At 71.7% G+C, this 56,092-nt stretch carries 48 protein-coding genes and 2 riboswitches; of the genes, 17 read left to right on the forward strand and 31 right to left on the reverse strand.

Annotation, left to right across the window (positions count from 1 at the left end):
• On the forward strand, window positions 1–256 hold a 256-nt coding region (locus tag Q392_RS19590), incomplete at its 5' end, for a transposase domain-containing protein (protein ID WP_038211344.1).
• Between the two features lie 743 nt (window positions 257–999).
• Here the strand turns inward: Q392_RS19590 and Q392_RS19595 are convergent.
• The 3 genes from Q392_RS19595 to Q392_RS19605 all read right to left on the reverse strand — a co-directional run bounded on the left by Q392_RS19595 (window position 1,000) and on the right by Q392_RS19605 (window position 4,323).
• On the reverse strand, window positions 1,000–1,425 hold the full coding sequence (locus Q392_RS19595) for an SgcJ/EcaC family oxidoreductase (RefSeq protein WP_038211345.1): 426 nt from the start codon (window positions 1,423–1,425) through the stop codon (window positions 1,000–1,002).
• A gap of 56 nt (window positions 1,426–1,481) precedes the next feature.
• Complete coding sequence (locus Q392_RS19600) at window positions 1,482–2,726, reverse strand: MFS transporter (protein ID WP_038211347.1); 1,245 nt, start codon at window positions 2,724–2,726, stop codon at window positions 1,482–1,484.
• Window positions 2,727–2,910: 184 nt separating this feature from the next.
• Window positions 2,911–4,323: a short-chain fatty acyl-CoA regulator family protein gene (locus tag Q392_RS19605; protein WP_038211349.1), complete on the reverse strand. Its 1,413-nt coding sequence runs from the start codon at window positions 4,321–4,323 to the stop codon at window positions 2,911–2,913.
• 126 nt (window positions 4,324–4,449) lie between these two features.
• Here Q392_RS19605 and Q392_RS19610 point away from each other — a divergent pair, with 126 nt between their 5' ends.
• The 4 genes from Q392_RS19610 to Q392_RS19625 are packed head-to-tail and all read left to right on the forward strand — an operon-like array spanning window position 4,450 to window position 8,375.
• Window positions 4,450–4,845 (forward strand): acyl-CoA thioesterase, encoded by a 396-nt coding sequence (locus Q392_RS19610; protein ID WP_038211351.1) that lies wholly within the window; start codon window positions 4,450–4,452, stop codon window positions 4,843–4,845.
• Window positions 4,842–6,005, forward strand: coding sequence for a bifunctional 2-methylcitrate synthase/citrate synthase (prpC, locus tag Q392_RS19615; protein WP_038211364.1), 1,164 nt, complete (start codon window positions 4,842–4,844; stop codon window positions 6,003–6,005). Before Q392_RS19610 ends, prpC begins: the two co-directional genes overlap by 4 nt.
• Window positions 6,006–6,043: 38 nt before the next feature.
• Window positions 6,044–7,495, forward strand: coding sequence for a bifunctional 2-methylcitrate dehydratase/aconitate hydratase (locus Q392_RS19620; protein ID WP_038211367.1), 1,452 nt, complete (start codon window positions 6,044–6,046; stop codon window positions 7,493–7,495).
• A 19-nt stretch (window positions 7,496–7,514) separates the two neighbouring features.
• Window positions 7,515–8,375 (forward strand): isocitrate lyase/PEP mutase family protein, encoded by an 861-nt coding sequence (locus Q392_RS19625; RefSeq protein ID WP_038211369.1) that lies wholly within the window; start codon window positions 7,515–7,517, stop codon window positions 8,373–8,375.
• Here Q392_RS19625 and Q392_RS19630 read toward each other — a convergent pair.
• Window positions 8,366–9,265 (reverse strand): LysR family transcriptional regulator, encoded by a 900-nt coding sequence (locus Q392_RS19630; protein WP_038211370.1) that lies wholly within the window; start codon window positions 9,263–9,265, stop codon window positions 8,366–8,368. The two genes, Q392_RS19625 and Q392_RS19630, sit on opposite strands and share 10 nt — an antisense overlap.
• Window positions 9,266–9,373: 108 nt before the next feature.
• Here Q392_RS19630 and metE point away from each other — a divergent pair, with 108 nt between their 5' ends.
• Together metE and Q392_RS19640 are read left to right on the forward strand one after the other, a co-directional pair.
• Complete coding sequence (metE, locus tag Q392_RS19635; RefSeq protein WP_038211372.1) at window positions 9,374–11,668, forward strand: 5-methyltetrahydropteroyltriglutamate--homocysteine S-methyltransferase; 2,295 nt, start codon at window positions 9,374–9,376, stop codon at window positions 11,666–11,668.
• 64 nt (window positions 11,669–11,732) lie between these two features.
• A complete protein-coding gene (locus Q392_RS19640; RefSeq protein WP_038211380.1) occupies window positions 11,733–12,587 on the forward strand; it encodes an alpha/beta fold hydrolase in 855 nt (284 codons plus the stop codon).
• A gap of 14 nt (window positions 12,588–12,601) precedes the next feature.
• Here the strand turns inward: Q392_RS19640 and gcvP are convergent, their stop codons facing one another.
• From gcvP to Q392_RS19685, 9 genes are all read right to left on the reverse strand, one after another.
• On the reverse strand, window positions 12,602–15,496 hold the full coding sequence (gcvP, locus tag Q392_RS19645; protein ID WP_038211426.1) for an aminomethyl-transferring glycine dehydrogenase: 2,895 nt from the start codon (window positions 15,494–15,496) through the stop codon (window positions 12,602–12,604).
• A 34-nt stretch (window positions 15,497–15,530) separates the two neighbouring features.
• The gene (gene gcvH, locus Q392_RS19650) at window positions 15,531–15,911 is read right to left on the reverse strand and encodes a glycine cleavage system protein GcvH (RefSeq protein ID WP_038211381.1); all 381 of its coding nucleotides are present in this window, start codon (window positions 15,909–15,911) and stop codon (window positions 15,531–15,533) included.
• A gap of 64 nt (window positions 15,912–15,975) precedes the next feature.
• Entirely contained in the window at window positions 15,976–17,118 is a 1,143-nt protein-coding gene (gene gcvT, locus Q392_RS19655; RefSeq protein WP_038211383.1) for a glycine cleavage system aminomethyltransferase GcvT, read from the reverse strand.
• Window positions 17,119–17,175: 57 nt separating this feature from the next.
• A riboswitch (glycine riboswitch) is annotated at window positions 17,176–17,289 on the reverse strand.
• A 21-nt stretch (window positions 17,290–17,310) separates the two neighbouring features.
• Window positions 17,311–17,383: riboswitch (glycine riboswitch) on the reverse strand.
• A gap of 18 nt (window positions 17,384–17,401) precedes the next feature.
• Window positions 17,402–17,920 carry a hypothetical protein gene (locus tag Q392_RS19660; RefSeq protein WP_038211385.1) on the reverse strand — a complete coding sequence of 173 codons (519 nt, stop codon included), beginning with the start codon at window positions 17,918–17,920 and terminating at the stop codon, window positions 17,402–17,404.
• Window positions 17,921–18,002: 82 nt separating this feature from the next.
• Complete coding sequence (locus Q392_RS19665; RefSeq protein WP_038211391.1) at window positions 18,003–19,280, reverse strand: TRAP transporter large permease; 1,278 nt, start codon at window positions 19,278–19,280, stop codon at window positions 18,003–18,005.
• Between the two features lie 82 nt (window positions 19,281–19,362).
• A complete protein-coding gene (locus tag Q392_RS19670) occupies window positions 19,363–19,857 on the reverse strand; it encodes a TRAP transporter small permease (RefSeq protein WP_038211392.1) in 495 nt (164 codons plus the stop codon).
• A gap of 92 nt (window positions 19,858–19,949) precedes the next feature.
• A complete protein-coding gene (locus Q392_RS19675) occupies window positions 19,950–20,921 on the reverse strand; it encodes a TRAP transporter substrate-binding protein (protein WP_038211393.1) in 972 nt (323 codons plus the stop codon).
• Between the two features lie 58 nt (window positions 20,922–20,979).
• Window positions 20,980–21,996, reverse strand: a complete 1,017-nt coding sequence (gene denD, locus Q392_RS19680; protein WP_038211394.1) for a D-erythronate dehydrogenase — start codon at window positions 21,994–21,996, stop codon at window positions 20,980–20,982.
• 93 nt (window positions 21,997–22,089) lie between these two features.
• A complete protein-coding gene (locus Q392_RS19685; protein WP_038211395.1) occupies window positions 22,090–23,787 on the reverse strand; it encodes an electron transfer flavoprotein-ubiquinone oxidoreductase in 1,698 nt (565 codons plus the stop codon).
• A gap of 91 nt (window positions 23,788–23,878) precedes the next feature.
• On the opposite strand from Q392_RS19685, the gene Q392_RS19690 reads away from it, so the two are divergent.
• Window positions 23,879–24,307: an acyl-CoA thioesterase gene (locus Q392_RS19690; RefSeq protein ID WP_038211397.1), complete on the forward strand. Its 429-nt coding sequence runs from the start codon at window positions 23,879–23,881 to the stop codon at window positions 24,305–24,307.
• Window positions 24,308–24,339: 32 nt separating this feature from the next.
• On the opposite strand, the gene Q392_RS19695 is transcribed toward Q392_RS19690, so the two are convergent.
• The 4 genes from Q392_RS19695 to Q392_RS19710 all read right to left on the reverse strand — a co-directional run bounded on the left by Q392_RS19695 (window position 24,340) and on the right by Q392_RS19710 (window position 32,176).
• On the reverse strand, window positions 24,340–25,257 hold the full coding sequence (locus Q392_RS19695; protein WP_157008085.1) for an alpha/beta hydrolase family protein: 918 nt from the start codon (window positions 25,255–25,257) through the stop codon (window positions 24,340–24,342).
• Window positions 25,254–30,059, reverse strand: coding sequence for a CapA family protein (locus Q392_RS19700; protein WP_084217221.1), 4,806 nt, complete (start codon window positions 30,057–30,059; stop codon window positions 25,254–25,256). Before Q392_RS19700 ends, Q392_RS19695 begins: the two co-directional genes overlap by 4 nt.
• A gap of 112 nt (window positions 30,060–30,171) precedes the next feature.
• Window positions 30,172–31,509, reverse strand: a complete 1,338-nt coding sequence (locus tag Q392_RS19705; RefSeq protein WP_038211398.1) for a sensor histidine kinase — start codon at window positions 31,507–31,509, stop codon at window positions 30,172–30,174.
• Window positions 31,502–32,176, reverse strand: coding sequence for a response regulator (locus tag Q392_RS19710; RefSeq protein ID WP_038211399.1), 675 nt, complete (start codon window positions 32,174–32,176; stop codon window positions 31,502–31,504). The genes Q392_RS19705 and Q392_RS19710 overlap by 8 nt, the downstream gene beginning before the upstream one ends.
• A 103-nt stretch (window positions 32,177–32,279) precedes the next feature.
• On the opposite strand from Q392_RS19710, the gene Q392_RS19715 reads away from it, so the two are divergent.
• On the forward strand, window positions 32,280–32,975 hold the full coding sequence (locus Q392_RS19715) for a phosphatase PAP2 family protein (RefSeq protein ID WP_051953779.1): 696 nt from the start codon (window positions 32,280–32,282) through the stop codon (window positions 32,973–32,975).
• 46 nt (window positions 32,976–33,021) lie between these two features.
• Window positions 33,022–34,764, forward strand: a complete 1,743-nt coding sequence (locus Q392_RS19720) for a phosphoethanolamine transferase (protein ID WP_084217223.1) — start codon at window positions 33,022–33,024, stop codon at window positions 34,762–34,764.
• 13 nt (window positions 34,765–34,777) lie between these two features.
• Here Q392_RS19720 and Q392_RS19725 read toward each other — a convergent pair whose 3' ends face one another.
• On the reverse strand, window positions 34,778–35,368 hold the full coding sequence (locus Q392_RS19725) for a peroxidase-related enzyme (RefSeq protein ID WP_038211400.1): 591 nt from the start codon (window positions 35,366–35,368) through the stop codon (window positions 34,778–34,780).
• Between the two features lie 273 nt (window positions 35,369–35,641).
• Between Q392_RS19725 and Q392_RS19730 the strand changes: the two genes are divergently transcribed.
• Window positions 35,642–35,995, forward strand: coding sequence for a hypothetical protein (locus Q392_RS19730; RefSeq protein ID WP_245610761.1), 354 nt, complete (start codon window positions 35,642–35,644; stop codon window positions 35,993–35,995).
• Here the strand turns inward: Q392_RS19730 and eutC are convergent.
• Window positions 35,985–36,788: an ethanolamine ammonia-lyase subunit EutC gene (gene eutC / locus Q392_RS19735; RefSeq protein WP_038211402.1), complete on the reverse strand. Its 804-nt coding sequence runs from the start codon at window positions 36,786–36,788 to the stop codon at window positions 35,985–35,987. The two genes, Q392_RS19730 and eutC, sit on opposite strands and share 11 nt — an antisense overlap.
• A 61-nt stretch (window positions 36,789–36,849) precedes the next feature.
• A complete protein-coding gene (locus Q392_RS19740; RefSeq protein ID WP_038211403.1) occupies window positions 36,850–38,241 on the reverse strand; it encodes an ethanolamine ammonia-lyase subunit EutB in 1,392 nt (463 codons plus the stop codon).
• Window positions 38,242–38,671: 430 nt separating this feature from the next.
• Here Q392_RS19740 and Q392_RS19745 point away from each other — a divergent pair, with 430 nt between their 5' ends.
• Entirely contained in the window at window positions 38,672–40,372 is a 1,701-nt protein-coding gene (locus tag Q392_RS19745; RefSeq protein WP_038211404.1) for a hypothetical protein, read from the forward strand.
• Here Q392_RS19745 and panC read toward each other — a convergent pair.
• From panC to nadC, 6 genes are read right to left on the reverse strand one after another with little or no spacing between them, the layout of a single operon-like run.
• Window positions 40,369–41,199, reverse strand: coding sequence for a pantoate--beta-alanine ligase (gene panC / locus Q392_RS19750; RefSeq protein WP_038211405.1), 831 nt, complete (start codon window positions 41,197–41,199; stop codon window positions 40,369–40,371). The genes Q392_RS19745 and panC overlap by 4 nt on opposite strands.
• Window positions 41,200–41,243: 44 nt before the next feature.
• Entirely contained in the window at window positions 41,244–42,104 is an 861-nt protein-coding gene (gene panB / locus Q392_RS19755) for a 3-methyl-2-oxobutanoate hydroxymethyltransferase (protein ID WP_038211406.1), read from the reverse strand.
• A gap of 9 nt (window positions 42,105–42,113) precedes the next feature.
• Window positions 42,114–42,515 carry an aspartate 1-decarboxylase gene (panD, locus tag Q392_RS19760; protein WP_038211407.1) on the reverse strand — a complete coding sequence of 134 codons (402 nt, stop codon included), beginning with the start codon at window positions 42,513–42,515 and terminating at the stop codon, window positions 42,114–42,116.
• Between the two features lie 32 nt (window positions 42,516–42,547).
• On the reverse strand, window positions 42,548–44,134 hold the full coding sequence (gene nadB, locus Q392_RS19765) for an L-aspartate oxidase (protein ID WP_038211408.1): 1,587 nt from the start codon (window positions 44,132–44,134) through the stop codon (window positions 42,548–42,550).
• 2 nt (window positions 44,135–44,136) lie between these two features.
• Window positions 44,137–45,255, reverse strand: a complete 1,119-nt coding sequence (gene nadA, locus Q392_RS19770) for a quinolinate synthase NadA (RefSeq protein ID WP_038211411.1) — start codon at window positions 45,253–45,255, stop codon at window positions 44,137–44,139.
• A gap of 3 nt (window positions 45,256–45,258) precedes the next feature.
• Window positions 45,259–46,149 (reverse strand): carboxylating nicotinate-nucleotide diphosphorylase, encoded by an 891-nt coding sequence (gene nadC / locus Q392_RS19775; protein WP_038211413.1) that lies wholly within the window; start codon window positions 46,147–46,149, stop codon window positions 45,259–45,261.
• A gap of 365 nt (window positions 46,150–46,514) precedes the next feature.
• Here nadC and Q392_RS19780 point away from each other — a divergent pair, with 365 nt between their 5' ends.
• Complete coding sequence (locus tag Q392_RS19780) at window positions 46,515–46,898, forward strand: FKBP-type peptidyl-prolyl cis-trans isomerase (protein ID WP_245610762.1); 384 nt, start codon at window positions 46,515–46,517, stop codon at window positions 46,896–46,898.
• Here the strand turns inward: Q392_RS19780 and Q392_RS19785 are convergent.
• Window positions 46,895–48,136 (reverse strand): MFS transporter, encoded by a 1,242-nt coding sequence (locus Q392_RS19785; RefSeq protein ID WP_051953781.1) that lies wholly within the window; start codon window positions 48,134–48,136, stop codon window positions 46,895–46,897. The genes Q392_RS19780 and Q392_RS19785 overlap by 4 nt on opposite strands.
• A 208-nt stretch (window positions 48,137–48,344) precedes the next feature.
• Between Q392_RS19785 and ada the strand changes: the two genes are divergently transcribed.
• Both ada and Q392_RS19795 read left to right on the forward strand, forming a co-directional pair.
• On the forward strand, window positions 48,345–49,430 hold the full coding sequence (gene ada / locus Q392_RS19790; RefSeq protein WP_051953782.1) for a bifunctional DNA-binding transcriptional regulator/O6-methylguanine-DNA methyltransferase Ada: 1,086 nt from the start codon (window positions 48,345–48,347) through the stop codon (window positions 49,428–49,430).
• Window positions 49,427–50,155, forward strand: coding sequence for a 2OG-Fe(II) oxygenase (locus Q392_RS19795; protein ID WP_038211415.1), 729 nt, complete (start codon window positions 49,427–49,429; stop codon window positions 50,153–50,155). The genes ada and Q392_RS19795 overlap by 4 nt, the downstream gene beginning before the upstream one ends.
• 5 nt (window positions 50,156–50,160) lie before the next feature.
• Here the strand turns inward: Q392_RS19795 and Q392_RS19800 are convergent, their stop codons facing one another.
• Window positions 50,161–51,372: an MFS transporter gene (locus tag Q392_RS19800; RefSeq protein WP_038211418.1), complete on the reverse strand. Its 1,212-nt coding sequence runs from the start codon at window positions 51,370–51,372 to the stop codon at window positions 50,161–50,163.
• Window positions 51,373–51,478: 106 nt separating this feature from the next.
• Here Q392_RS19800 and alkB point away from each other — a divergent pair, with 106 nt between their 5' ends.
• Window positions 51,479–52,135 (forward strand): DNA oxidative demethylase AlkB, encoded by a 657-nt coding sequence (alkB, locus tag Q392_RS19805; RefSeq protein WP_038211421.1) that lies wholly within the window; start codon window positions 51,479–51,481, stop codon window positions 52,133–52,135.
• 9 nt (window positions 52,136–52,144) lie between these two features.
• Here alkB and Q392_RS19810 read toward each other — a convergent pair whose 3' ends face one another.
• The 3 genes from Q392_RS19810 to Q392_RS19820 form a co-directional block, all read right to left on the reverse strand.
• The gene (locus tag Q392_RS19810) at window positions 52,145–53,518 is read right to left on the reverse strand and encodes a phospholipase D-like domain-containing protein (RefSeq protein WP_038211423.1); all 1,374 of its coding nucleotides are present in this window, start codon (window positions 53,516–53,518) and stop codon (window positions 52,145–52,147) included.
• A 91-nt stretch (window positions 53,519–53,609) separates the two neighbouring features.
• On the reverse strand, window positions 53,610–54,236 hold the full coding sequence (locus Q392_RS19815) for an RnfABCDGE type electron transport complex subunit B (RefSeq protein WP_038211424.1): 627 nt from the start codon (window positions 54,234–54,236) through the stop codon (window positions 53,610–53,612).
• Window positions 54,237–54,276: 40 nt separating this feature from the next.
• Complete coding sequence (locus Q392_RS19820; RefSeq protein WP_038211425.1) at window positions 54,277–55,734, reverse strand: polyhydroxyalkanoate depolymerase; 1,458 nt, start codon at window positions 55,732–55,734, stop codon at window positions 54,277–54,279.
• Between the two features lie 212 nt (window positions 55,735–55,946).
• Here Q392_RS19820 and Q392_RS32080 point away from each other — a divergent pair.
• On the forward strand, window positions 55,947–56,092 hold a 146-nt coding region (locus Q392_RS32080), incomplete at its 3' end, for a transposase (protein WP_157008087.1).

The following is a 56,092-nucleotide window of genomic DNA, read 5'->3' on the forward strand; positions in this document are numbered from 1 at the left end:
CGGCGACGTGCCGATCTCGAACAACTGGGTGGAGAACCACATCAGGCCCATCGCCCTCGGAAGGTCGAACTGGTTGTTCGCCGGCAGCCTGCGCGCGGGCAAGCGCGCAGCAGCGATCATGAGCCTGCTGCACTCGGCGCGCATCAACGGGCACGAGCCCTATGCGTACCTCAAGGACGTGCTGGAACGACTGCCGGCCCACCCGGCCAGCCGCATCGACGAACTGCTGCCGCACCGCTGGTCGCCTTCCGCTTGAGGGCTGTCACCGGCGACGCACTGGCGGTCAAGGTGACTTCGCCGGACGCATACCTTCGACATGCGGCTCGTTCCAATCTCGGTGGCAGACCTGCACCCACTCTGCCGGCATCTCGACAACGACGCGACGCCGCTTCATCAGTCGTACTTGAGCAGATTCCGAAATACACATCTGGTCTCGCTTCTTGCAGGCCAATGGAATCCTGAAGCTTATTCGCCTCTGCGGGAGCGTGAATCGCAGAGGGCTGCAGCGGCACGTGCTTGGTACGAAACGGTAACGACCAACCCCGTTGGTCTTGGACGTCGCATTGCTAGAGTCCTACGGGAGCTTGACGTTGACGCCCAGCATGAACAAACGATCGAGTCTCCTCATGGGCGCGTTCGTGCGGACGTTCTTGTCACGCGCAATATCGCTCAACCGCCAAACGTGCTTGTCGAATTAAAGGCGTATTCCGCAGAGAACACCATGCCCTCGACGATCTGCAATGCAGTGCAAACCACTTTGCGGCGTCATGCACATTTTGCTGGTTTCCTTCAACGCCAGTAGGGTATGAGTGAAGGCCAACAGGTCGATCGACGCGAACGTCCATCAGCTGGCTTCACCGCCCTACCATCCGTCGATCATTTTCGGCTTTGAGTACTACCTTTCCTCGCTGCACCGTTCGCTTTTGGCTGCTAGGTGTCGTTTGATCGGCGGATTTGGCGGGCCGTGTCTAGGCTGAAGCGGCCTCCGCTACCCGTCAGCTAAGCCCTCCGCTCATCCCTCAACACCACCTCCCCCGTCCGCGGATTCGTCAGCGTGACGTTCTCCAGCGCCTGGATGCGCCACTCGCCCGCCCGCCGCGTCAGCACGGCGAGGATCAGCGTGTCGACGGCATGCGGGCCCGCGGGATGGGCCTCACCGACCGTGAGCCGGCTCCAGAAGTGCACGACCGCCGCGTCGGTGCCGATGGCCGTCGTGTCGATGCGTTCGTTCTCGAGTGTGGAGTCGCGGTAGATGCCCGCGTGGATCGGCGTATGCATCTCCACGATGGCCTCGACGCCGCGCACGTAGTGGCCGAAGCGGTTCACGAAGGTCGCGTCCGGATGGAACAGCGCGCCGAGCGCGCGCATGTCGTGGCGGTTCCAGGCGGCCTGGAATGCGTGGGGCGCGTCTTCGGGTCGTTCCATGGCCGGGATTCTCCCGGAACGCGGCCGCGGCGGGGCCGGCGCCGGCATCCAGCCCGCTACGGCCGGCCGGCCTGCTGCACGGCCGCGGCGGCGCTCCTTTTCATCGCCGCCCCGAGCGCCACCACGGCCAGCGCCAGCGGCACGAACGACACCCACAGCACCGTGTCCCAGCCGTAGGCGGACAGGAGGCCGCCGGAGGAGAACGAGCCGACCGCCATCAGGCCGAAGACGATGAAGTCGTTGAGCGACTGCACGCGCGTCTTTTCCTCGGGCCGGTGGCATTCCAGCACCAGCGCCGACGCACCGAGGAAGCCGAAATTCCAGCCCAGGCCCAGCAGGACCAGCGAGGCCCAGAAGTGCGGCACGTCGATGCCTCCCAGCCCGACGACGGCGGACAGGCCGGTGAGCGCCAGGCCCACCGTCGCCAGCCGGCCGGCGCCGAAGCGCGCGATCAGGCTGCCGGTGAAGAAGCTGGGCGCGTACATGGCGATGACGTGCCATTGCAGTCCCAGGTTGGCGGACGCCTGCGAGTGGCCGCACAGGCGCATCGCCAGCGGCGCGGCCGTCATCAGGAAGTTCATCAGCATGTACGACACGGCGCCGCAGATGGCGGCCGCGACGAAGCGCGGCTGGCGCACGATCTCGGCCAGCGGCCGGCCGCCGGCGATCTCCTCGGCGGTGGGCATGGGCAGCTTCACGCCCAGCAGGACGAGCGCCGACACCGCGGCGACGGCGGCCTGCACCACGAAGGTGGCCGCGAACATGTGCGGCGGCCACATGTCCATCGTCCAAGTCACCAGCTGCGGCCCCAGCACCCCGGCGGCCACGCCCCCGGCCATGACGAGCGACAGCGCGCGCGGCCGCCGCTTCGGCGCCACGCCGTCGGCCGCCGCGAAGCGGAAGGACAGCACCACGGCCGCGTAGCTGCCGCCGAAGAAGCCCGCCAGGCAGAACAGCCAGAACCACGACATGACGACGGCCAGCGTGGCCAGCAGGCCGGCCAGCACGCCGGCGCCCGTGCCCGTCACGAAGGCCGCGCGCCGGCCGTGCCGCCGGGCGATGGCGCCCACCGGGAGGATGCACGCCGCCATGCCCACCACGAAGATGGAGATGGGCAGGGTGGCGAGCATCGGCGTCGGGGCCAGCATGTCGCCGACGATGGCGCCGGTGGCGTAGAACACCACCGTGTTCGCCCCGGCCAGCGCCTGTGCGATGGCGAGGCGCCAGATGTTGCCGCGCTGGATCGTCTCGGGCAGCAGGGCAAGGGCGCCGCCTGCCGCGGCGAGGGTGTGTTCGGTCATTCTTCTTCGATCGAAAGGGCTGGCTCGTGCGGGCGTCCCATCGCCAGCACCATGCGGTATTTGACCCGACATCCGGCTGCGGCGTTTTCCGCGTCGCGTACCGGCGGAAAACGCTGGCCTGCCCAGGGGGCGGATGTTCCGGGCTGGCTGCTGCGGGAGGCCGCCTCGGACGGGCCGCCCGCCTTCACGGCGCCACGCCATACGGCGTGAACCGGCTCTGGTTCTCGTCCACGTCCAGCGGCCGGCCGACGAAGGGGAAGGCGCGCTGCGGGCAGTCCGGACGCTCGCAGACCTTGCAGCCCATGCCGATGGGCGTGGCGGCCTCCGGGTCGCGCAGGTCCAGCCCCTTCGCGTAGACCAGCCGCGGCGCGTGCCGGATATCGCAGCCCAGCCCGATCGAGAACACCCGCCCGGGCGCGCCGTAGCCGCCCGGGCGGCTGGCCACCGTGCGCGCGATCCACAGGTACGAGCGCCCGTCCGGCATGCGTGCCAGCTGCGGGAGGATGCGCCCCGGCTGCGCGAAGGCCTCGTACACGTTCCACAGCGGGCAGGTGCCGCCGGTGCGGCTGAAGTGGAAGTGCGTGGCCGACTGCCGCTTGGAGATGTTGCCCGCCCGGTCGACCCGCACGAAGAAGAAGGGCACGCCCGGCGCGCCCGGCCGCTGCAGCGTGCTGAGCCGGTGGCAGACGGTCTCGAAGCCGACGCCGAACTGCTGCCCCAGCAGGTCGATGTCGTAGCGCAGCCGCTCGGCCGCCTGCAGGAACGGCGCATAGGGCAGCAGCAGGGCGCCCGCGAAGTAGTTGGCCAGCCCGACCCGCGCCAGCCGGCGCGAGGGCTCGTCGCCGTGGAAGGGGGGCGCGTCCACCAGCGCATCGATCAGCCCGGCGTGCTCGATCAGCGCCAGTTGCGTGCCGAGCTGGAACACCTGCTGCGCCGCGTCCAGCGACGCCGACAGCCGCAGCGTGCGCCGCGCCGGATCGAACTGCCGCTTGCCCTCGTGCTCGCCCGTGCCGGCCAGCACGCGGACCTTGTGGCGCTGCTGCAGGCGCTGCACCAGCCAGTCGGCCAGCGTGCCGCCTGATGCGCCGGCCTCGGCCGCCAGGGCCTCCGCCTGGCGGTCCACTTCGTCGAAGTGGTTCTGGTGGGCGAAGAAGAAGTCGCGCACCACCTCGAAGGGCATGGCGCGCGGCGCGGCGATGCCTGCGCGGTCGTCGCCCATGCGCAGGGCCATGGTCTCGATCTGCTCCTGCGCCGCGACGGTGCGGCGATGCAGGGCGATCAGGGCGCGGCCGAGCGCCGGCATCTGCGCGGCCACTTCCTTCAGCTCGGGCAGCGTGACCGGCTCGGGCGCGTCGGCCAGCGCCTCGCGCAGGCCAGCCACCAGGCGGGCTTCCTCGTCCTCGGAGAACTGCTGGATGTCCACGCCCAGGGCCCGGTGGATCCTCAGCAGCACGGCCACCGTGAGCGGCCGCTGGTTCTGCTCCAGTTGGTTGAGGTAGCTCGGCGACAGGCCCAGCGCATGCGCCAGCGCCACCTGCGACAGGCCGCGCTCGGCGCGCAGCTTGCGCAGGCGCACGCCCATGAAGGTCTTCTTCACCGGCGGGCTCCTGCGCAATCGGGCCATGAGTTATTCGCAGAATTCGCAATTCGCAGGTTTTTCATTCGCAATCTTTCGCCATTTCAGTCATGGGCGGAGGAGTGGATTTTGCGTAAATTGCGAAGCATGACAACACCCCCAGGCACAGTCGAGCTGCGCGAGCTGGTGATGCCCGCCCACGCGAACCACCACGGCACCCTGTTCGCCGGACAGGGCCTGCTGTGGATGGCCGGGGCCGCCTTCCTGGCGGCGCGCGGCCTGGCGCAGCGCGAGGTCGTGATGGCCGGCGTGACCGGCGTGGACTTCCTCTCGCCCATCCCCGTGGGCAGCCAGCTCGTCCTGCGCGCCTGGGTCAGTCGCGTGGGCCGCAGCTCGATGACCGTGTGCGTCACCGGGCTGGCGGATCAGCCCGGCGTGCCCGCCGAGGAAGTGTTCAAGGGTGTCTACGAGATGGTGGCCGTGGACGCCGCCGGCCGCCCCACCTGCATCGACCGCTCCTGCCTGGACAAGGAAACGACATGACCATCGCCACCGCCACCGAGACGGCCGCCTTCAGGCCCAAGAAATCCGTCGCCCTGTCGGGCGTCGCCGCCGGCAACACCGCCCTGTGCACCGTCGGCCGCAGCGGCAACGACCTGCACTACCGCGGCTACGACATCCTCGACATCGCCGAGGTGTGCGAGTTCGAGGAGATCGCCCACCTGCTGGTGCACGGCAAGCTGCCCACGCGGGCCGAGCTGCGCGCCTACAAGAACCGGCTGAAGGCCATGCGCGGTCTGCCCGTGAGCGTGAAGGAGGCCCTCGAAAGCCTGCCCGCCGGCGCGCACCCCATGGACGTGATGCGCACCGGCGTCTCGGCCCTGGGCTGCGTGCTGCCGGAGAAGGAGGACCACAACCTGGCCGGCGCGCGCGACATCGCCGACCGCCTGATGGCCTCGCTGGGTTCGATGCTGCTGTACTGGTACCACTGGAGCACGCACGGCAAGCGCATCGAGGTCGAGACCGACGACGACTCCATCGGCGGGCACTTCCTGCACCTGCTGCACGGGCGCAAGCCCTCGCAGGCCTGGGTGAGCGCGATGCACACCTCGCTCAACCTCTACGCCGAGCACGAGTTCAACGCCAGCACCTTCACGGCGCGCGTGATCGCCGGCACCGGCAGCGACATGTACTCGTCCATCGCCGGTGCCATCGGCGCGCTGCGCGGGCCCAAGCACGGCGGCGCCAACGAGGTGGCCTTCGAGATCCAGAAGCGCTACGACAACCCCGACGAGGCCGAGGCCGACATCCGCCGCCGCGTCGAGGCCAAGGAGGTCGTGATCGGCTTCGGCCACCCCGTCTACACGGTGAGCGACCCGCGCAACGTCGTCATCAAGGGCGTGGCCCGGCGGCTGTCGGAGGAGGCCGGCTCCACCAAGATGTTCGACATCGCCGAGCGGCTGGAGTCGGTGATGTGGGAGGTCAAGAAGATGTTCCCCAACCTCGACTGGTTCAGCGCCGTGAGCTACCACATGATGGGCGTGCCCACGGCCATGTTCACGCCGCTGTTCGTCATCGCGCGCACCAGCGGCTGGGCCGCCCACGTGATCGAGCAGCGCGTCGACAACAAGATCATCCGGCCGAGCGCGAACTACACCGGCCCGGATGACCGGAGCTTCGTGCCCATCGACCAGCGCGCCTGATGTCCATCCCTGCCGAGCATTTCTCCCGAGAGCTTTCCATGTCTTCCCCCATCTCCAACATCCGTCCCGACTACGACCAGGTCATCCAGGACATCGTCGACTACGCGCTGAACTACGAAGTCACGTCCGAACTCGCCATCGAGACTGCGCGCCACATCCTCATCGACACGCTCGGCTGCGGGCTGGAGGCGCTGGAATACCCGGCCGCCTGCAAGCTGCTCGGCCCCGTGGTCAAGGGCACCGTCGTGCCCCACGGCGCCAAGGTGCCGGGCACGCAGTTCCAGCTCGATCCGGTGCAGGCCGCCTTCAGCATCGGGCTGCTCATCCGCTGGCTGGACTTCAACGACACCTGGCTGGCCGCGGAGTGGGGCCATCCCAGCGACAACCTGGGCGGCATCCTGGCCGTGGCCGACTGGCTCAGCCGCACCGCGGTGGCCGCCGGCAAGCCGCCGTTGACGATGATCGAGGTGCTGCGCGGCATCGTGAAGGCGCACGAGATCCAGGGCGTGATCGCGCTGGAAAATTCCTTCAACAAGGTGGGCCTGGATCACGTGCTGCTGGTCAAGGTCGCCTCCACCGCCGTGGTCGGCAAGCTGCTGGGCCTGACGCGCGACGAGGCGCTGGCCGCCGTGTCGCTGGCGTGGGTCGATGGGCAGAGCCTGCGCACCTACCGTCACGCACCCAACGCGGGCAGCCGCAAGAGCTGGGCGGCGGGCGACGCGACCAGCCGTGCCGTGCGCCTGGCGCTGATCGCGCAGACCGGCGAGATGGGCTGCCCCAGCGCGCTCACGGCCAGGACCTGGGGCTTCTACGACGTGCTGTTCAAGGGCCAGCCGTTCAAGTTCCAGCGCACCTATGGCAGCTACGTGAGCGAGAACGTGCTGTTCAAGATCAGCTTCCCGGCCGAGTTCCACAGCCAGACCGCCGTCGAGGCCGCCGTGACGCTGCACCGGCAGTTGCGTGACGCGGGCAGGAGCATCGACGACATCGAGAAGATCACCATCCGCACGCACGAGGCCTGCATCCGCATCATCGACAAGCAAGGCCCGCTCGACAACCCGGCCGACCGCGACCACTGCATCCAGTACATGGTGGCCGTGCCGCTCATCAAGGGCCACCTGACGGCCGCCGACTACGAGGACGAAGCGGCAGCGGACCCGCGCATCGACGCACTGCGCGCGCGCATCCACTGCGTGGAAGACGTGCAGTACACCCGGGACTACCACGACCCCGACAAGCGCAGCATCGCCAACGCGCTCACCGTGCAGTTCAAGGACGGCGGCACGCTGCCCGAGGTGGCCGTCGAATACCCCATCGGCCACAAGCGCCGCCGCGCCGAGGGCATTCCGCTGCTCGAAGCCAAGTTCCGCACCAACCTGGCGCGGCGCTTCCCGAAGAAGCAGCAGGACGCCATCCTTGCCGCCTCGCTCGACGCGCACGCGCTGACGGCGATGCCGGTGCACGAGTACGTCGATCTCTATGCGATCTGATGGACCGCGAGCAAGCGCCATGTCCACACGCAAGCAACTCAGGCAACTGGCCGAAGCCCGCCGCGGCGTGCTCGTGCCCGGCGCGTTCAATGCGCTGTCCGCCAAGGTCATCGAGGACCTGGGCTTCGAAGCCATCTACGTCACCGGCGCCGGCGTGACCAACATGTGGTTCGGCCTACCCGACCAGGGCTTCATGGGCCTGGCCGAGATCGCCGACCACACCGCGCGCATCCGCGACGCAGTGAACCTGCCGCTGATCGTGGACGCCGACACCGGCTTCGGCAATGCGCTGAACGTGCGCCACACGGTGCGCACGCTGGAGCGCGCCGGCGCCGACTGCATCCAGTTCGAGGACCAGGTGGCGCCCAAGCGCTGCGGCCACTTCTCGGGCAAGGAAGTGATCTCCACCGGGGAGGCGGTCGCCAAGATCAAGGCGGCCGTCGATGCGCGGCAGGACGCGGACCTGCTCGTCATGGCCCGCACCGACGCCGCGGCCACGCACGGCTTCGAGGCGGCGGTGGAGCGCGCGCAGCAGTTCGCGGAGGCGGGCGCCGACATCCTCTTCGTCGAGGCGGTGACGAAGGAGGAGGAGGTGCGCGCGCTGCCCCGGCGCCTGGGCAAGCCGCAACTGATGAACATGGTGATCGGCGGGCGCACGCCGATCTTCAACGCGCAGCAGCTCGGCGAACTGGGCTACGGCATCGTGCTGTACGCCAACGCGGCGCTGCAGGGCGCGGTGGCGGGCATGCAGAAGGCGCTGACGGTGCTGCGCGACGAGAAGGAAGTGCGGGAGGACAGCGGCCTGGTGACGCCTTTCGCCGAGCGCCAGCGCCTGGTCGGCAAGCCCGCGTGGGACGCGCTGGAGAAGCGCTACACCTGACGCGCCGCCGCCGGCTGCCGCGCCTGCTCGATGAAGGCCCGGAGGTAGTCGGTGCCGAGGTCGGCTTCGCGTGCACCCAGGAAGATCTGCTTGGCGATGCCGCGCGGCCCCAGGCGCACCGGCACGACCGCCATCTTGTCGGCGTATTCCTCCACCAGCCAGCGCGGCAGCGCCGCCACGCCGCGGCCGCTGGCCACCATCTGCAGCATGATGTCCGTGGTCTCGATGGTCTTGTGGCGCTTCGGCGCGATGCCCGCGGGCGAGAGGAAGTCGGTGAAGACGTCCAGCCGCTGCGGCTCCACCGGGTAGGTGATCAGCACCTCCCTCGCCAGTTGCCTGGGCTTCACGTGGGCGGCGCCGGCCAGCGGGTGGCTGCGCGCCACCACCAGCACCTGCTCGTAGTCGAACACCGGTTCGAAATGCAGGCCCGGCTTGAACAGCGGGTCGGGCGTGACCAGCAGGTCGATCTCGTAGCCGAAGAGGGCGCCGATGCCGCCGAACTGGAACTTCTGCTTCACGTCCACGTCGACGTCGGGCCAGGCGGCCAGGTAGGGCGACACCACCTTCAGCAGCCACTGGTAGCAGGGATGGCACTCCATGCCGATGCGCAGGGTGCCGCGCTCGCCCTGCGCGAACTGGCCCAGCCGCTCCTCGGCCAGATCGAGCTGGGGGATCACGCGGTTGGCCACGGCCAGCAGGTACTGGCCGGCCTGCGTCAGGCGCAGGCTGCGGCCCTCGCGCAGCCAGATGTCGGTGCCCAGCTGCTGCTCCAGCTTGCGCATGCTGTGGCTCAGCGCGGACTGGGTGACGTGCAGCACCTCGGCGGCCGCCGTCAGCGAGCCCTGCCTTTCGACTTCCCTCACCACGGCGAGGTGGATGCGCTCCAGCATGATGAATGAGCAGTGCTCATGGATACGTGAGATAAAACCATTTTACTTCATCGAATCCCCTTCCTAGCATTCGTCCCCTTGTGTATTGACTCCCGCACGGCAGACCGGATGACCACCACCCACAACCTCGGATTCCCCCGCATCGGCGCCAGGCGCGAACTGAAGTTCGCCCTGGAGTCGTACTGGAAGGGCGAGTCCTCCCGCGACGAACTCCAGGCGCTCGGCGCGCAGCTTCGCCAGCGCCACTGGAGCGACCAGGCCGGCCTCGACCTCGTGCCGGTGGGCGACTTCTCGTTCTACGACCAGGTGCTGGACATGAGCTTCACGCTCGGCAACCTGCCCGAGCGCGTGCGCGGCTTCCACGGCGACGCGCTGGACAACTACTTCCGCGTGGCCCGCGGCCGTTCCGCGCAGACGGCCGAGGAACACGCCGGCTGCTGCGGCGGCGTGGCGGCCGGCGAGATGACCAAGTGGTTCGACACCAACTACCACTACATCGTCCCGGAGTTCACTGCCGGCACGCAGTTCGCGCTGGACGCCTCGCGCCTGCTCGACCAGATCGCGGAGGCCAGGGCGCAGGGCGTGAAAGCCAAGCCGGTCATCGTGGGCCCCGTCACCTACCTCGCCATCGGCAAGGCCAAGGACGACTCGGACAGGCTCGCGCTGCTGCCGCGGCTCCTGCCCGTGTACGCCGAACTGCTGGACACCCTGGCGGCGCAGGGCGTCGAGTGGGTGCAGGTGGACGAGCCGATCCTCGTCACCGAACTGGACGCCGACTGGCAGCACGCCTTCAACACCGCGTACCACCAGCTCAAGGGCTGCCGCGTCAAGCTGCTGCTGGCCACCTACTTCGGCCAGTTGCTGGAGAACCAGTACCTGGCCGCCAACCTGCCGGTGGCGGGCCTGCACGTGGACGCGGTCAACGGACGCGACGACGTGCTGCCCCTGCTGGGCATGCTGCCGGCGCACAAGGTGCTGTCGCTGGGCGTCATCAACGGCCGCAACATCTGGAAGACCGACCTGAATGCCGTGCTGGACTGGCTGGAGCCGATCGCCGAGCGCCTGGGCGATCGCCTGTGGATCGCGCCCTCGTGCTCGCTGCTGCACGTGCCGGTGGACCTGGCGAGCGAGCAGAAGCTGGATGCCGAGGTGAAGTCCTGGCTCGCCTTCGCGCTGCAGAAGCTGGACGAACTGAAGGTGCTGGGCCGCGCGCTGCGCGAGGGCCGCGAGGCCGTCGGGGCCGAGCTGGACGCCAACCGGGCCGCGCTCGCGGCGCGCCGCGCCTCGCCGCGCGTGAACAACCCGGCGGTGCAGGCGGCCGTGGCCGGCATCGGCAGCCACCTGGGCCGGCGCGAGAGCGCCTATGCCAGGCGCGCGCCCAAGCAGGCGGCCTTCCTGAAGCTGCCCAAATATCCGACCACCACCATCGGCTCGTTCCCGCAGACGGCGGAGATCCGCCATGCGCGTAGCGAGTTCAAGGCGGGCCGGCTGGACTATCCCGCCTACCAGGCCGCCATGCGGGCCGAGATCGAGCGCAGCGTGCGCGAGCAGGAGAAGCTGGGCCTGGACGTGCTGGTGCACGGCGAGGCCGAGCGCAACGACATGGTCGAGTACTTCGGCGAGCAGCTGGAGGGCTATGCCTTCAGCCAGTTCGGCTGGGTGCAGTCCTACGGCTCGCGCTGCGTGAAGCCGCCGATCCTGTTCGGCGACATCAGCCGTCCGCGGCCGATGACGGTGGAGTGGATCACCTACGCCCAGTCGCTGACGAGCAAGCCGATGAAGGGCATGCTCACCGGTCCGGTCACCATCCTGAACTGGTCTTTCGTGCGCGACGACCAGCCGCGCTCGGCGTCGTGCAGGCAGCTGGCGCTGGCCATCCGCGAGGAGGTGCTGGACCTGGAGAAGGCCGGCGTGCGCGTGATCCAGATCGACGAGGCCGCGCTGCGCGAGGGCCTGCCGCTGCGCAAGTCGCAGTGGAAGGCGTATCTCGACTGGGCCGTGGAGAGCTTCCGCATCACCGCCAACGGCGTGCGCGACGAGACGCAGATCCACACCCACATGTGCTATTCGGAGTTCAACGACATCATCGCGTCGATCGCCGAGATGGACGCCGACGTGATCACCATCGAGACCTCGCGCTCGGACATGGAGCTGCTCGACGCCTTCGACGACTTCAAGTACCCCAACGAGATCGGGCCCGGCGTGTACGACATCCACTCGCCCAACATCCCGACGCAGGAGCACATCGTGCAGCTGATGAAGAAGGCGGCCGAGCGCGTGCCGGCTGAGCGGCTGTGGGTCAACCCCGACTGCGGCCTGAAGACGCGCCAGTGGCCGGAGGTGATCCCGGCCCTGGCCAACATGGTCGACGCCGCCAGGACGCTGCGCGCCGGCGCCGCCTGACGGCCCCATCCGGCCGGCAGGCCCTTCCTAGAATGCCTCGCTCCACACGAACAGGAGACGAGGCATGCAGGAAGACAGCATCGAGTTCGCTTCGCGCGACGGCATCCGCATCCAGGCCTGGCGCTGGGCGCCCGAGGGCACGCCGCGGGCGGTGGTCCAGGTGCAGCACGGGCTGGGCGAGCACGGCGGCCGCTACCGCCGCTTCGGCGAGGCGCTGGCCGCGGCGGGCTACCTCGTCTACGCGCCCGACGGCCGGGGCTCGGGCCGCACCGCTGCCGGCCGCTACGGCCACTGGGGGCGGGACGGCTGGCCGGGCTGGGTCGACGACCTGCACCAGCTCGACCGCCGCATCCGCGCCGACCATCCGGGGCTGAAGCTGGCGCTGGTGGGCCACAGCATGGGCTCCTTCGCGACGCAGCAGTACCTGCTGGACCATTCGGCCGAGGTGGACGCGGCCGTGCTGATCGGCTCCAGCGAACCGTCGGGCATCGTGGATGCGCTGACCGCGCCGGGGCCGGTGGACCTGAGCGCGTTCAACCAGGCCTTCGAGCACCGCACGGGCTTCGAGTGGCTCAGCCGCGACGAGACGGAAGTCGACAGGTACTGCGCCGATCCGGCCTGCGGCTTCGCGCCCGAGCCCTTCGAAGGCATCGAGACCCTGCGGCGCGCGGCCGATCCGAAGGAACTGGCGAAGATCCGCGCCGGCCTGCCGCTCCTGATCCTCTCGGGCGACGCCGATCCGCTGGCCGCCGGCGGCGCGGCGCTGCAGCTCGTCGCGCAGCGCTACCGCGACGCGGGCCTGCGCGACGTCGAACTGGTGCTGTACCCCCAGGCGCGCCACGAGCTGCTGAACGAGACCAACCGCGAGGAGGTCACGGCGCGGATCGTCGGCTTCCTGGACCGCACCGTCGGCGCCTGAGCGCCGGCGTCGGCTCAGCCCTCCTGCAGTTCCGCCACCGGCACGCAGCTGCAGAACAGGTTGCGGTCGCCGTAGACGTTGTCCACGCGGCCCACGGGCGCCCAGTACTTCGCCTGCTTGAGCGAGGCCAGCGGGAAGCACGCCACCTCGCGCGAGTAGGGGTGCTTCCACTCGCCCGCGGCCAGCGCGGCGGCGGTGTGCGGGGCGTTCTTCAGCGGGTTGTCGTCCTTCGGCCAGACACCTTCCTCGATGCGGCGGATCTCGCCGCGGATGGCGACCATGGCGTCGATGAATCGGTCCAGCTCGGCCCGCGGCTCGCTCTCGGTGGGCTCGACCATCAGCGTGTTGGCGACCGGGAAGCTCAGCGTCGGCGCGTGGAAGCCGTAGTCGATCAGCCGCTTGGCGACGTCCTCGGCCATCACGCCGCTGGTCTCCTTCAGGCCGCGCAGATCGAGGATGCACTCGTGCGCCACGTGCCCGTTCGGGCTGGCGTACAGCGTCGGGTAGTGCCCGGCCAGCCGCGCGCTGACGTAGTTGGCGTTGAGGATGGCCGTCTCGGTGGCGGCCGTGAGGCCCGTGGCGCCCATCATGCGGATGTACATCCAGCTGATCGGCAGCACGGCGGCGTTGCCCAGCGGCGCCGCCGACACGGCGCCGACGGCGGCCGGCTCGCCGGCCGTGGCATGGCCGGGGAGGAAGGGCACCAGGTCCTCCACCACGCACACCGGGCCGACGCCGGGGCCGCCGCCGCCGTGCGGGATGCAGAAGGTCTTGTGCAGGTTCAGGTGGCTCACGTCGCCGCCGAACTCGCCCGGCGCGGCCACGCCGACCAGCGCGTTCATGTTGGCGCCGTCCACGTACACGCGGCCGCCGTGGGCATGGACGATCTCGCACAGCTCCTTCACCCGCGTCTCGAACACGCCGTGGGTGCTGGGGTAGGTGATCATCACGCAGGCCAGGTCGGCGGCGTGCTGCTCGCAGGCGCGCCTCAGGTCGTCGATGTCGACGTTGCCCTGCGCGTCGCAGGCGGTGACGACCACCTGCATGCCGGCCATCTGCGCGCTGGCCGGGTTGGTGCCGTGCGCGGAGGAGGGGATCAGGCACACGTTGCGGTGCGCCTCGCCGCGGCTGGCGTGCCAGGCCTGGATCGCCAGCAGCCCGGCGTACTCGCCCTGCGAGCCGGCGTTGGGCTGCAGGCTGATGCCGGCGTAGCCGGTGGCCTCGCACAGCCAGGCGCGCAGCTGCTCGTCCAGCAGCCTGTAGCCCTGCAGCTGCTCGGCCGGCGCGAAGGGGTGCACGTTGGCGAACTCGGGCCAGGTGATGGGGATCATCTCGCTGGTCGCGTTCAGCTTCATGGTGCAACTGCCCAGCGGGATCATGCTGCGGTCGAGCGAGAGGTCCTTGTCGGACAGCGCGCGGATGTAGCGCAGCATCGCCGTCTCGCTGCGGTGGGTGTTGAACACCGGATGCGTGAGGAAGGCGCTGGTGCGGCGCAGCTCGGCCGGCAGGCGCGGCTGGGCCTCGGCGGCCAGGTCGTCGAAGCGCGGCAGGGCGGCGCCGGCCGGCGCGAACACGGCCCACAGCGCCTCGACGTCGGCGCGGCCGTGGGTCTCGTCCAGCGTGATGCCCAGGTGCTGCTGCAGGCGGCGGCGCAGGTTCATGCCGGCCTGCTGGGCGCGGTCGTAGATGGCCTGCGTGTCCTCGCCGGTCTTCACGGTGAGCGTGTCGAAGGCGGTGTCGTGCACCAGCGCGCGGCCCATCGCTTCCAGCCCGCGCGCCAGCACGTCGGTGAGCAGCACCACGCGCTGCGCGATGCGCGCCAGGCCCTCTGGGCCGTGGTAGACGGCGTACATGCTGGCGATCACGGCCGGCAGCACCTGCGCCGTGCAGATGTTGGAGGTGGCCTTCTCGCGCCGGATGTGCTGCTCGCGCGTCTGCAACGCCAGGCGGTAGGCGGGCGCACCGTGCGCGTCCACGCTCACGCCCACCAGGCGGCCGGGCAGCGAGCGCTTGAAAGCGTCGCGGCAGGCCAGGTAGGCGGCGTGCGGGCCGCCGGCGCCCATCGGCATGCCGAAGCGCTGCGTGGTGCCGCAGACGATGTCGGCGTCCCACTCGCCGGGCGGGGCGAGCAGGGTGAGCGCCAGCAGGTCGGCCGCCACGCAGAACGCGGCGCCCTTCTCGTGCGCCATGCCCACCAGCGGGCGCAGGTCGTGCACGCGGCCGGTGGTGCCGGGGTACTGCGCCAGCACGCCGAAGAACTCGCCGCTGGCCATCAGGTGCGGCAGCGTCTCGTTCAGCGTGCTGACCTTCACCTCGATGTCCATCGGTGCGGCGCGGGTGCGGATCACCTCGATGGTCTGCGGGTGGCAGTCGCCGGCCACCAGGAAGACGTTGCTTTTGCTCTTCACGCTGCGCTTGGCCAGCGTCATCGCCTCGGCCGCGGCGGTGGCCTCGTCGAGCATCGACGCGTTGGCGATCGCCATGCCGGTGAGGTCGCACACCATGGTCTGGAAGTTGACCAGCGCCTCCATGCGGCCCTGCGAGATCTCGGCCTGGTAGGGCGTGTAGGCGGTGTACCAGGCCGGGTTCTCCAGCACGTTGCGCAGGATGACGCCCGGCGTGTGCGTGCCGTGGTAGCCCTGGCCGATGAAGTTGCGCGCCACCTTGTTCCTCGCGGCGATGGCCTTCAGCTCCGCCAGCGCCTCGGCCTCGGTGGCGGGCGTGGGCAGCTTCATCGCACGGCTGCGGCGGATGGCCGGCGGCACGATGCCGTCGATCAGCTCGGCGCGCGAGGCCGAGCCGACGGCGCGCAGCATCGCCGCCTCGTCGTCGGCCGTGGGGCCGATGTGGCGGGCGGCGAAGGCGTCGGCCCGTTCGAGGGCGGCCAGGGGAGGGAAGGGGGCGGGCATGGTCATGGACGCGGCGGGCAAGGACGGAGGTGGATCAGGACCCTTCGGTGAACTTGACGTAGTCGGGCTCGTCCATGAGCTGGTCGAACTCGGCCATGTCCTTCTCGGCGATGAGCACCTTGAAGAACCAGCCCGCGCCCATCGGGTCGCTGTTGGCGAGCGAGGGGTCGGCGCGCAGCGCCTCGTTCACCTCGACGATCTCGCCGGACACGGGCATGTAGATGTCGGCGGCGGCTTTCACCGACTCGACCACGCCGGCCACCTCGCCCTGCTTGAAGGTCTTGCCCACCTCGGGCAGGTCGACGAAGACCACGTCGCCCAGCGCGTCCTGCGCATGCAGCGTGATGCCCACGGTGGCAGCCTCGTGGTCGGCGATCTCGATCCACTCGTGGTCCTTGGAGTAGTGCACGGTCATGGGAGGGTTCCTGAAGAAAGAAATGGAGGGAAAGCGAAGTATGGGGGCGCTGGCGCGCCCGGATTCAGCCGCGGTGGTAGCGCGCGGGCACGAAGGGCATGGGCGCGACCTCCATCGGCACCGGCTTGCCGCGCACCAGCGCGTCGATGCGGGTGCCCGGCGCGGCCAGGGCCGGCGGCACGTAGCCCATGGCGACGGGCTTGTCGAGGCTGGGGCCCAGCAGGCCGCTGGTGACGCTGCCGACGGCCTCGCCGCCCGGCACGTGCAGCGCCGCCGGCTCGCGCACCGGCACCCGCTCCAGCGCCGCCAGGCCGACGCGCTTGCGCTGCACCGGGATGGTGCCGTCCAACTGCCCCAGCACGCGATCTGCGCCGGGGAAGCCGCCGGCGCGCTCGCTGCCGCTGCGCCGCACCTTCTGGATCGCCCAGGTGAGCGCGGCCTCCACCGGCGTGGTGGTGGCGTCCAGGTCGTTGCCGTACAGGCACAGGCCGGCTTCCAGGCGCAGCGAGTTGCGCGCGCCCAGGCCGATGGGCTGCACCTCGGGCTGCGCCAGCAGCAGGCGCGCCAGGCGCTCGGCGTCCTCGGCCTTGACGGAGATCTCGAAGCCGTCCTCGCCGGTGTAGCCGCTGCGGGTGGCGAAGGCCGGCACGCCGCCGATCTGCACCGCGCCGCCGGTCATGAAGACGAAGCGGCCGATGCCGGGCGCGAGGCGTTCCAGCACCGCCGCCGCCTGCGGGCCCTGCAGGGCGAGCAGGGCGTGGCCAGGCATCGGCAGCACCTGGCAGCGGCTGCCGATCTTCTGCCGGATCAGGGCGATGTCGGCCTGCTTGCAGGCGCCGTTGACCACCACGAAGAGGCTGTCATTCCCTTCGTTGAAGAACATCAGGTCGTCCAGGATGCCGCCCTCGTCGTTCAGCAGCAGGCCGTAGCGCTGCTTGCCGGGCGCCAGGCCGATCACGTCGACCGGCATCAGCGTCTCGAAGGCGGCGGCGGCATCGGGGCCGGCCAGCCGCAGCTGGCCCATGTGGGAGATGTCGAACAGGCCCGCGGCGGCGCGGGTGTGGCGGTGCTCGGCGATCAGGCCGGCGGGGTACTGCACCGGCATCGAGTAGCCGGCAAAGGGCACCATGCGCGCGCCCAGCTCGACGTGCAGGTCGTACAGCGGGGTCTTCAGCAGGGCGGCGTCGGCGGAGGGGGCAGCGGCCATGAGGGGCTCCAGGGGCGGCAGAAGGGCAGTCCGAATTCCACGACACGCAGGTCGTGGGCCACCCCGGCTGTCCCTGGTGCCTGAGAGATTCGCCTTCCGCGATGGGGGCTTGCTCCTTCGGCGGACGCCATCGGCGGATGCCGCCGGGCGCCTCTCTCCAGCCAGGAAACGCCCGCACGAGGCGGGCGCTGCGTCAGTCCTTTTGCCTGAGCGTTCGGATGTTTCCTGCGCCTTCGGCGGCCCCGCGAGGGGGCTCTCTCCTGACCGGCCGGAGTGTAGTGGATCAGTGCACCGTTTCAGCGGGCAGCAGGCGCTCGATGCGTTCGCGGATGGAGGCGGCGCGCTCCTCGCCGGCGGCCAGCGCGATCTCGCCGAGCATCGACTCGGCGACGGCCAGCATCGCCTCGCGGTCGCGCGCCTCGCGCAGCGCCGCACGCAGGCGCTCGGCCCGCGGCGGATCGCGCCGCACGAACATGCGCTCGCACAGGTCGAACAGGAACATGCGGGTGGTGGCCAGCGAGCGCTTGCCGTCGAAGGCGTCGGCCGCCACGGCCGGGACGGGCGCGGGTTCAGGCTCGGGCGCGCGTTGGGGCGGCGGGGCCTCGGGAGCCAGGTAGCCCTGGGCGACCAGCTGCTGCGCGACGCGCTCAGCCTCGTCGCGGCTGCCGCCGAACAGCGCGCCGAAGTCGGTGAGCGAGTGCTGGCCGCCGGCCAGCAGCAGCAGGGCGCGCTCGCGCTGGCTCAGCGAGCGCCGGCCCGGCTGCAATTCGTCGCGCGCCTTGTCGGTTCGGATGAAACGCATGGGAAGCCACCGCCGGGAAAAGGCGGCAGCTTCGCCGGCGGCCGTGACACCCGCGTGAAAGCGCCGACCCGGGGCCCGCCGGTCAGCGTGCGTACACCAGATCCCGCAGCCCGAGCGACAGCGCCGGCACGTAGGTGATCACCATCAGGCAGCCCAGCACCACCAGCACGAAGGGGACCAGGCTGGTCACCATGCGGTCCAGCGAGATGCGCGCCACCGTGCAGGCGGCGAACAAGTTGACGCCGAAGGGCGGGGTGATCATGCCCAGCGCCAGGTTCACCACCATGATGAGGCCGAAGTGCACCGGATCGATGCCGAAGTGCTGCGCTACCGGTGCCAGGATCGGCGCCAGCACGATGATCGCCGCGCTGGTCTCGATGAACATGCCGATGATGAACAGCGCCGCGTTCACGCCCAGCAGGAACATGCCGGGCGAGCGCAGCACCTGCTCCAGCCAGTGGCCGATGGCCTCGGGCACGCCTGCGCGGGTGATGAGGAAGGCGAACAGCCCGGCGTTGGCGATGATGAACATGATCACCGCCGACGAGAGCGCCGACTTGCGCAGAACGGCGTAGAGGTCCGCGATGCCGATCTCGCGGTAGATCAGCATGCCCACCACCAGCGCGTAGAACACCGCCACCGCCGAAGCCTCGGTGGGCGTGAACACGCCGCCGTAGATGCCGCCGAGGATGATCACCGGCATCAGCAGCGCCCAGCCGGCCTGCCACAGGGCCTTGAAGAAGGGCATGCGGCCTTCGCCGTCGTGCTTGCCCCAGCCCTTCCACTTGCAGTAGATCCAGACGAACAGCATCAGCGCGCCGCTGATCAGGATGCCGGGGCCGAAGCCGGCGATGAACAGCTCGCCGATCGAGACCTCGGCGCTCACGCCGTAGAGGATCATCGGGATCGAGGGCGGGATGATCACGCCGAGTTCCGCGCTGGTGGCCTGCAGCGCGGCGGCGTAGGGGGTCGGATAGCCGTGCTTGATCAGCGCCGGGATCAGGATCGCCCCGATGGCGAAGGTGGTGGCCACCGACGAGCCCGACACGGCGGCGAAGATCATGCAGGTGAGCACGCAGGTCATCGGCAGCCCGCCCTGGATGCCGCCGACGATGCTCTTGGCGAACTCCACCAGCCGGCGCGAGATGCCGCCGGTTTCCATCAGGTTGCCGGCCAGGATGAAGAAGGGGATAGCCGCCAGCGGAAACTTGTTGATGGCGCCGAACATCTCCTTGGCGGAGATGAGCATGTTGGCGCCGGAGACCTGGATGCCGAGCACCGAGGCCAGGCCGATCGAGACGGCCACCGAGATCGACAGTGCGAAGCACAGCACCATCGTGCCGATCATCACCGGCGTCATAGGCCCCCCTCGCTCGGCACTGCGTGTCCTCGCTGTCCCTCGAGGGAACGGCGGGCCTGCTTGGGGCGGTTCGGCGCGGCCCTCATTGCGCGGTCTCCAGTTCGAGCCGCTTCGGATCGAGGTAGTTGCCGATGATGCCGAGGATGGAGAACAGCGCACCCACCGGCAGCGCAAGGTATGCCCAGACCATGGAGAGGCTTTCCAGCCCGGCCATGCTCTGCACCCGGCCGCGCATCGCGTAGTCGAAGCCCCACCACAGGATCACCAGGATGAGCGCCAGCGCGGCCGCGGCGACCACCGCGTCCAGCACCCGGCGGATCTTCGGACGGCTCCAGCGGTACAGCACGTCCACGCTGACCATGGCACCCTGCCGGAAGGCCATCGGGATGCCGAGGAACACCATCCAGATCAGGCTGACGCGGATCAGGATCTCGCTCCACTCGGCGGGCTGCTCGAGCACGAAGCGCGTGACGATCTGGAACAGGCCCAGCGATGCGGCGATCACCAGCATCAGACAGGCCAGCGCCATCGACAGCGCCGTCGTGAGGCGCTCGAAGGCCAGGAATTTGTCTTTCATGTCGGTACGGTGGTCCTCAAACGAAAAGGCCCGCCAGTGCGGGCCGATGGGGCAGGGCGGGCGCGGGCGGCCTTCGCCCGTGCCCTGTCTGCTCACTTGTAGTTGCGGATGCGGTCCAGGTTGGCCTTGCCGAATTCCTTCTCGAACTGGGCGTTGACGGGGGCCAGCGCGGCCACGAACTTGGACTTGTCGACGTCGTCGATCACCGTCATGCCCTTGGCACGCAGATCGGCGACGCCCTTGGCGTCGTCTTCGTCCACGCGCGCGCGGTTGGCCTTCGTGCCTTCCTTGGCGGCTTCGATGAAGGCCTGCTGGTCGGCCGGCGAGAGCTTGTCGAAGACCGCCTTGTTCATCACGAAGACGCAGGGCGAGTAGACGTGGCCGGTGAGCGTGAGGTGCTTCTGCACCTGGTCGAACTTGGCCGAGATGATGACGGGCAGCGGATTCTCCTGGCCGTCGACGGTGCCCTGCTGCAGCGCCGTGAACACCTCCGGGAAGGCCATCGGCGTGGTGATGATGCCGAAGCCCTTGTAGGCGGCGATGTGCACCGGGTTTTCCATCGTGCGCATCTTCAGGCCCTTGAGGTCCTCCGGCGTCTTCACGTCACGCTTGCTGTTGGTCATGTGGCGGAAGCCGTTTTCTGCCCAGGCCAGGGCCTTGAAGCCCTTGGCATCGAATTTCTTGAGCAGGTCCTGGCCGATCGGGCCGTCGAGCACCGCCCGGGCGTGCGCCTTGTCGCGGAACAGGAAGGGCACATCGAGGATCTTGGTTTCCGGCACGAAATTGGGCACCGGTCCGGTCGAGGAGAAGGCCAGTTCCTGCGTGCCCAGTTGCACCGCCTCGATGGATTCGCGTTCGCCACCGAGCGCGCCGTTGTAGAAGGTCTGGACCTTGTAGCGGCCGTTGGTGCGCTTCTCGATCTCCTTGGCGAAGGTATCGATCGCGACACCCTGATGCGAGTTCTGCGCGGTCGAGATGCTGATCTTCATGGTGGTCTGCGCCAGCGCGGCGCAGGCCATGCCGAAGCCGAGAACCAGGCCGACGGCCAGACGGTTCAACTTCATGAGGGGGTCTCCTTGGATGATCACGCGGCGCCGGAACGGGCCGCAGGCAAGGGCATGACTATGCACGCACGGGCAGTTGCACTGCGTCGGGATTTTCACGGACGTAGGCGCGGATCGCTTCGTCGAAGCTGGCGTCCGCCTGCAGGCCCAGCGCCGCGGCGCGGCGCGCGTCGAAGCGCCCGGGCCAGGTCTGCACGATGCGCATGATGGCCGGATCGGGCGTGCGGTCGAGCAGGGCGAGCGTCGCCGGGCCGGCGACGCGGCCGAGCGCGGCCGCCATCTCGCCGACCGTGGTCGCCAGCGAGGGCAGGTTCAGGGCGGTGCGCGGCCCCCATTCGGCCTCGGAGGCCTCGGCGGCGCGCACGATGCCCTCGACGGTGCGCGCGGGCGAGGCCAGCGCCACCGGCGTGTCGTCGGGCACCGGGCAGGGCGCGCGCAGGCCGGCCAGCGGCTCGCGGATCATGCCGCTGAAGAAGCCCGAGGCCGCTCCGTTGGGCCGGCCGGGGCGCACGCTCACCGTCATCAGCCGCACGCTGCGGCCGCGCACGAAGCCCTTGCGGGTGTAGTCGGCCACCAGTTGCTCGCCGATGAACTTCTGGATGCCGTAGCTGGTCTGCGGCGTGGGCAGCGTGTCGTCCTCGATGACCGGCGGCAGCGGCTGCCCGGGCGCGGCGCCGAAGACCGCCAGCGAGCTGGAGAACACCAGCACCGGCCGCGTGCCGGCCGCGCGCAGCCGCTCCAGCAGCGCATGGGTGGCGGCGAAGTTGCTGCGCATGCCCAGGTCGAAGTCGGCCTCGCATTCGCCGCTGACCGCCGCGGCCAGGTGGAAGACCGCATCGGCCTCGGCCCAGAAGGCGGCGCCGGCGTCGGCCAGCTGCTGGTTCAGGTCGCCGGTGGCCTGGGCGATGCGCGGGTCGGCTGCCAGGTCGGCCGGCGCGGGCGCGCGGTCGGCGAGGGTGATGCGCTCGATGGCGCGCGCCGGCTGGCCGTCCAGGGCCAGGCGCCCCTGCTGGAGCAGCGTGCGCGCCAGGCGGGCGCCGAGGAAGCCGGCGCCGCCGGTGATGACGATGTGCATGGTCTCGGGTCTCCTTGGTCCCCGGAGCATAGCGGCGCCCCGCAAACGACGAAGGCGCCCGGAGGCGCCTTCCCGCGGCCGCGGCAGCCGCCGCTACATGCCCACGTAGTTGGGGCCGCCGCCGCCCTCGGGCGTGACCCACACGATGTTCTGCGTCGGGTCCTTGATGTCGCAGGTCTTGCAGTGCACGCAGTTCTGCGCGTTGATCTGCAGGCGCTGCGCGCCGGCGTTGGCCTCGTCGGGCACGAACTCGTACACCCCGGCCGGGCAGTAGCGGCCCTCCGGCCCCGCGTACTCGGGCAGGTTGATGCGGGTGGGCACCGTCGCGTCCTTCAGCGTCAGGTGCGCGGGCTGGTTCTCCTCGTGGTTGGTGTTGCTCACGAAGACCGAGCCCAGCCGGTCGAAGGTCAGCTTGCCGTCGGGCTTGGGGTAGGCGATCGGCTTGTGCTGGCTCGCCGGCTCCAGCAGGGCGTGGTCGGGCTTGTCGCGGTGCAGCGTCCACGGGACGTGGCCGCGCAGCACGAACTGCTCGAAGCCGTTCATCAGCGTGCCCACCGTCAGGCCCTTCTTGAACCAGTTCTTGAAGTTGCGGTCCTTGTTCAGCTCGGTGTACAGCCAGCTCTTCTCGAAGGCTTCGGGGTAGGCCGAGAGCTCGTCGCCGGCGCGGCCGGCCATTACCGCCTCGAAGGCGGCGTCGGCCGCGAGCATGCCCGTCTTGATGGCGCTGTGGCTGCCCTTGATGCGGCCCACGTTCAGGTAGCCCGCGTCGCAGCCGGCCAGCGCGCCGCCCGGGAACACCGTCTTGGGCAGCGACAGCAGCCCGCCCGCGGTGATGGCGCGCGCGCCGTACGACAGGCGCTTGGCGGTGACCTCGCCCTGGTCGTTGGTGAGGTACCAGCGGATGCGCGGGTGCGTCTTCCAGCGCTGGAACTCCTCGAAGGGGCTCATGTACGGGTTGCGGTAGCCCAGCCCGGTGACGAAGCCCATGGCGACCTTGTTGTCCTCCAGGTGGTAGAGGAAGGCGCCGCCGTAGGTCATCTCGTCCATCGGCCAGCCGGCCGTGTGCATGACGAAGCCGGGGGTGTGGCGGCTAGGGTCGATCTCCCACAGCTCCTTGACGCCGATGGCGTAGCTCTGCGGGTCGCTGTCGGCGTCGAGCTTGAAGCGGCTGATGAGCTGGCGGCCCAGGTGGCCGCGCGCGCCCTCGCAGAACAGCGTGTACTTGCCGTGCAGCTCCATGCCGAGCTGGAAGTTCTCGGTGGGCTCGCCGTCCTTGCCGACGCCCATGTTGCCGGTGGCCACGCCCTTGACCGAGCCGTCCTCGTTGTAGAGCACTTCGGCGGCCGGGAAGCCGGGGAAGATCTCCACGCCCAGTTCCTCGGCCTGCTGCGCCAGCCAGCGCACCACGTTGCCCAGGCTCACGATGTAGTTGCCGTGGTTCTGCGCGAAGGGGGGCAGGAACATGTTCGGCACGCGCACGCCGCCGGTCTCGCTGAGGAAGACGTACGCGTCGTCGGTGACGGGCTGGTTCAGCGGCGCGCCCTTGTCCTTCCAGTCGGAGATCAGCTCGGTCAGCGCGCGCGGGTCCATCACGGCGCCCGAGAGGATGTGGGCGCCGGGCTCGGAGCCCTTCTCGAGCACGACGACGGAGATCTCCTTGCCGTTCTGCTCCGCGAGCTGCTTCAGGCGGATCGCCGCGGAGAGGCCGGCGGGGCCGGCGCCTACGATCACGACGTCGTATTCCATGGCCTCGCGCGGGCCGTACTGGGCCAGGATTTCGTCTGGGGTCATCGGGGTCTCTGCGTTTGGAGTGAAGGGGCGTAACAATCCATTCTATTCAGCCGCCCCCGGCAGGCCATTCCCCTGAACGACACCGACGCCCATGAAGATCGAGATCCCCGAACGCAAGAAACTGGTCTACGAAACGGTCATCCCCATCCGCTGGGGCGACATGGATGCCATGGGCCACCTGAACAACACCACCTACTTCCGCTACCTGGAGACGGCCCGCATCGACTGGATGCGTTCCATCGGCTTCCAGCCCGACCCGGAAGGCGAGGGCATGGTGATCGTCAACGCCTTCTGCAACTTCTACCGCCAGCTCGAATACCCGGGCGACGTGCTGCTGAAGATGTACGTGAGCGACCCGGGCCGCACTACCTTCGAGAGCTGGGGCACGATGGAGCGCACCGACATGCCCGGCGTCATCCATGCGGCCGGCGGCGCGACCACCATCTGGGTCGACTTCCCGAAGCAGAAGGCCAGCGAGCTGCCCGGCTGGCTGCGCGAGCTGGTGACGGTGCCGGACTGACGGGACGAACCGACGCCCTTCGGGAAGCGCGCTCAGTCGCCTCGCGCGCAGGCTGCGGCCCGGCGGAACCCGGCCTCTTCGCGCAGGTCGTGATGCTCCGGCGGCTTTCCTCGTTCCTGTTGCACGACGGCTCGATGCCCGGCCTGCTGCAAGGCCCGCGCAAACCCGGTCTGGAGCGCGAAGGGGGTGATCGTGTCGCGTGGATCGCCGAGCACGTGCACCGTCCGCCGCGCGTCGCGCACCACGCCGTCGAGATGCGCCAGCGGGTCGTACATGGCGCGCGCCAGGGCCTGCCCCCGCTGCACCGACGGCGCCGGCCCGCCCCGGGTGCGGTTGATGCGCCAGCGCTCCAGGTAGTCGAAGGCGGCCGAGGTCAGCACGGCGCACCGGACATCGCTGCGGCCCATCGTGAGCATGGCGGCAGCGGCCGTGGCGCCGCCGCTGTGCCCCCAGAGCACCAGGCGGTCGATGCCATGGCGCTGCCGGAGCAGATCCAGTGCGGCGTACAGCGGTACGAATTCCTCCGCCAGGCGCCGCCGCAGCCGGTGGTCGCCCGATGAGCCGTAGGTGCCGGGGCGCGCCAGCATCACCACCGGCACGCCGGCCTGGCGCGACAGGCGCTCCATGCGGGCCGTCTGCGCCCGGGCGGTGTTGCCCGGGATCCGATCGGGCGGCAGCCGGAGCAGCCGGTCGCGGTCGCCCGTGAGGTAGACGATGACGGTGCGGGCGCCATCCAGACCCGCCGGCGCGAAATAGCGCAGGCAGGCGTTGCCGCCGGCCAGCGGCAGCCAGAGGTAGCCGTCGCTGTCGGGGCATTCGGCGCGGCTGGCGCCCTGGCTCCAGGGCAGGGGCGCGTCGGCGGCCCGCAGCGCCAGCGCGCTGCCGGGGGCCAGGCAGGCCAGCAGGGCGGCGCCGGCCAGGCGAAGCAGCGGCCGCAGGATGGGTTTCATGGCCGGGGCGACGCCCGGCACAGCGCCTGCAGCCGGGGAAAGACTTCGCCGAAATCCGAGTCGCGGCGGGAGCCCTTGATCAGCAGCGCATCGCCGTCCTGCAGATGCGCGTGCAGCCACCGGGCCATCGTGTCGGCGCTCTCGAAATGCGGCCCCAGGCGGTCGGGCGGCAGTTCGGCGCGCAGATGCGTCATCTCCTCGCCATGGGTCAGCACGCGTTCGATGCCGCTTTCGAGAAGCGGCCCGGCCAGGCTGCGATGCAGTTCCGGCGCCATGTCGCCCAGGTGCACGATGCGCCCGAGCGCGGCCCACTTGCGGTTGCCGGGCTTGAGTGCCAGCACGCCGAAGGCGTGGACCATGGAGGCGACCTCGGCGTTCCAGCTGTCGTCGAGCACCTCGGCGCGGCGGCCGTCCCAGGCCAGGCTGTGCCATTGCAGCCGGCCCAGCGAGGCGGCCATGCCGGCCAGCCGCGCCATGCCGGCCTCCACGTCGCGGCCCATCGCATGCAGCACGGCCGCCACCGCCAGGGCGTTGGCCACCATGCCTGCACCGGGCATGGGCACGTAGAAGCGGCAGGTCCGGGCGCCGACCTGCACGGTGGCCCAGGAGCCGTAGGCGCTGGCCTGCACGTCCACCAGCCGCAGCTCGCAGTCGCTGCCGCGGCCGTAGACGATGCTGCGCCGCGCGTGCCGGCGCGCCTGCGCCCGGACCTGCGCCAGGTGCGGCAGGTGATCGCCGAAGACCGCAACCGCGGCGCCCTCGAGTCCGTCGAACACGCGCGTCTTCCACTTCACCACGTCTTCGATGGAGCGCACGCGGTGCTGGGTCTGCGAATGGCCGATGGCGGTGATCAGCGCGATGGTCGGCCGCACCTGCCGCGTGATCGGACCGCGCTTCATCCACAGCGCGCTCTGGGCCACCTCGATCACCGCCGCCTCATGCTCCGGTGCCAGGCTGGCCAAGGCGGTGGGTGCGCCCACGCGCGAGTTGTAGTTGTCGATGCTGCCGAGCACGTGTTCGGGGCCGCCCAGCGCCTGCACCAGCATGTTCAGCGTGCTGGACTTGCCCACCGTGCCGGTGACGGCGACGACCTCGCCGCGATAGCGGGCGCGCGCCGCGAAGCCCAGCTCCATCACGGCGCGGATCGGATCCTCGACCTGCAGCAGCGGCAGCCGGGGCGACAGCCCGCGCACCCGCCGCGAGACGATGGCGCCGGCGATGCGGTCTTGCAGGCCGGCCAGCAGATCATGCCGGTCCAGCGGGCGGGCGGGCGGCTTCGTGTGCTGCTCGTGGCGGCTGCGCTGGGCGTCGTCGTTGGCCACGAAGAGCACCGGGCCCTGCCGCAACGCCACATGCTTCGCGCCCGAGACCACCGAGCGCACGAACCAGCCCGGCGGCGGCTCGACCAGCCAGCGGCCGCCCGTGATGCCCGCCAGCTGGGCGGCGTCCCAGGTCTGGCCGGGCACGCTGCGCAGCAGGGCCTCGTCGAAGTCCGTGCGGTAGATCGGTGGCGCAGCGGCTTGCGTGGGGCCGGACGGCACAGGCGCCCGGGCGTCCGGCCGGCCGGGGATCGCCACGTCGACGAAGCAGTCCAGATCCTGCACGTGCGACCGCTCGCGTCCCTGTACCAGCGCCACCTGCAGTTGCAGGCGGCCGTTGGCGATCTCGCCCAGCGGCGGCGGGCGCAGCGGGCACAGGTCCACATGGATGTGGCCGGGCTGCCAGCGGGTCGTGGGCCAGAGCCAGTCGCAGGGATCGTGGTCCATGCCCAGGCCCCACGGCTCGCGCGGCGCCGCGGCCAGCGGCACGGCGCGCAGGTCCAGCCGCAGGTCCTGCGGCACCGGCGCGTCGCAGCACCAATAGCTGCGCACCCAGGGGCTTTGGCGCGTCGTCAAGGGCGTCTTCGGCTCGACGGCCAGGCCCAGCAGCCGCAGCGGCCCCAACTGCAGCGGCCGGGCCAGCCGCGCTTCGGGCGGGACTTCCTGCACCCGTGCATCGGCGGGCATGGGCAGCGGCGCGCGGATGGCGCGCAGGTCGCAGCGCAGGGGCGGCGGCAGCGCCGGCGTGGCGCGTGCGGGCCGCACGGGCGGTGCCAGTTCGAGCGCGGCCGTGCCGTCCTCGCGCAGCGCCAGCGGCGTGCCCAGGTCTGCGCATCGCTCGGCATAGCGGCGGGCCGCCGCGCTGCGCGCCTCGCCCTGCAGTTCGAGACTCTGGCCCAAGCCGACCTGAACCGGCACGAAGACCACGCGCTCGACGCCGTGCGCGCTGACCTCCAGCTCGAAGACGCCGCCCGCGCCGCCGTCGCGGCGCTTGGCGTCGAAGAGCAGGTCGCCCGCGTCGTACACGATGGGCCGGCCCTGGTGCGTGCCGAGGCCCTGCAGCCGGTGTGCCGACGCGCCCAGCACCGCATCGGCGCCCGCTTCGATGAGCGCCCGGCCCAGGGCCACCTGCGCGGCCGAGGGCCGTTCGCTGTGGTTGCCGCCCCAGTGCACGGCCACCAGCACCAGGTCCGCGCGCTCGCGCGCCTGGGCGATGCGGGGCGCGAGCGCGGCGGTCCAGGCGCCGGGGTCGGCCGGCGGCAGGTACGCGCAGCCGGGCGAGTCCGGGCCTGCGGCAAAGCGCGGCTGGGTGCTGTCGACGCAGAACAGTGCCACGGCGAGCGGCCCGGCCGAAGCCAACGCCGGCTGCAGCGCCTCGTCGGCATGGCGCCCGCTGCCGGCCTGCGCGATGCCTGCGCGCGCCAGCCACTGCAGATGCTCCCGCACGGCCTGCGGGCCATAGTCGCCCGAATGGTTGTTGGCCGTGCCGACCATGCGCACACCCGCCGCGGTGAGCACCTCCAGCATCGCGGGCCGGGCGCGGAAGTAGTAGGGGCCGCCTTCGCCCTTGGCCACGGCGCGCTCGCCGCCGGTGGCCACCACGCATTCCAGGTTCACGATGCTCAGGTCGGCCCGCGCGATGGCGCGCACCGGCGCCAGCACGCGCGCCACGCCCAGGCGTTCGGCGATGTGGTGCTGGCGGCGGCCCAGGTTCACGTCGCCGCCCCACAGCACCACGGGGCCCTTGCGCGATGCGCCGGCGGCGCGAACCGGGCCTTCGCGGTACTGCAGGTAGGCGATCAGGCCCGACAGGTAGTGCTCCACGTCGTCGATGCGCACGCGCCAGCCGTGATGGCGGATGAAGAAGCTGCCGACGATGCGCGCCGGGTTCTTGAAGAACATCGCCAGCTCGGGCCAGAAATGGCCGTCGAGCAGGTAGCGTGCGCGGTGTTCCAGCGCGCGGTGGAACTTGTCGAGATCGAAGCCCTGCAGCAGGCCCGCATGTTCGGGGTCGGCCTGCAGCCGCACGATCATGCGCTCGGCTGCCGTCATCAGTTCCAGCAGCGTGGGGAAGGTGGTGATGCGCCCGAGCACGAAGTCCAGGTGGTCGCGCACGTTGTCCAGCCCGAAGCGGTAGTAGCGCGCTTGCGGGCGGTACAGCGTCAGCTCGTTCACGCAATAGCCGAGCCAGTGGTCGTGCGCGCGCCAGTGCCCGGCGGCGATGAAATGGTCGAAGGCCCGCTCCACCGCCTGCAGGTAGAGCGGGTTGCGCGTCAGTCCGTACAGGCGCATCAGGCCGAAGGCCGCCTCGCCGTCGTAGTAGATGATGCGCTGCTCCTGCTTGACGCCGAGGTCCGGGTGGTTCAGCACATGCACGAAGCCGCCGGTGTCGGGCTTCTGCATGTGCAGCACGCCGCGCGCCAGCCGGTCCAGCAACGGCCGGTAGGCGGTGCTGCCGGTCAGCTGCGCGTGCTTGGTGAAGGCCAGCAGGCACACGGCGTTGCCGCCGAGCTTGATCTCGTCACCCGTGTCCACCAGGAAGGCGGCCGTGTCGCCGTCGGGCAGCGGCAGGTGGCGGATGGCCTGCGTGGCCAGCCAGTGCAGCGCGCGCTCGATGGCTTCGAACTGCGTGGGGTCCTGCGTGACTTCCCATGCTTCCAGCAATGCGTAGGTCGAGCTGGCGTGACGCAGCGTGTTGTAGGTCGGAATGGGCCGGTCGAAGCAGGGGAACCAGCCGTAGTGGTACCGGCCCGAGGGCTGCACCTGGCGGCCCAGGTGGTCGGCGCCGCGCGCGATCACTTCGCGCACGCAGCGCGGGCCCCATTCGGGCAGCAGGCGGTAGCCGCTCTGGCGGCCTTCGTGCTCGATGACGTGCAGGCCGTCGTGGTCGGCAAAGACGGCGCGGGTGTCGAACAGCCACAGCGGCGTGTCGGGAGATTCGGGCCAGTCCAGCGCGCGGCCGAAGCGCAGGCGGGTGTAGGCGCGCAGGTTGGCTGCATGGGGAGTGCAGGCTTCGTGATCGTTGTCGTAGAGGATGGCGTTGGCACCCAGCTCCTGTTCGAGCAGGGCTTGCCTGAAGTCCGCATCGAAGGCGATGCCCGAGCGCAGGTAGTTGCGCTTGACCTTGCTCAGCAGCGCCTGCAGCTGCGTCCATGTCAGCGGCTGCACCTGTGCGACGCGGTCGATGCGCAGCCAGGCAGGGGGCGCCGTGGATTCGCCGGCCCGGCGCTGCATGGCCTGTTCGGCGGCAGCCCAGGCGCGGTCGAAGCTGTCGGCCGTGATGCAGGCCACCTGCGCTCGCGCCGCAGCGTGGCCGAAGGCGAGGAACAGCACGCAGGCCGGCACGCCGGCCGCCGCAGGCGGCGCCAGGTCCGAGAGCTGTTCCCGCGCCAACGGCTTCAGGCGCGCCAGCAGGGACCACCCTGCGGTCTCGGCAGGCGGATCCGCCGATGCTTTCAGTTCACTCGAGATGTTGTCGCTCATTCCAGCCGCGCGGCATGCTTGCCAGGCGGCTATTCTGGGTTCATCGGAGGCCGGCAGGCAAAGCGCTCGCCATGAGGTGGATCGCGATCATGGCCCGGCTAAGAAATAAGGTTCAAGCCGGCGGCAGCACGATGCGCGCTTCGAAGCCTTGCGGCAGCCCGGCGGGCGGCGAGGCCAGTTCGAGCCGTGCGCCGTGCTGCTGCACGATGGTGGCCACGATCGACAGCCCCAGCCCGTAGCCGGTGCGGTCGTCGCCGTGGCGCACGTGCCGTCGGCGCAGGGTGCCCAGCTGCTCGGGCGTGACGCCGGGGCCGGCGTCGCGCACGATCAGCGTGCAGGGCGCAGCGACCTCCAGCGTGACGCCCGCGCCCTGGCCATAGCGCAGCGCGTTCTCCACCAGGTTGCGCAGGGCGATCGCCAGCGCATCCACGTCGCCGACGGCGGGCGCCGCCGGCGCGTCGGGCACCTTCAGCTCCAGCAGCCGGGCGGCGGATTCGTCCTGCCAGAACTCCTCGGCCACGGTGCCGGCCAGGCGCACCAGGTCCACCGGCGTGCGCGCCAGCGAGGCGCCCGACTCGGCGCGCGAGAGCTGCAGCAGCTTCTCGGTGCGGTGGCTCAGGGTGCGCAGCGCGGCCAGCGCGGCCTCGACCTCGGCGCGGTCCAGCGTGTGCTCCAGCGCGGTCTGCAGGCGCAGGCGCGCCGCCGCCAGCGGCGTGCGCAGTTCGTGCGCGGCGTTGGCGGCCAGCGCCCGCTCGACGTCGAGCGCGTGCGACAGGCGCTCCAGCAGGCGGTTGACGTCGTCGGCCACCGAGCGCAGCTCCTGCGGCAGCCCGGGCAGGCGGATCGGCCGCAGGTCGGCGCCGCTGCGCAGCGCGATCTCGTCGGCCAGCCGCTGCAGCACGCGCAGCTCGCGGCGCGCGATCTGGCGCAGCACCAGCGCCAGCAGCGGCAGCACCGCGATCATCGGCACGATCAGCCCCACCAGCGTGCGGTTGACGGCGTGGCGGCGCTCGCCGATCGGGTCGGCCACCTGCATGAACAGGTCGCGCGTCGGGTGCCGCACGGTGTAGATGCGCCACTCGCGCGTGTCCTGGAAGCCGGGCGCCAGCGGCACGTCGAAGATCTCCGGCGTGGCGTTGGACGAGCGCAGCAGCACCCGCGTGCCGCCGTCCACCACCTGGTAGATCACCTCGTCCTCGATGAACATCGGCGGTGGCGCCACCAGCGGCGCCTGCGGCACCTGGCCGTGCGAGAGCTGGTCGTACTGCTCGGCGGCGATGTCGAACATGCGGTGCGACACCTCGACCAGCTCGTTGTCGAAGTTGAAGTTGATCTCGCGGTCCACGTACCACACCACGCCCAGCACGCAGGCCAGCCACACGCCGCCGACGGACAGGATCAGCGTGCGCGCCAGCCGGGCCGCGAGCGAGCCGGGGCGGTGTTCAGTCATCGTCGGCGTCCGATGCGGCCAGCCGGTAGCCCAGGCCGCGCAGCGTCTGGATGCGCGCGCGCCCCAGCTTGCGCCGCAGGCGGCTGATGAAGACTTCCAGCGTGTTGCTGTCGGCCTCGTCGTCGAAGCCGTACAGCGCGTCCTGCAGCGCCTCGCGGGTGTGGATGCGTTCCGGGCGGCTGGCCATCACGCGCAGCAGCGCCCACTCCTTGCGCGTCAGCGCCACCGGCACGCCGCGGCGGCGCACCAGGTCGTTGCCCAGGTCGATCTCCAGCGTGCCCAGGCGCAGCAGCGCCGACTGGCTGGTGCTGCGCCGGCGTTCCACCGCGCGCAGGCGCGCCAGCAGCTCGGCCGGGTCGTAGGGCTTGATGAGGTAGTCGTCGGCGCCGGCGTCCAGCCCGCGGATGCGGTCCGTCACCTGGTCGCGCGCCGTGAGCACGATGACGATGGGCCGCTCGCGCAGTGCGCGCAGGTCGGGCAGCAGCGCCAGGCCGTCGCCGTCGCCCAGGTGCAGGTCGAGCAGCACGGCGGCGTACTGGGCGGAGCGCAGCGAGGCGCGCGCCTGCGCCAGGCCCGGCACGGCGTCGACCACGAAGGCCTTGGCGCGCAGGTAGCTGCACACCGCGTCGGACAGGGGGAGGTCGTCTTCGACGAGCAGGATGCGCATCGGGGGCAGGATGGTGTTGGCGGCGGGGGCGTGGCCAGTCTACGGGCTGTGCGCTTCAGCCTGCATTCAGGCTGCGCCGCTAGGCTCGCCGCCTTTTGCGCCCATGCGTCCTTCCGTCCCCCTGGCCGCCACGCTCGGCTCCCTGGCGCTGCTGCTGGCCTGGGACGCCGGTGGCGGCGACCTGTGGCTGGCGCAGCAGTCCGGCACGCCGGCCGGCTTCCCGCTGCGCGACGCGTTCTGGCTGGCCTCGGCCATGCACCGGGGCGGCAAGACGTTGAGCTGGGCGCTGGTGCTGGGCCTGCTGGCCATGGTGCGCTGGCCGGTGGGCCTGTTCCGGGAACTGGCGCGCGCCGAGCGCTGGCAACTGGTGCTCGGCACGCTGGCGGCGGTCGGTGCGGTCACGCTGCTCAAGCATGCCAGCCACACGAGCTGCCCGTGGGACCTGCGCGCGTTCGGCGGCACGGCGGCGCATGTCTCGCACTGGGCCTGGGGCGTGCGCGACGGCGGGCCGGGCCACTGCTTTCCGGCCGGCCACGCCTCGGCCGCCTTCGCCTTCGTCGGTGGGTGGTTCGCGCTGCGGCGGCGGGCGCCGCGCGCCGCGGCGTGCTGGCTGAGCGCGGCCCTCGCGGCGGGGCTGGCGTTCGGCATCGGGCAGCAGTTGCGCGGCGCGCACTTCCTCAGCCACACGCTGTGGAGCGGATGGGTGTGCTGGACGGTGGGCTGGGCCGTCGATGCGCTCGTGCGCGCCACGGTGCGCCGCCAGGACGCGAAGCGCGACACCAAGCTGAACGCTGTCTGAGCGGCGCGTTCAGGGGCGTTTCAGTGCCGGTTTCGAGACTGGCGGCATGTCAGCCCTGCCGCCCGTCTTCCTGCCTTCGCGCGCCGCGTCTTCCCGGTTCCCGCCGTTCCTCACCGACCTGACGGCCCGCGCCGTGGCCTGGCTGGACCGCCCGCGCTCGGTGCGCAGCGTGGTGTGCTGGCTGGCCGTGTACCTGCTGCTGGCGGCCAACTGGCCGCTGTGGGCCGAGCTGGCGCGCATCGGCCGCGCGCCCAGCGTGTACCTGCCCGCCGTGCTGGGCATGGCCTGGCTGCTGCTGAGCGGCACGGTGGCGCTGCTGGCGCTCACCGCCTGGTCGCGCTGGATGAAGCCGCTGTGGATGGCGCTGGTGGTGGTCGCGGCGGTGGTGCAGTACTACGCGTTCGCCTACCGCATGGTGATGGACCCGTCGATGGCCGCCAGCGTGCTGCAGACGGACCCCGGCGAGGCGCGCGACCTGCTGAGCCTGCGCCTGCTGGTCAGCGTGCTGCTGGTGGCGGCGCCGGCCGTGCTGTGGCTCGCGCGCGTGCCGCTGCTGCCGGAGCGCTGGTGGCCGCGCCTGTGGCGCAACGCCCTGCTGCTGATCGCGGCGCTGGCCGCGTGCGCAGCCGGCGCGGTGGCGATGTCGCGCGTGCTGGCGCCGCTGATGCGCAGCGAGCCCCACCTGCGCTACATGATGAACCCGCTGGCCGCCGTGTATTCGACCGGCGCCGCGGCGCTGCGGCCGATGTTCCAGCGCAGCCGCCCCTTGCTGCCGATCACCGCCGGCGCGGCGCTCGGGCCGAGCTACGCGGCGCAGGCGAAGCCGCCGCTGCTGGTGCTGGTGGTGGGCGAGACGGCGCGCGCCGACCACTTCGGGCTGAACGGCTATGCGCGCGACACCACGCCCGAGCTGGCGGCGCGCGGCGTGCTGAGCTGGCGCAACGTCCACTCGTGCGGCACCAGCACGCTGGCCTCGGTGCCGTGCATGTTCTCGCACCTGGGCCGACAGGGCTACGAGGACCGCGGCAGCGAGCACGAGAACCTGCTGGACGTGCTGCAGGCCGCCGGCCTGGCCGTGCTGTGGCTGGACAACCAGGGCGGCTGCAAGGGCGTGTGCGAGCGCGTGCCCCATGCGCAGGTGAACGACGCGGCCGCCGTGGCGGCGCATCCGGCGCAGTGCGGCGGCGACGAATGCCTGGATGCATTGCTGCTGGAGGGCCTGGACCGGCGCATCGCCGCACTGCCGCCGGAGCGCACGGCGCGCGGCGTGGTGCTGGTGCTGCACCAGCTTGGCAGCCACGGCCCGGCCTATGCGAAGCGCTCGCCGCAGGCCTTCAAGCGCTTCCTGCCGGAGTGCCGCACCAACACGCTGTCGGAATGCAGCAACGCCGAGCTGATGAACGCCTACGACAACTCGATCGCCTACACCGACCACTTCCTCGCCGGCACGATCGACTGGCTGAAGGCGCAGTCGGCCCGCTACGACACCGGGATGCTGTACATGAGCGACCACGGCGAGTCGCTGGGCGAGTACGGCCTGTACCTGCACGGCATGCCATACCGCCTGGCGCCGGAGGTGCAGAAGCACGTGCCCTTCGTCGCCTGGCTCGACGGCGGCCTGGGCCGGCGCGCCGGCCTCGCCGGCGGCTGCCTGCGTGCCGGCACCGAGGCCGAACTGACGCACGACAACCTCTATCCCACCGTGCTGGGGCTGATGGACGTGAGGAGCCCGACCTACCGCGGTGCGCTCGATGCCTTCGCGCGCTGCCGCGCGGCGGACCCAGCCTGATCCGCGACCACTGCTACTTCTTCTCGCGCGGCACGCGGCCCATCAGATAGAACTCGGGGTTGGGCTGCATGCCGCTGAAGCTGGCCAGCCGGTTCGACAGGCCGAAGAAGGCGGTGATCGCCGCGATGTCCCAGATGTCCTCGTCGTCGAAGCCGTGCGCGTGCAGCGCGCCGAAGTCGGACTCGTCGACCTCGTGCGAGCGCTGGCAGACCTTCATCGCGAACTCGAGCATGGCGCGCTGGCGCGGCGTGATGTCGGCCTTGCGCCAGTTCACCGCCACCTGGTCGGCCACCATCGGCTTCTTCTCGTAGATGCGCAGCAGCGCGCCGTGCGCCACCACGCAGTACAGGCACTGGTTGGCCGCGCTGGTGGTGGTGACGATCATCTCGCGGTCGCCCTTGCTCAGGTTGCTGGTGCGGCCCGCGCTCTCGGGCTCCATCAGCGCGTCGTGATAAGCGAAGAAGGCGCGCCACTCGGCAGGCCGCCGCGCCAGGGCGAGGAACACGTTGGGCACGAAGCCGGCCTTCTCCTGCACTTCGAGCACCTTGGCGCGGATGTCCTCCGGCAAATCCTTGAGTTCGGCGAGGGGGTAGCGGTCGGTCATGGCGTGTCTCCTGGGTCACCTGGGAACGGGCGGGCGTCTATCGCCGCGATGAAGGCAATCAACTTCACGCGCGGGCCCGGGCTTTTTAACATTTGCAGACCATGAAGCTGCTTTCCCGTCCCCGTCGCATCCTCGGCCTGGTCATCAGCGCCGGCGGCCTGGCCGCGAGCGTGTCCCAGGGCCTGTCGCTGCTGTGGCATTGATGCCGACGGCGCCGGGATTGCCGGCGACGTCCCACAACGGCAGCCGGCGCGCCGTGGCACATTGCGGCGGATGCATTCCGCGATCCGCATCCGCACGCTCGCCGGCCTGCTGCTCGCCGCGGCGCCCCTTGCGGCCGCCTGGGCCGACGAGGTGAAGCTGCCGGTGGACAGCGACGACAAGGGCAGCGTCTACGTCGCGCCGAAGCTGGCGCCCACCGAGACCTCCATGCACACCGAGGGCGCCGTCGTCGGCGTCGAGCGCAAGGACGGCAGCGGCCTGTACGGCGGCATGGATACCTCCTTGACGCGGCCGAGCTATTCGATGGGCGGGAGCACCGGCGGGGCCGTCTCGCTCACCGGCGGCGTCGAGTCGGACGGCAGGGAAAGGCACGGCGTCAAGGCCGGCATCCGCATCAGGTACTGATGCCGGGGCCGGCCGGCGCGGGCGCGTCCACCGCCGCGTCCCGGTCGCTCTCGTCCCGCAGTTCCACGCCCGTCAGTCCGCGCCGCAGCGCCTCGCGCACCAGCCAGGCCAGCTTGAAGGCGGCCGCCTCGTAGCCCAGCCCCTCGGGCCGCACGTTCGAGATGCAGTTGCGCTGCGCGTCGTGGCAGCCGACGCGTGGCCCGTGGGTGAGGTAGATGCCCAGGCTGTCCGGCGAACTGAGGCCGGGCCGCTCGCCGATCAGCATCACGGCCAGGCGCGCGCCGAGGCATTCGCCCACCTCGTCGGCCAGCGCCACGCGCGCCTGCGTGGCGATCACGACCGGCGACCAACGCAGGGAGGAAGGCAGGCGGGGCTGCAGCGCCGCCAGCAGCGGCGCCGCGTGCCGCGCCACGGCCAGCGAGGACAGGCCGTCGCCGACCACCACGCACAGGCCCGCCCCGGTGCCGGGCCGGTGTGCGGCGATGCGCCGTGCGTCCTCCTCGTCCAGGCGGCGGCCCAGGTCCGGCCGGCGCAGGTAGGTGGCGCGGTCGGGCGCGCGGCTGTGCACCTGCAGCACGGGCCGGCCCAGCGCCTGCAGGGCCGCCGACAGCGCCGGCACGTCCAGCGCGGCATGGATGGCGTCGCGCGCCATCGCGTGCGCCCAGCCGAAGCGCAGCGTCTCGTCGGTGGGCAGGGCGGCGCCGGCGCGCCCCAGCGCCAGGCGCGCGGGCGTGGCGGCGCGCCATGCCTGCCAGGGGTCGGGCGTGACGAGGGGCGGGGTGTCTCCGCTCACTGGGCTACCCTCCGTGCTTCGCACTGCGGGTGCGAGCGCCTTCGGAGCGGCCGGGCGGCACTCATTGCAGCGCCTTCAGCGCGTTCATCTGGTTCGCCAGCCGCCCGGCGACGGGCGGCGCGAGCCGGCCCTCGGCATCGGTGATGCCCATGCGCTGCAGCCAGGCCTCGAACTCGGGCGCGCGCTTCAGGCCCAGCGTCTGCCGCAGGAAGAGCGCGTCGTGGAAGGAAGTGCTCTGGTAGCCGAGCATCACGTCGTCGGCCCCCGGCACACCCATGATGAAGTTGACGCCCGCCGCGCCCAGCAGCACCAGCAGGTTGTCCATGTCGTCCTGGTCGGCCTCGGCGTGGTTGGTGTAGCAGATGTCGCAGCCCATCGGCAGGCCGAGCAGCTTGCCGCAGAAGTGGTCCTCCAGCCCGGCGCGGATGATCTGCCTGCCGTCGTACAGGTACTCGGGGCCGATGAAGCCGACCACCGTGTTGACCAGCAGCGGCCGGTAGCGCCGCGCCAGGCCGTAGGCGCGCGCCTCGCAGGTCTGCTGGTCGACGCCGTGGTGCGCGTCGGCCGACAGGGCGCTGCCCTGGCCGGTCTCGAAGTACATGCAGTGGTCGCCCACCGTGCCGCGCGCCAGCGACAGCGCGGCGGCGTGCGCCTCGTCCAGCAGCGCGGGCGAGACGCCGAAGCTGCGATTGGTCTTCTCGGTGCCGCCGATGGACTGGAACACCAGGTCCACCGGCGCGCCGCGCTCCATCAGCCGCAGCGTGTGGGTGACGTGGGTGAGCACGCAGCTCTGCGTCGGGATGGCGAAGCGCGAGATCAGCTCGTCCAGCATGCGCAGCAGGCCATCGAGTGCCGCCTGGCTGTCCGAGGCGGGGTTGATGCCGATGACCGCGTCGCCCGCGCCGTACAGCAGCCCGTCGAGCGTGGAGGCGGCGATGCCGCGCGGCGCGTCGGCCGGGTGGTTGGGCTGCAGCCGCACCGCCAGGTGGCCGGGCTGGCCCAGGGTGTCGCGGAAGGCCGCCGTCACGTGGCACTTGCGCGCCACGGCCACCAGGTCCTGGTTGCGCATCAGCTTGGAGACGGCGGCGGCCATCTCGGGCGTGAGGCCGGGCGCCAGCGCGGCCAGCGCCTGCGGCGTGGCGGTATCGCCCAGCAGCCAGTTGCGCAGGTCGCCGACCGTCAGGTGCGCGACCGGCGCGAAGGCGGCCGCGTCGTGCGTGTCGATGATCAGGCGGGTGACGTCGTCCTCCTCGTAGGGAACGAGCGCCTCGTCGAGGAAGCGCGCGAGCGGCGTCTCGGCGAGCACGTAGCGCGCCGCCATGCGCTGCTGCGCGCTGGCGGCGGCGATGCCGGCCAGCGCGTCGCCCGAGCGGGGCGGGCTGGCGCAGGCCATGACCTGCCGCAGGTCCGCGAAGCCGAAGACCTGGCCGCCGAGGGTGGTGCGATAGCGCATGACGCGGACCTGCAGGAGCGGTGCCAGTCCGCCATCGTAGACAAGGAAGCGCGGCGCCGCACGCCGGGCCGCGCACCGGCCGTCCGGCCTAGGGCCTGTTAACCCTATGGAAGGGGATCGCGTTGCTTCGCAAAGGGGCTGGATGCAAGGCGCCCGCGCGCAGCAAGGCTGGCGCCTTGCAAGCGCGGGCAACGCCGCAGACGGCCCCTTTGCGAAGCAACCCGGAGGGAAGCTCATCCCAGCCCGCCCCTCGGCGTTGCGCTCCTTGTGCGTGCGGACGCACGCACGGCGTCGCGCGCCTTGATGGGCGGGCTGGGATGAGCTTCGCGACCCCTTCCATAGGGTTAACAGGCCCTAGCCTTCAGGGAGGAATCGGCCGGCGCGGCATCGGACTATCTTGCTGTCGCACACGAGCTCGAGGGGGTGCGACATGGCGAACGCGGACGACATGGCCTGGTTCAAGCGGAACTTCCACGGGCCGATGGCGCGGGCGGTGCGAGGCACGCCGATCACCGTCGACTTCCTCACCGCGCTGGCCTGCCAGGAGACGGGCGAGGTCTGGCCCCTGCTGCGCAGGAAGCTGCCGGACGTGGACCGGGTGCTGGCCCTGTGCGTGGGCGACACCATCGACCGGCGCTCCGCCTTCCCGGCGAGCCGGGCCGAGCTGCTGGCCGCGCCGCGCGGGCAGGAGATGTTCGCGATGGCCCGCCAGGCGCTGGTGGACATGGCCCGCTTCGTCCAGGGCTACGAAGCCGTGGCGAGGCAGCCGGCCAAGTACTGCCATGCCTTCGGCGTCTTCCAGGTGGACATCCAGCACTTCAGGAAGGACCCGGACTACTTCCTGGACCGGACCTGGGCCGGGTTCGAGGGCACGCTCGATCGCGCGATGGGCGTGCTGCGCTTCGCGCTGAACAAGCGCGGCTTCGAGGGCCGCGCCGCGCTGTCCGACCTGGAGCTGGCCACCGTCGGCATCGTCTACAACACCGGCGGCTTCCGCGCCTCGGCCGGGCTGAACCAGGGCTTCCGGCCGCCCGGCGGCACGTTCTACGGGCAGGCGCTGTTCGACCTCATCCGCCTGGCCCACACCGTGCCCGACCCCGGCGCCGCCGGCCCGATGCTGGCGGTGCCGCCGGCCGGCGAGGCGCTGGTCGCAGCGCCGTTGCCGGTGGGTGCGGGCGGCACGCCGATGAAGGTGACCGTGAGCGAAGGCATGCTGCGCCTGCGAAGCGCGCCGGAGATCAGCGACCCGCCGCAGAAGAACGTGGTGGCGCACCTGCCCGACGGGCATCCCGTGCGCGCGCACTCCGGGCCGGTCAAGGGCTTCTTCGGCATCGAGACCAGCCTCAAGGGCGCGCTGATCCGGGGCTTCGCCTCGGCCCGGTTCCTGGTGGCGGACGCGCCGGATGCGCCGATCGAACTCACGCGGCCGGCGCCGACGCCGCCGGCGGCCGGCATCGTGGCCGTCCACATGCCCGCGAAGGCCGGCCTCGTCACCTGCCGGCGCGACCCGGCCACCGCCCGCTCCGTCGACGAGAAGAACGCGCCCGGGCGCACCGGCACCACGCCCGACGAACTGCGCCGCGAGCTGGCCGCCATCGTGGCCTGGCTGGGCGTGGACAACCCGCAGTTCCTGCGCTACCGGCCCACGCGCACGGCCACCTTCTGCAACATCTACGCGCACGACTTCTGCCGGCTGGCGGGTGTGTACCTGCCGCGCGTGTGGTGGAGCAGCCCGGCGCTGCTGCGGCTGGCGGTGGGCGCGCAGGTCCGGCCGCTGCTGGGCGACACCATCGTCGAGATGCGGGCCAACGACCTGTTCCGCTGGCTGCGCGACTTCGGGGCCGACTTCGGCTGGCGCCAGGCCGGCACGCCGACCGAGCTGCAGGCCGAGGTGAACCTGGGCGCCGTCGGCGCCATCGTGGCGCGCCGCAAGGAGGAGGGCCGCTCCGGCCACATCGCGATGGTGGTGCCCGAGGCTGCCGACCGGCCGGCCCGGCGCGACCGCGGCGGCGCCGTCACCGCGCCGCTGCAGAGCCAGGCCGGCGCCGACAACTTCCGGTACGGCACCGGCCGCGCGAACTGGTGGAACGGCGAGCAGTTCGCCGAGAGCGCCTTCTGGCTGCATGCCTAGGCGTCGATCTCCAGGTTGTCGATGAGCCGCGTGCTGCCGAGCCGGGCGGCGGCCAGCACCACCAGCGGTTCGCCGCCCGCCGGGGGCTGCAGGTCGGCGCGCCGGCGGATCGCCACGTAGTCCGGCTGCCAGCCGCGTGCCGCCAGCGCGGCGGCCGCCCGCGCCTCGATGGCGCCGAAGTCCCGCTCGCCCTCGCGCACGGCCTGGGCGACCGCGCGCAGGGCATCGGGCAGCTCGCGGGCCTGGATGCGTTCCTGCGGGCCGAGGTAGCCGTTGCGCGAGGACAGCGCCAGGCCGTCGGCGGCGCGCTCGGTCGGTGCGCCGACCACCTCGATCGGCAGCGCGAACTGCCGCACCATGTGGCGGACGACCATGAGCTGCTGGTAGTCCTTCATGCCGAACACCGCGAAGCGCGGCTGCACGCAGGCGAAGAGCTTCATCACCACCGTGCACACGCCGGTGAAGAAGCCCGGGCGGAACGCGCCTTCGAGCGTGTCGGCGAGCAGGGGATCGGGATGCACTTTGCAGGTCTGCGGCTCGGGGTAGAGCGCCTTCTCGTCCGGGGCGAAGAGCACGTCGCAGCCGGCCGCGCGCAGCTTCTCGCAGTCGCTGTCCCAGGTGCGCGGGTAGGTGTCGAAGTCCTCGTGCGGCAGGAACTGCAGCCGGTTCACGAAGATGCTCGCGACGCTGACCTCGCCGAGCGTCCTGGCCCTGCCGACCAGCGCCAGGTGGCCGTCGTGCAGGTTGCCCATCGTCGGGACGAAGGCGCTGCGGCGGCCGTCGCCGAGGAGGCTGCGCAGCTCGGGGATCGTTCTTGCGATCTGCATGGTGGAGTCGTTGCGTGGAAAGATGCGGCAGGCGCGCGCGGCGGCTACCAGGCGTGCATGCCGTCATCGGGGAAGCTGCCGTCCTTCACCGCGAACACGTAGGCCCGCAGCGCGTCCTCGATGCTGCCGGCGCCGGCCATGAAGTTGCGCACGAACTTCGGCGGCCTGCCCAGGTGGATGCCCAGCATGTCGTGCATCACCAGCACCTGGCCCGAGGTGCCGCGGCCCGCGCCGATGCCGATGGTGGCGCAGTGCGCAAGCTCGGCCGTGACCGTGCCGGCGAGGGCGGCCGGCACCATCTCGAGCACGAGCATCGCCGCGCCGGCGTCCTGCAGGGCGCGTGCGTCCTCGCGCAGGCGCACCGCCGAGGCCTCGTCGCGGCCCTGCACCCGGTAGCCGCCGAGCGCGTGGACCGTCTGCGGCGTCAGCCCGAGATGCCCGCACACCGGGATGCCCCGTTCGGTGAGGAAGCGCACCGTCTCCGCGGTCCAGCCGCCGCCCTCCAGCTTGACCATCTGCGCACCGGCCTGCATCAGCGCGGTGGCGCTGCGCAGGGCCTGCTCGCGCGATGCCTGGTAGCTGCCGAAGGGGAGGTCGGCGACCAGCCAGGCGCCGCCGCGCACGCGGCGCAGGCCGCGCGCCACGCTGTCGGTGTGGTGGCGCATCGCATCGAGCGACACGCCGACGGTGCTGTCCAGCCCCTGGCAGACCATGCCGAGCGAGTCGCCGACCAGGAGGCAGTCGATGCCGGCCGCATCGGCGACGGCGGCGAAGGTGGCGTCGTAGGCGGTCAGCATGGCGATCTTCTCGCCACGCGCATGCATGTCGGCCAGGCGCGCGAGGGTCACGGCCTTGCGGGGCGCGGCCGCGGCACCGGGGGATTCGGCCGTCTCAGCGATCGACATGGCGGGGACTCAGATCGCCAGCGCCTGCGTGTCGGCGGTCTGGACCGGAATGCCGGAATGCACTTCCTTGACCTTGTTGGCCGCGTCCACGAACACCAGCCGCGGCCGGTGCGCGGCCACGCGCTCCTCGCCGACCAGGCCGAAGGCCGCGATGATGAGCAGGTCGCCCACGCAGGCGCGCCGTGCGGCGGAGCCGTTGACCGAGACGATGCCGGAGCCGCGCTGCGCGCGGATCGCGTAGGTCACGAAGCGCTCGCCATTGGTGACGTTCCAGACGTGGATCTGCTCGTTGTCGGCCAGGCCCGCCGCGTCGAGCAGGTCCTCGTCGATGGCGCAGGAGCCTTCGTAGTGGAGTTCGCAATCGGTCACCGACGCGCGGTGGATCTTGGACTTGAGCAGGGTGCGGAGCATGGGGGCAGCGTCCTCGGGGATGAAAACCGGGGTCAGGCGCCCAGCGGCGCGAGCAGGGTCGGCGCGGCGCGGGGCGCGGGATGCGGGTGGTCGAGGCGGTAGTGCAGCCCCCGGCTTTCGAGGCGGGAGCGCGCCGACTGCACGATGAGGTCGGCCACCTGCACCAGGTTGCGCAGCTCGACGAGATCGCGCGTGACCCTCGCGCTCCCGTACAGGGCCTCGGTCTCGCGCCGCAGTTCGACGATCCGGCCGGCGGCGTCATCCAGGTCGCCGCCGGTGCGCACGATGCCCACGCGCTCCCACATGAGGCGGCGCAGGCCGTCGAGGCGGTCCGCGATGCCGCGCGGATCGGCGGCATGCGCCGATGCGCTCCGGCAGGGCCGGGCGCTGGATGCGGTGCGGACAGGCGTGTCCGCGATCTGCCGCGCCGCCGCGCGCGCGAACACCATGCATTCGACCAGCGAGTTGCTCGCGAGCCGGTTGGCGCCGTGCAGCCCGGTGCAGGCGGTCTCGCCGACCGCGTAGAGGCCCGCCACGTCGGTGCGTCCCTGCAGGTCGGTGACGACGCCGCCGCAGGTGTAGTGGGCGGCGGGCACCACCGGGATCGGGTCGCGGGTGATGTCGATGCCGTACTGCGCACAGCGTGCCAGGATGTTGGGGAAGTGGTGGTGCAGGAAGTCCGCGCGCTGGTGCGAGATGTCGAGCAGCACGCAGTCGAGCCGGTGCTTCTTCATCTCGGCGTCGATCGCGCGCGCCACCACGTCGCGCGGCGCCAGCTCGGCGCGCGGGTCGTGCGCGGGCATGAAGCGCCGGCCGCCCGCGGATGCCGGCAGCCGGAGCACGCCGCCCTCGCCGCGGACCGCCTCGCTGATCAGGAAGGACTGCGCCTCGGGATGGCACAGCGAGGTCGGGTGGAACTGGATGAACTCCATGTTCGACACGCGGCAGCCCGCCCGCCATGCGGCCGCGATGCCGTCGCCGGTGGCGGTGCCGGGGTTGGTCGTGTGCAGGTAGACCCGGCCTGCGCCGCCGGTGGCGAGCACGGTCACCGGCGCGTGGAAGGCGACGACTTCGCCGGTGGATTCGTCCAGCGCGTAGGCGCCGGCACAGACGGGGGCGCCGTACGCCGTGCCGCCGCCCGCGATGAGGTCGACCAGCGCGTGATGCTCGAAGAAGCGGATGCCGGCCGAGCGCCGCGCGGCGTCGATCAGCGTGCGCTGCACCGCCGCGCCGGTGGCGTCCGCCGCATGCACGATGCGGCGCCGGCTGTGGCCGCCCTCGCGGGTGAGGTGCAGTTCGCCGCCTTCCAGCGAGAAGGGCACGCCCAGCTCGCGCAGCCAGGCGATGCAGCCGGGCGCGCCTTCGACCACCCGCCGCGTGGCCGGCAGGTCGCACAGGCCGGCGCCGGCCACCAGCGTGTCGTCGATGTGCGCGTCGATGCTGTCCTGCGCGTCGAGCACCGCCGCGATGCCGCCCTGCGCCCACTGGCTGGCGCCGTCGGACACGGCGCGCTTGGTCAGCACCGCGACGCGGTGCGTGGGCGCGAGGTGCAGGGCCGCGGTCAGGCCCGCGAGGCCGCTGCCGACGACCAGCACGTCGAAGTCGAGCGACGAGGCCATCGTCAGGCCGCCCCGATGCCGGCCGTGATGCCCGGGGCCGTCCCGCCTGCCTTGAGGGCGGCCGTGAAATCGAGCATGCGCGCGATCGGCACCCGGGCGCGCTCGCCGACGGCGGCATCGACGTGCACCTCGTTCGCGCCGGTCTCCAGCGCGCGGACGACGCCCGCCAGGTCGTTCATCGCCATCCAGGGGCAGTGGGCGCAGCTCTTGCAGGTGGCGCCGTTGCCGGCGGTGGGCGCCGCGATGAAGGTCTTGTCCGGGTTGAGCGTGCGCAGCTTGTGCAGCAGGCCGGTGTCGGTGGCGACGATGAATTCGCGCGCGTCCATGCGCGCCGCCGCCGACAGGATGGCGGCGGTGGAGCCCACCGCGTCCGCCAGGGCGATCACGTCGGGCGGCGACTCCGGATGCACGAGCACGCGGGCGCCGGGGTGCTCTTCCTTCAGCAGTTCGAGCTCCAGCGCCTTGAACTCGTCGTGCACGATGCAGGCGCCGTCCCAGCTCAGCAGGTCGGCGCCCGTCTCGCGGCGGATGTAGTCGCCCAGGTGGCGGTCCGGCGCCCAGAGGATCTTGCGGCCCTGCGCCGTGAGCGCGCGCACCACGTCGAGCGCGCAGCCCGAGGTCACCATCCAGTCGGCGCGGGCCTTCACGGCGGCGCTGGTGTTGGCGTAGACGAGCACGGTGCGGTCCGGGTGCTGGTCGCAGAAGGCGGCGAACTCCTCCGCGGGGCAGCCCAGGTCGAGCGAGCAGGTCGCGTCCAGGTCGGGCATCAGCACGCGCTTGCCGGGCGAGAGGATCTTGGCCGTCTCGCCCATGAAGCGCACGCCGGCGACGACGAGCGTGCGCGCCGGATGGTCCCGGCCGAAGCGGGCCATCTCCAGCGAATCGGCCACCAGGCCGCCCGTTTCTTCCGCCAGGTCCTGCAGGTCGGGATGCACGTAGTAGTGCGCCACCAGCGCCGCCTGCTGCTGCACGAGCAGTTCGCGGATGCGCTCCTTGAGACGGGCCCGCTCGGCGCGCGAGGGTTCGGGCGGGACGCGCGCCCAGGCGTGGCGCGTGCTGCATGCGCCGCCCGCCGCGCGCGGCGCGGGCTGCTCGAAGTCGATGCTGACCAGGCCGTCCATCCCTCAGGCCCCTTCGAAGCGCATCGAGAAGTCGATCGCCTTCACGTCCTTGGTGAGTGCGCCGACCGAGATGCGGTCGACGCCCGTCTCGGCCAGCGCGCGGACGGCCTCCAGGGTGACGCCGCCGGAGATCTCCAGCGTCGCGCGCGCGTCGCCCGCGGCATCGTTGATGCGGACGGCCTCGCGCAGCGTCGCCAGGTCCATGTTGTCCAGCAGCACCATGCGCGCGCCGTGGGCGAGCGCCTCGTCGAGCTGCGCCAGCGTCTCGACCTCGATCTCGATGAACTGCGCGGCGCTGCCGGCATGCCGCGCCGCCGCGAGCGCCTGGGCGATGCCGCCGGCGGCCGCGATGTGGTTCTCCTTGATCAGGATGGCGTCGTACAGGCCGATGCGGTGGTTGAGGCCGCCGCCGGTGCGCACGGCGTACTTCTGCGCCAGGCGAAGGCCCGGCAGCGTCTTGCGCGTGTCGACGATGCGTGCGCGCGTGCCCTCGACCGCGTCGACATGGGCGGCGGTGCGCGTGGCGACGGCGCTGAGCAACTGCAGGAAATTCAGCGCCGACCGCTCGGCGGTGAGCAGCGGCCGTGCGCGGCCTTCCAGCTCCAGGACGACCTCGCCCGCCGCGCACCGCTCGCCTTCTCGGCGCAGCCAGCGGATGCCGGCCCGCGGGTCCAGCGCGCGGATGACGGCATCGACCCAGGGCGCGCCGCACAGGACGGCCGGCTCGCGCAGCACGACCCGGGCGCGGGCCCGGGCCTCGGGCGGCACGAGCGCCGCGGTGAGGTCACCGGTCCCGGCGTCCTCCTGGAGGGCACGCTGCGCATCGGCCTGGGCGAGTTCGGGAACGGAAACCGGGGGAGAGACGGGGGAGGGCGAGGCGGGGGAACTGGACATCGGCGCGGAGCGGAAACCGGGGAGGCTGCCCATGCCTGCGGGCAGGCGGGCAAAAAAGTGGGCGGACTCTAGGCGTTCGGCGGAGCCGGTCCAAAGACCGTTTTGTTATTTACGTTATGCGAACTGCCGCTAAAACGCCTTCTTCTTGCGGGAAACCGATTTCAATGCCGGTACGGGCGCGGAAAACCGGTCAACTCCCGGCCGGGTGGCGGCAGTTCGTTACACAAATGTGGCGCCAGCGGATCGGGTGGCGCTCAAGAAGCCCTGCACCGTGGGCGCTGCGCATAATGCCTTCCCCTTTTTTCACCCATTTCCAAGGCATGGCCATCGTGAGACCGTTCCTCGTCAGCACCTTCTTCGCTTCCCTGGCCCTGGCCGGCGCCGTGCACGCCCAGCAGGCCGCGGCGCCCGTCACGCTGCCCAGCGGCCTGGTCTACCAGAGCGTCAAGGAGGGCACCGGCCCCAGCCCCGCCGCCACCGACACCGTGCGCGTGCACTACCGCGGCACCTTCCCCGACAGCGGCAAGGAGTTCGACAGCTCCTATTCGCGCAACGAACCCACCGAGTTCCCGCTCAACCGCGTCATCCCCTGCTGGACCGAAGGCGTGCAGAAGATGAAGGTCGGCGGCAAGGCCAAGCTGGTGTGCCCGCCCGCCATCGCCTACGGCAGCCGCGGCGCGGGCGGGGTGATCCCGCCCAACGCGACGCTGAACTTCGAGATCGAGCTGCTCGCCGTCAAGGGACGTTAAGGGGCGCTGACCGCTGCCGCGCCGGCGCGCCCGCGTCCCAGCATGGTGGCGGCCGCCAGCGCCGCCGCCACCAGCGCGGCGCCCAGCAGCATCGCGCCCGGCACGCCGCTGCCGTCCACCACCCGGCCGCCCAGCGTGGCGCCGGAGGCGATCGCCACCTGGAAGGCCGTCACCAGCATCGCCTGGCCGGCCTCGGGCGCGTCGGGCAGGGAGCGCAGCATCCAGCCCGTGGCCGCGCCCGGCACCATGCCGAAGGCCACGCCCCAGGCCAGCACCACCAGCGCCGCCGCCACGAAGCCGCTGCCGGCCAGCGTGGAGGCCAGCAGCGCCAGCGCCAGCAGCGCGGTGGTCGCCATCATCCCGGCGCGCGCGCTGCGCGCCACGATCAGCCCGACCAGGAAGTTGCCCGCGAAGCCCGCCGCGCCGTAGGCGAGCAGCAGCGCCGTCACCTGCGCGGCCGAGAGCGCGAACACCTGCAGCAGCAGCGGCTTGAGGTAGGTGTAGGCGGCGAAGTGGCCCATGACCATCAGCACCACTGCGATCAGCACCGCGCGCGGCCGGGCGCGGCGCAGCGGCGTCAGCAGGTCGGCCGGGCGGATGGCGCGCGCCGGCGGCAGCGCCGGCAGCAGGCGCCACTGCGCCAGCAGCACCGCCAGCGTGAGCGCCGCCGAGGCGGCGAAGGCGAAGCGCCAGCCGGCCAGGCTGCCCAGCAGCGAGCCGGCCGGCACGCCCAGCACCGTGCTCACCGACACGCCCGCCAGCACCAGCGAAAGCGCCCGCGCCTGGGCGGCCGGCGGCACCATCTGGCCGGCCACGCCGGGCGCGAAGGTCCAGAAGCCGCCCACGGCCGCGCCCAGCATCAGCCGCGCCGCCAGCATGGTCGCGAAGTCGGGCGCCAGCGCCGCGAGCAGGTTGGAGGCGAGCAGCAGCGCCGTCAGCGCCAGCATCACGATGCGCCGGTCCAGCCGGCCCGCGGCCACGCTCAGCGCCGGGCCGGCCAGGGCAGCCACCACGCCGGGCATGGTGACCATCAGCCCGGCCACGCCGTCGGACACCTGCAGGCCGCGCGCGATGTCGGTCAGCAGGCCGATGGGCATGAACTCGGTCGAGACCATCACGAAGGTGCCGACCGCCACCGCGCCGACGGCGGGCCAGGCGGCGCGGGCGTGCGGCGGTGCGGCGGCGGGGGATGCGGCGGCCGGCAGCGCGCCGTCGCAGGTGGGGCAGTGGGAAGACATGGCGTTCCTGTTCTGTCGGGAAAAGGCGGTCGAAACAGCGAACGCCCGAGTGTGTCGGCCGGCGCGGGGCCGACCAAGCCACCCTGCGCCAGTGCAGTGTTTCGCTGGCGCTCACAATGAATGAACGAATTCGGCAGCAAGACCCGGGATGCCCGGAGGCGACGCGCTGCCTACAGTCCTTCCCATCGACACCGAAAGGAAGGCCCCCATGAACATGACGACCCGCTCCGAACTGCAGGCTGCCGCCACCGTCGCCGACCCGCGCTGGGCCGCGGTGGCCTCGCGCGATGCCGAGGCCGACGGCCGCTTCTTCTATTCCGTGCGCACCACCGGCGTGTACTGCCGGCCCTCGTGCGGCGCGCGCATGCCGCGGCCGGAGAACGTGGCCTTCCACGACACGGCCGCGGACGCCGAGCGGGCGGGCTTCCGTCCGTGCCGCCGCTGCCGGCCCGACGCGCTGGCGCCGGCGCAGCAGCAGGCCGAGCTGGTGGCCCGGCTGTGCCGCGAGATCGAGGCCGCCGAGCAGCCGCCCACGCTGGCGATGCTGGCCGAGCGTGCCGGCCTGAGCCCGCGGCACCTGCAGCGCACCTTCAAGGCCGTGACGGGCCTCACGCCGCGCGCCTGGGCCGCGGCGCAGCGCGGCCGGCGCGTGCGCGCGGCGCTCGAGCGCGGCGAGGGCAGCGTGACGGACGCGATCTACGACGCCGGCTACGGCGCGCCCAGCCGCTTCTACGAGGCCGCGGACGACCTGCTCGGCATGACGCCCGGCGCCTGGCGCGCCGGCGGCGAGGGCGCCGACATCCGCTTCGCCATCGGCCAATGCTCGCTGGGCGCGATCCTGGTGGCGCGCAGCGGGCGTGGCGTGTGCGCGATCGCGCTCGGCGACGACCCCGACGTGCTGGCGGCCGAGCTGCAGGCGCGCTTTCCGCGGGCGCGGCTGATCGGCGGCGACGCCGACTTCGAGCGGCTGGTGGCGCAGGTGGTGGGCCTGATCGAGTCGCCCGGCCTGGGCACCGAGCTGCCGCTGGACGTGCGCGGCACCGCCTTCCAGCAGCGCGTGTGGCAGGCGCTGCGCGCGATCCCGCCGGGCCGCACTGCCAGCTACGCGGAGATCGCCGAGCGCATCGGCGCCCCCTCGGCCACGCGCGCGGTGGCGCAGGCCTGCGCCGCCAACCCGCTGGCGGTGGCGATCCCCTGCCACCGGGTGGTACGGCGCGACGGCGGCCTCTCGGGCTACCGCTGGGGCGTGGAGCGCAAGCAGGCGCTGCTGGATCGCGAGGGCGCCGCACGATGAGCGACGAGGCCGCGGCGCAGCGCGTGCAGCGGCGGCTGGCAGCGGTGGACTGGGACGGCGTCGAGCGCGCGCTCGATGCCGAGGGCCATGGGTTGATCCCTTCCCTGCTCACGCCCGACGAGTGCCGCGCGGCGGCGGCGCTCTATGCGCAGCCCGCGCAGTTCCGCAGCCGCGTCGTGATGGCGCGCCACGGCTTCGGCCAGGGCGAGTACCAGTATTTCGCCTACCCGCTGCCGCCGGCGGTGGCGGCCCTGCGCGGCGCGCTGTACGCGCGGCTGGTGCCCGTGGCCAACCGCTGGCAGGCGACGCTGGGCCTGCCGGCGCGCTTTCCGCCGGCGCATGCCGACTTCATCGCACGCTGCCATGCGGCCGGCCAGCTGCGGCCCACGCCGCTGTTGCTGCGCTACCGCGAGGGCGACTACAACTGCCTGCACCAGGACCTGTACGGCGACGAGGTCTTCCCGCTGCAGGTGGTGGTGCTGCTGTCGGCGCCGGGGCACGACTTCGGGGGCGGTGAGCTGGTGCTGACCGAGCAGCGCCCGCGCATGCAGTCGCGGCCCATGGTGCTGCCGCTGCAGCAGGGCGATGCGGCCGTGATCGCGGTGCACCACCGGCCGGTGCAGGGCACGCGCGGCGCCTACCGCGTCAACCTGCGGCACGGCGTGAGCCGCGTGCGGCGCGGCGAGCGCCACACGCTGGGCCTCATCTTCCACGACGCCGCATGAACGGCTCAGCGCCGCAGCGCGACCCAGGCGGCCGTGCCCGCCAGCAGCAGCGCCACGGCGACGTACGGCGCGCCGGGCGCGATGGCGTACAGCAGCGTGCCGGCCAGCGGCCCCAGCACGATGCCCAGCCCCTGCGCCGCGCCCACCGAGCCGGCGGCGGAGCCCTGCTCGTGCGCCTCGACCGCATTGGCCGCCAATGCGGAGAAGGCCGGGAACACCCAGCCCATGCCGGCCGCGGCGACGAAGAAGCAGGCGCCGAGCAGCCAGGCGTCGTGCACCAGCGCCGTCGCCCCGAAGCCCGCGGCCGCCACGAGGCTGCCGATGCGGATCAGCCGCAGCGGCGTCCAGTCGAGCCGGCGCACCAGCAACTGCGAGCCGATCAGCGCCACGCCCACCGAGGTCAGCGCCATCCCTGCCGCACGCGCGGCCGGGCCGCTGGCCAGCCCGAGCTGGTCGATGGCGAAGAAGCCGACCGTGATCTGCGCGATCGCCACGCAGAACATCGCCACGAAGGCCACCGCCATCGGCGCGCGCAGCCGCGCGTCGCCCAGGCCGAGCGTGCGGGGCAGGTCCGCATGCCGGCGCTCGGCGCGCGGCAGGCCCTTCCACAGCACGCCGAAGGCCGCCAGCGGCAGCAGCGCCGTGGCATACAGCGGCAGGCTCAGGCTCGACTGCGCCAGCCCTGCCGCCAGCGCCGGCCCCAGCACCATGCCGACCGCGTTGGCCGCGCCCAGCGAGGCCATCGCGCCGGCACGATGGCCGGGCGCCACGTGGTCGGCCACCAGCGCCAGCCCGGTCGAGGGGATCGCCGCGTAGAACGCGCCCACGGCCCCGCGCGAGACCAGCAGGCCCAGGAAGACCAGCCCGGCGGCCGGCAGCACGTGCAGCGCCACCACCAGCACCGCGCACATGGCCCAGTAGGCCAGGCCGAAGCCGCCCACGCCGGCCAGCAGCACCGGCCGGCGCCCGTGCCGGTCGCTGGCCTGGCCCCAGGGGCGCGACAGCAGCATCCACAGCACGCCGCCCACCGTGACGGCCATGCCCGCCTGCCAGGGCGCCAGCCGGAGCACCCGCGCCATCGGACCGACCAGCGACACGAAGGCCATCATGGCCATGGTGCAGGCGAGGTTGGCGAACAGCAGCGGCCTGAGGCTGAACGCCGGGCCCGGGGCGGCGCCGGCCGGCAGCGCGGCGGCGTGGTCGGGAGAAGAGGGCATGTCGGTTCTGCGGTTGTTGTTGAAATTGAGAATAGTTCTCAATTGATATGGATGCAACCCATGGCGCGCTGCCAGCAGGGTCTGCGGCGCGCCTACAGTGCCGGCCATGACCGCTGAGTTGTTCGACCCCGGAACCGATGCCCTCGCCGCGGCGCCGCTGGCGCTGGAGCCGGGCGCCTGCGTGCTGCGCGGCTTCGCGTTCGACCGGGCCGCGGCGCTGCGCCGTGAACTCGACGCCGTGCTGGCCGCGGCGCCGTTGCGCCATCTCGTCACGCCCGGCGGCAAGCCCATGTCGGTGGCGACGACCAACTGCGGCGCGCTCGGCTGGGTGAGCGACCGCGCCGGCTACCGCTACACCGCCAGCGATCCGCTGAGCGGCCGCGCCTGGCCGCCGATGCCGCCGTCCTTCTATAGGCTCGCCGTGGACGCCGCGGCGCGGGCCGGCATCGCCGCCTTCGCGCCCGACGCCTGCCTGATCAACCGCTACGTGCCCGGCGCCCGGCTGACGCTGCACCAGGACCGCGACGAGCGGCGCATGGACCAGCCCATCGTCTCGGTCTCGCTCGGCCTGCCGGCGGTCTTCCTGTGGGGCGGGCCGAAACGGTCGGACCGCGCGCGGCGCGTGCCGCTGGTGCACGGCGACGTGGTCGTGTGGGGCGGGCCGGCGCGGCTGCACCACCACGGCGTGCTGCCGCTGGCCGAGGGCGAGCACCCCTTCATGGGCGCGTGCCGCATCAACCTGACCTTCCGCTGCGCGGGCTGAGCGGGCGCCTCAGAGCTGGAAGGCCAGCGTCAGCAGCAGCCCTTCCGCCAGATCGCGCATCAGCCCGGGCCGGCGCGGGCGGTAGGCCTCGCCGGCCGAGGCTGTGCGCTCGACCCACTGCGCCAGCCAGTCGATCTGCACCGGGTCGTAGAACACCACCGCCGCCTCGTGGTTGAGCAGCAGGCTGCGCTGGTCGAGGTTGATCGAGCCGCACAGGGCGAGGTCGTGGTCTACCACCACGGCCTTGGCGTGCGCCATGAAGGGCAGCATGCGGAAGGCCACGCCGGCGCGCGCCAGGTCGCGCATCGCGCGGCTGCGCACGAAGTCGGCGAGGCGGTGGTTGGAGCGCCGCGGTATCGCGATCGTGACCTGCACCCCGCGCCGGGCCGCCAGCCGCAGCGCATCGCGCAGGCCGTCGCCGGGCACGAAGTAGGGCGTGATCGCCAGGATGCGCCGCTCGGCGCGGAAGCAGGCGCCGATCAGCAGCGCGGCGGCCGTGTCCTCGGTCTGGTCCGGCCCGCTGGGCAGGAACTGGGCGAGCGCGCCGCCCGGCACGGCCGGCAGCGAGGCCACCGGCCGGGGCGGCTCGCGCGTCACCGAGGTCCAGTCCTGCTCGAACTGGCGCGCCGCTGCCGCGGCCACGTCGCCGCGGATGTCGAAGGACAGGTCGCGCCAGGGCTCGGGATGCGCCGCGTTGCCGCAGAAGTACTCGCCCGCCAGGTTGCGGCCGCCGCTCCACAGCCAGGCGTCGTCGGCGATGGTGAACTTGCGGTGGTTGCGCAGGTTGCGCGGCCCGCTGCGGTGCAGCCCGAAGATCGGGCGGAACACCTTGACCTGCCCGCCGGCGGCGCGCAGCGCCTCGAAGTGCCGCTGCGGCAGCTGCAGCGCGCCGAAGCCGTCGAGCAGCACGCGCACCCGCACCCCCGCGCGCGCCCGCGCCGCCATGCGCTCGATGGCCTCGCTGCCCAGCGCGTCGTCCCCGATGATGAAGGTGCACACGTCCAGCGTGCGGCGGGCGCCGTCGATCACCGCCCACAGCGCCGCGCGCGCGTCCACGCCGTCGGCATGCAGCCGCACGGCGCAGGCGGACGGGGCGGCGAGGCCGAAGGCGTCGATCAGCTCGGCCGCCCAGTGCGGCGACGGCCCGCTGCGCGCCGCCCGGGGCGTTCCTGCCGGACGCAGCTTGCGCCGGCCGAACATCAGGTACATGGGCAGCGCGACGTAGGGCATCAGCAGCATGCCCATCACCCAGGCGATGGCGGCGGTGGGCGCCCGCTGCTCGCGCCGTCCGCGGGTGGTCAGCACGTACACCAGCAGCGCGAGCACCACCGCGAGGAAGTGCTGCGAGATGCTGGGCAGCCAGGAAGCGAAGGAATGGAACATGCGAGGCCGGAGCTTCGCACAGCCTCGCCGCGGCTTGCGTCCAAGCCCCGGGGTGCCGGCGGGGCGCTCGCGCGCCGGCGGACGGGCGGCCTCAGCGTGTCGGCGGCGGCGCGGCGCGGGCCGCGCGGGCGCGGGCCAGGGCGGCTTCCACCACGCTGCGCTTGCGCGCCTGGGCGTCGGTCTCGCTGGCTGCGGCGGCGTCGGGTGCGTCGTCCGGCAGGTCCAGCCGGCGCCGTGCGCGGTGGGCCGCGTAGCGCGTGCGGGCCTCCTGCGCCTGCGCCGCGGACCAGGCCGCCCAGCCGGTCTTGCCGGGGGTGGCCGGCTCCAGGCCGATGCAGTCCACCGGGCATACGGGGATGCACAGTTCGCAGCCGGTGCAGTGCGCTTCGACGACCGTGTGCATGCGCTTGTGGATGCCGACAATGGCGTCGGTGGGGCAGGCGTCCAGGCACTTGGTGCAGCCGATGCACCAGGCCTCGTCGATGACGGCCAGGCTGCGCGGGCCTTCGGCGCCGAAGGCCGGGTCCAGCGGACGCGGCGCCTGGCCGGTGAGGGCCGCCAGCCGGCGCACGCCTTCCTCTCCGCCCGGCGGGCACTGGTCGATGCCGGCCTCGCCGCGGGCGATGGCCTGCGCGTAGCCGGCGCAGTCGGGCCAGCCGCAGCGCGTGCACTGCGTCTGGGGCAGGGCGTCGAGCAGTCGGTCGGCCAGGGTGTTCATCGGGGCGGCGGGGGCGGGCCGGATGGCCCGCAGGGACTCGTCAGGCGCGCGGGCGTTTGCCGCGGCCGGGAGCGGCCACCGGCGCCGCGGAAGGGCGGCGCGCGGCGCGCTTGCGCGCGGTGGCAGGCGCCTTCGACGCCGCCGCGCGGGGGGCGGCCGCGGGCTTGCCGGCGCGCGCGGGCGCATGGATCGTGTCTTCCGCCGACACGCCGTTGCGGCGCGTCGGCCGGGTCTGCGGCGCATCGTGCGTGGCGATGAAGTCGCGCACCTGCGGGTACACGCGGTCGCGCCAGCGGCGGCCGCTGAAGATGCCGTAATGGCCCGCGCCCTGCACCTCGAGGTGGTGCCGGCCGTCGGCGGGGATGCCGGTGCACAGGTCGTGCGCCGCCTTGGTCTGGCCCGAGCCGGAGATGTCGTCCAGCTCGCCTTCGACCGTGAGCAGCGCGCTGGCGCGGATGTCCTGCGGCCGCACCAGCTCGACGCGGCCCCCGGGGTCTTTCACCTCCCAGGTGCCGTTGACGAGGTCGAAGTCCTGGAACACCGTGCGGATGGTCTCCAGGTAGTAGTCCGCGTCCATGTCGAGCACGGCGTTGTACTCGTCGTAGAACTTGCGGTGCGCCTCGGCGCTGGCGTCGTCGCCGCGGATCAGGTTCTTGAAGTAGTCGTAGTGGCTGGTCGCGTGGCGGTCGGGGTTCATCGCCACGAAGCCGGTGTGCTGCAGGAAGCCGGGGTAGACCCTGCGCCCCTCGCCGGGGAAGCCCTGCGGCACCCGGTAGATGACGTTGTTCTCGAACCACTCGAAGCTCTTGTTCGTCGCCAGGTTGTTCACCGAGGTGGGCGACTTGCGGGCGTCGATGGGGCCGCCCATCATGGTCATGGTCAGCGGCACCTGCTCGCCGCGGCTGGCCATCAGCGAGATGGCCGCCAGCACCGGCACGGTGGGCTGGCACACGCTCATCACGTGGCAGTTGCCGTACTCGGACTGCAGGTGGCGGATGAACTCCTGCACGTAGTTGACGTAGTCGTCCAGGTGGAACTCGCCCTCGGCCAGCGGCACCAGCCGGGCGTTCTTCCAGTCGGTGATGTAGACCTTGTGGCCCTGCAGCATGGTGCGCACCGTGTCGCGCAGCAGCGTGGCGTAGTGGCCCGACAGCGGCGCCACGATCAGCACCACCGGCTGGCCCTTGAGCGTCTCCAGCACCCGCTCGTCGTCGGTGAAGCGCTTGAAGCGGCGCAACTGGCAGAAGGGCCTGTCGATCTCGACGATCTCGTGGATCACCACGTCGGTGCCGTCGACATTGACCGTCTTGATATCGAACTCGGGCTTCTCGTAGTCCTTGCCCAGGCGGTAGAGCAGGTCGTACCCGGCGGCCACGCGCTGGGCCATGGGCAGTTGCCTGAACATGGCGCCGGAGGTGAAGAGCTTGGAGGCGGCCTGCGCGAAGTCGGCGAAGGGCTCCATCAGCGAGCGTTGTGTTTCGTAGAGTTGGTACAGCATCGGGGGCGGAGCAGGCAGTTTCGCTGCAGTGCAATATAACGCCGCGTCTTGAAGGCGCGATCCGCACAAGTACCGTTGGCGACGCTCCGGCGCCGGTCCACCGTCTTTCAAATGTGAAAAATGTCACATCTTTGGCACCCCTAGGCTGAATCGACATTCAGGGCGACGAACATGGGAGATGAGACGATACGGGCAGGAGGAAGCCAGCCTGAATGTCTCGCCCGATCCGCTACGAACTGACAGATCACCAATGGAAGCGTCTTGAGGGTTTGCTGCCCGGCAAAGCCTCGGACCCTGGGCGCAGTGGCGCAGACAACCGTGCCTTCGTCAATGGCGTGCTGTGGGTGCTGCGCTCGGG

This window comes from Xenophilus azovorans DSM 13620, assembly GCF_000745855.1.
GTDB classification, from domain to species: Bacteria; Pseudomonadota; Gammaproteobacteria; order Burkholderiales; family Burkholderiaceae_C; genus Xenophilus; species Xenophilus azovorans.

Bases quoted from the DNA above. Each gene is read 5' to 3' on its own strand.
- Q392_RS19595 (WP_038211345.1), bottom strand. From the start codon at position 1,425: ATGGAACGACCCGAAGACGCGCCCCACGCATTCCAGGCCGCCTGGAAC.
- Q392_RS19600 (WP_038211347.1), bottom strand. From the start codon at position 2,726: ATGACCGAACACACCCTCGCCGCGGCAGGCGGCGCCCTTGCCCTGCTG.
- Q392_RS19610 (WP_038211351.1), top strand. From the start codon at position 4,450: ATGACAACACCCCCAGGCACAGTCGAGCTGCGCGAGCTGGTGATGCCC.
- prpC (WP_038211364.1), top strand. From the start codon at position 4,842: ATGACCATCGCCACCGCCACCGAGACGGCCGCCTTCAGGCCCAAGAAA.
- Q392_RS19620 (WP_038211367.1), top strand. From the start codon at position 6,044: ATGTCTTCCCCCATCTCCAACATCCGTCCCGACTACGACCAGGTCATC.
- Q392_RS19625 (WP_038211369.1), top strand. From the start codon at position 7,515: ATGTCCACACGCAAGCAACTCAGGCAACTGGCCGAAGCCCGCCGCGGC.
- Q392_RS19630 (WP_038211370.1), bottom strand. From the start codon at position 9,265: ATGCTGGAGCGCATCCACCTCGCCGTGGTGAGGGAAGTCGAAAGGCAG.
- metE (WP_038211372.1), top strand. From the start codon at position 9,374: ATGACCACCACCCACAACCTCGGATTCCCCCGCATCGGCGCCAGGCGC.
- Q392_RS19640 (WP_038211380.1), top strand. From the start codon at position 11,733: ATGCAGGAAGACAGCATCGAGTTCGCTTCGCGCGACGGCATCCGCATC.
- gcvP (WP_038211426.1), bottom strand. From the start codon at position 15,496: ATGCCCGCCCCCTTCCCTCCCCTGGCCGCCCTCGAACGGGCCGACGCC.
- gcvH (WP_038211381.1), bottom strand. From the start codon at position 15,911: ATGACCGTGCACTACTCCAAGGACCACGAGTGGATCGAGATCGCCGAC.
- gcvT (WP_038211383.1), bottom strand. From the start codon at position 17,118: ATGGCCGCTGCCCCCTCCGCCGACGCCGCCCTGCTGAAGACCCCGCTG.
- Q392_RS19660 (WP_038211385.1), bottom strand. From the start codon at position 17,920: ATGCGTTTCATCCGAACCGACAAGGCGCGCGACGAATTGCAGCCGGGC.
- Q392_RS19665 (WP_038211391.1), bottom strand. From the start codon at position 19,280: ATGACGCCGGTGATGATCGGCACGATGGTGCTGTGCTTCGCACTGTCG.
- Q392_RS19670 (WP_038211392.1), bottom strand. From the start codon at position 19,857: ATGAAAGACAAATTCCTGGCCTTCGAGCGCCTCACGACGGCGCTGTCG.
- Q392_RS19675 (WP_038211393.1), bottom strand. From the start codon at position 20,921: ATGAAGTTGAACCGTCTGGCCGTCGGCCTGGTTCTCGGCTTCGGCATG.
- denD (WP_038211394.1), bottom strand. From the start codon at position 21,996: ATGCACATCGTCATCACCGGCGGCGCCGGCTTCCTCGGCGCCCGCCTG.
- Q392_RS19685 (WP_038211395.1), bottom strand. From the start codon at position 23,787: ATGACCCCAGACGAAATCCTGGCCCAGTACGGCCCGCGCGAGGCCATG.
- Q392_RS19690 (WP_038211397.1), top strand. From the start codon at position 23,879: ATGAAGATCGAGATCCCCGAACGCAAGAAACTGGTCTACGAAACGGTC.
- Q392_RS19695 (WP_157008085.1), bottom strand. From the start codon at position 25,257: ATGAAACCCATCCTGCGGCCGCTGCTTCGCCTGGCCGGCGCCGCCCTG.
- Q392_RS19700 (WP_084217221.1), bottom strand. From the start codon at position 30,059: ATGAGCGACAACATCTCGAGTGAACTGAAAGCATCGGCGGATCCGCCT.
- Q392_RS19705 (WP_038211398.1), bottom strand. From the start codon at position 31,509: ATGACTGAACACCGCCCCGGCTCGCTCGCGGCCCGGCTGGCGCGCACG.
- Q392_RS19710 (WP_038211399.1), bottom strand. From the start codon at position 32,176: ATGCGCATCCTGCTCGTCGAAGACGACCTCCCCCTGTCCGACGCGGTG.
- Q392_RS19715 (WP_051953779.1), top strand. From the start codon at position 32,280: ATGCGTCCTTCCGTCCCCCTGGCCGCCACGCTCGGCTCCCTGGCGCTG.
- Q392_RS19720 (WP_084217223.1), top strand. From the start codon at position 33,022: ATGTCAGCCCTGCCGCCCGTCTTCCTGCCTTCGCGCGCCGCGTCTTCC.
- Q392_RS19725 (WP_038211400.1), bottom strand. From the start codon at position 35,368: ATGACCGACCGCTACCCCCTCGCCGAACTCAAGGATTTGCCGGAGGAC.
- Q392_RS19730 (WP_245610761.1), top strand. From the start codon at position 35,642: ATGCATTCCGCGATCCGCATCCGCACGCTCGCCGGCCTGCTGCTCGCC.
- Q392_RS19740 (WP_038211403.1), bottom strand. From the start codon at position 38,241: ATGCGCTATCGCACCACCCTCGGCGGCCAGGTCTTCGGCTTCGCGGAC.
- Q392_RS19745 (WP_038211404.1), top strand. From the start codon at position 38,672: ATGGCGAACGCGGACGACATGGCCTGGTTCAAGCGGAACTTCCACGGG.
- panC (WP_038211405.1), bottom strand. From the start codon at position 41,199: ATGCAGATCGCAAGAACGATCCCCGAGCTGCGCAGCCTCCTCGGCGAC.
- panB (WP_038211406.1), bottom strand. From the start codon at position 42,104: ATGTCGATCGCTGAGACGGCCGAATCCCCCGGTGCCGCGGCCGCGCCC.
- panD (WP_038211407.1), bottom strand. From the start codon at position 42,515: ATGCTCCGCACCCTGCTCAAGTCCAAGATCCACCGCGCGTCGGTGACC.
- nadB (WP_038211408.1), bottom strand. From the start codon at position 44,134: ATGGCCTCGTCGCTCGACTTCGACGTGCTGGTCGTCGGCAGCGGCCTC.
- nadA (WP_038211411.1), bottom strand. From the start codon at position 45,255: ATGGACGGCCTGGTCAGCATCGACTTCGAGCAGCCCGCGCCGCGCGCG.
- nadC (WP_038211413.1), bottom strand. From the start codon at position 46,149: ATGTCCAGTTCCCCCGCCTCGCCCTCCCCCGTCTCTCCCCCGGTTTCC.
- Q392_RS19785 (WP_051953781.1), bottom strand. From the start codon at position 48,136: ATGTCTTCCCACTGCCCCACCTGCGACGGCGCGCTGCCGGCCGCCGCA.
- ada (WP_051953782.1), top strand. From the start codon at position 48,345: ATGAACATGACGACCCGCTCCGAACTGCAGGCTGCCGCCACCGTCGCC.
- Q392_RS19795 (WP_038211415.1), top strand. From the start codon at position 49,427: ATGAGCGACGAGGCCGCGGCGCAGCGCGTGCAGCGGCGGCTGGCAGCG.
- Q392_RS19800 (WP_038211418.1), bottom strand. From the start codon at position 51,372: ATGCCCTCTTCTCCCGACCACGCCGCCGCGCTGCCGGCCGGCGCCGCC.
- alkB (WP_038211421.1), top strand. From the start codon at position 51,479: ATGACCGCTGAGTTGTTCGACCCCGGAACCGATGCCCTCGCCGCGGCG.
- Q392_RS19810 (WP_038211423.1), bottom strand. From the start codon at position 53,518: ATGTTCCATTCCTTCGCTTCCTGGCTGCCCAGCATCTCGCAGCACTTC.
- Q392_RS19815 (WP_038211424.1), bottom strand. From the start codon at position 54,236: ATGAACACCCTGGCCGACCGACTGCTCGACGCCCTGCCCCAGACGCAG.
- Q392_RS19820 (WP_038211425.1), bottom strand. From the start codon at position 55,734: ATGCTGTACCAACTCTACGAAACACAACGCTCGCTGATGGAGCCCTTC.